This window comes from Methyloceanibacter sp. (assembly GCF_041573655.1).
Lineage (GTDB): Bacteria > Pseudomonadota > Alphaproteobacteria > Rhizobiales > Methyloligellaceae > Methyloceanibacter.
Map to the genome: position 1 here is coordinate 1 of NZ_JBFFQD010000007.1, position 56972 is coordinate 56972.

The 56972-nt window shown below is 59.8% G+C and carries 56 protein-coding genes, 1 tRNA gene and 1 pseudogene (1 of these 58 running past the window's edge); 32 read left to right on the plus strand and 26 right to left on the minus strand.

What is annotated here, in order from left to right:
- Positions 1-23 precede the first annotated feature (23 nt).
- The 5 genes from ABY454_RS02895 (at position 24) to ABY454_RS02915 (ending at position 3578) form a co-directional block, all read left to right on the plus strand.
- Positions 24-99: transfer RNA gene (locus ABY454_RS02895), tRNA-Val, on the plus strand.
- 1694 nt (positions 100-1793) lie between these two features.
- Complete coding sequence (locus ABY454_RS02900) at positions 1794-2042, plus strand: hypothetical protein (protein WP_372928672.1); 249 nt, start codon at positions 1794-1796, stop codon at positions 2040-2042.
- A gap of 144 nt (positions 2043-2186) precedes the next feature.
- Positions 2187-2471, plus strand: coding sequence for a hypothetical protein (locus ABY454_RS02905; protein WP_372928673.1), 285 nt, complete (start codon positions 2187-2189; stop codon positions 2469-2471).
- A gap of 257 nt (positions 2472-2728) precedes the next feature.
- Positions 2729-2902, plus strand: coding sequence for a hypothetical protein (locus tag ABY454_RS02910; RefSeq protein WP_372928674.1), 174 nt, complete (start codon positions 2729-2731; stop codon positions 2900-2902).
- 70 nt (positions 2903-2972) lie between these two features.
- On the plus strand, positions 2973-3578 hold the full coding sequence (locus ABY454_RS02915; protein WP_372928675.1) for a hypothetical protein: 606 nt from the start codon (positions 2973-2975) through the stop codon (positions 3576-3578).
- Positions 3579-4303: 725 nt separating this feature from the next.
- Here ABY454_RS02915 and ABY454_RS02920 read toward each other — a convergent pair.
- Positions 4304-4471, minus strand: a complete 168-nt coding sequence (locus ABY454_RS02920) for a hypothetical protein (protein WP_372928676.1) — start codon at positions 4469-4471, stop codon at positions 4304-4306.
- Positions 4472-5944: 1473 nt separating this feature from the next.
- Between ABY454_RS02920 and ABY454_RS02925 the strand changes: the two genes are divergently transcribed.
- The 4 genes from ABY454_RS02925 (at position 5945) to ABY454_RS02940 (ending at position 7813) form a co-directional block, all read left to right on the plus strand.
- The gene (locus tag ABY454_RS02925; RefSeq protein ID WP_372928742.1) at positions 5945-6031 is read left to right on the plus strand and encodes a (4Fe-4S)-binding protein; all 87 of its coding nucleotides are present in this window, start codon (positions 5945-5947) and stop codon (positions 6029-6031) included.
- A gap of 79 nt (positions 6032-6110) precedes the next feature.
- The gene (locus ABY454_RS02930; protein WP_372928677.1) at positions 6111-6623 is read left to right on the plus strand and encodes a cytochrome P460 family protein; all 513 of its coding nucleotides are present in this window, start codon (positions 6111-6113) and stop codon (positions 6621-6623) included.
- 278 nt (positions 6624-6901) lie between these two features.
- Positions 6902-7312 carry a hypothetical protein gene (locus ABY454_RS02935; protein WP_372928678.1) on the plus strand — a complete coding sequence of 137 codons (411 nt, stop codon included), beginning with the start codon at positions 6902-6904 and terminating at the stop codon, positions 7310-7312.
- A gap of 72 nt (positions 7313-7384) precedes the next feature.
- The gene (locus ABY454_RS02940) at positions 7385-7813 is read left to right on the plus strand and encodes an EamA family transporter (RefSeq protein WP_372928679.1); all 429 of its coding nucleotides are present in this window, start codon (positions 7385-7387) and stop codon (positions 7811-7813) included.
- A gap of 849 nt (positions 7814-8662) precedes the next feature.
- On the opposite strand, the gene ABY454_RS02945 is transcribed toward ABY454_RS02940, so the two are convergent.
- The 9 genes from ABY454_RS02945 to ABY454_RS02985 all read right to left on the minus strand — a co-directional run bounded on the left by ABY454_RS02945 (position 8663) and on the right by ABY454_RS02985 (position 16807).
- Positions 8663-10090: an aldehyde dehydrogenase family protein gene (locus tag ABY454_RS02945; protein ID WP_372928680.1), complete on the minus strand. Its 1428-nt coding sequence runs from the start codon at positions 10088-10090 to the stop codon at positions 8663-8665.
- A complete protein-coding gene (locus ABY454_RS02950; RefSeq protein WP_372928681.1) occupies positions 10078-11730 on the minus strand; it encodes an acetolactate synthase large subunit in 1653 nt (550 codons plus the stop codon). The genes ABY454_RS02945 and ABY454_RS02950 overlap by 13 nt, the downstream gene beginning before the upstream one ends.
- Before the next feature lie 1006 nt (positions 11731-12736).
- Positions 12737-13207, minus strand: coding sequence for a Dps family protein (locus tag ABY454_RS02955; protein WP_372928682.1), 471 nt, complete (start codon positions 13205-13207; stop codon positions 12737-12739).
- 189 nt (positions 13208-13396) lie between these two features.
- Entirely contained in the window at positions 13397-13909 is a 513-nt protein-coding gene (locus ABY454_RS02960) for a DUF3429 domain-containing protein (RefSeq protein ID WP_372928683.1), read from the minus strand.
- The gene (locus tag ABY454_RS02965) at positions 13884-14357 is read right to left on the minus strand and encodes a DUF427 domain-containing protein (protein ID WP_372928684.1); all 474 of its coding nucleotides are present in this window, start codon (positions 14355-14357) and stop codon (positions 13884-13886) included. The genes ABY454_RS02960 and ABY454_RS02965 overlap by 26 nt, the downstream gene beginning before the upstream one ends.
- A gap of 231 nt (positions 14358-14588) precedes the next feature.
- Positions 14589-14855, minus strand: a complete 267-nt coding sequence (locus ABY454_RS02970) for a hypothetical protein (protein WP_372928685.1) — start codon at positions 14853-14855, stop codon at positions 14589-14591.
- A 230-nt stretch (positions 14856-15085) separates the two neighbouring features.
- The gene (locus tag ABY454_RS02975; RefSeq protein ID WP_372928686.1) at positions 15086-15607 is read right to left on the minus strand and encodes a GNAT family N-acetyltransferase; all 522 of its coding nucleotides are present in this window, start codon (positions 15605-15607) and stop codon (positions 15086-15088) included.
- Positions 15608-15614: 7 nt separating this feature from the next.
- A complete protein-coding gene (locus ABY454_RS02980; protein ID WP_372928687.1) occupies positions 15615-16193 on the minus strand; it encodes a glutathione peroxidase in 579 nt (192 codons plus the stop codon).
- Positions 16194-16228: 35 nt separating this feature from the next.
- A complete protein-coding gene (locus tag ABY454_RS02985) occupies positions 16229-16807 on the minus strand; it encodes a tetratricopeptide repeat protein (protein WP_372928688.1) in 579 nt (192 codons plus the stop codon).
- Positions 16808-16930: 123 nt separating this feature from the next.
- Between ABY454_RS02985 and ABY454_RS02990 the strand changes: the two genes are divergently transcribed.
- Together ABY454_RS02990 and ABY454_RS02995 are read left to right on the plus strand one after the other, a co-directional pair.
- Positions 16931-17236 (plus strand): cryptochrome/photolyase family protein, encoded by a 306-nt coding sequence (locus ABY454_RS02990; RefSeq protein ID WP_372928689.1) that lies wholly within the window; start codon positions 16931-16933, stop codon positions 17234-17236.
- Positions 17237-17549: 313 nt separating this feature from the next.
- The gene (locus ABY454_RS02995) at positions 17550-18851 is read left to right on the plus strand and encodes an NAD(P)/FAD-dependent oxidoreductase (protein WP_372928690.1); all 1302 of its coding nucleotides are present in this window, start codon (positions 17550-17552) and stop codon (positions 18849-18851) included.
- 426 nt (positions 18852-19277) lie between these two features.
- Here the strand turns inward: ABY454_RS02995 and ABY454_RS03000 are convergent, their stop codons facing one another.
- The gene (locus ABY454_RS03000; RefSeq protein WP_372928691.1) at positions 19278-19754 is read right to left on the minus strand and encodes an SRPBCC family protein; all 477 of its coding nucleotides are present in this window, start codon (positions 19752-19754) and stop codon (positions 19278-19280) included.
- Between the two features lie 372 nt (positions 19755-20126).
- Here ABY454_RS03000 and ABY454_RS03005 point away from each other — a divergent pair, with 372 nt between their 5' ends.
- Positions 20127-20276 (plus strand): hypothetical protein, encoded by a 150-nt coding sequence (locus tag ABY454_RS03005; protein WP_372928692.1) that lies wholly within the window; start codon positions 20127-20129, stop codon positions 20274-20276.
- Positions 20277-20399: 123 nt separating this feature from the next.
- On the opposite strand, the gene ABY454_RS03010 is transcribed toward ABY454_RS03005, so the two are convergent.
- Positions 20400-21761: a L,D-transpeptidase family protein gene (locus ABY454_RS03010; protein ID WP_372928693.1), complete on the minus strand. Its 1362-nt coding sequence runs from the start codon at positions 21759-21761 to the stop codon at positions 20400-20402.
- Between the two features lie 656 nt (positions 21762-22417).
- Here ABY454_RS03010 and ABY454_RS03015 point away from each other — a divergent pair.
- Positions 22418-22561 (plus strand): hypothetical protein, encoded by a 144-nt coding sequence (locus ABY454_RS03015; RefSeq protein ID WP_372928694.1) that lies wholly within the window; start codon positions 22418-22420, stop codon positions 22559-22561.
- 443 nt (positions 22562-23004) lie between these two features.
- Here ABY454_RS03015 and ABY454_RS03020 read toward each other — a convergent pair whose 3' ends face one another.
- Together ABY454_RS03020 and ABY454_RS03025 are read right to left on the minus strand one after the other, a co-directional pair.
- Positions 23005-23193 (minus strand): hypothetical protein, encoded by a 189-nt coding sequence (locus tag ABY454_RS03020; protein WP_372928695.1) that lies wholly within the window; start codon positions 23191-23193, stop codon positions 23005-23007.
- 113 nt (positions 23194-23306) lie between these two features.
- On the minus strand, positions 23307-23702 hold the full coding sequence (locus ABY454_RS03025) for a DoxX family protein (RefSeq protein ID WP_372928696.1): 396 nt from the start codon (positions 23700-23702) through the stop codon (positions 23307-23309).
- Between the two features lie 166 nt (positions 23703-23868).
- Here ABY454_RS03025 and ABY454_RS03030 point away from each other — a divergent pair, with 166 nt between their 5' ends.
- Entirely contained in the window at positions 23869-24066 is a 198-nt protein-coding gene (locus ABY454_RS03030) for a DUF2735 domain-containing protein (protein WP_372928697.1), read from the plus strand.
- Between the two features lie 78 nt (positions 24067-24144).
- Here ABY454_RS03030 and ABY454_RS03035 read toward each other — a convergent pair whose 3' ends face one another.
- The 5 genes from ABY454_RS03035 to ABY454_RS03055 all read right to left on the minus strand — a co-directional run bounded on the left by ABY454_RS03035 (position 24145) and on the right by ABY454_RS03055 (position 31318).
- Positions 24145-25335: a type III PLP-dependent enzyme gene (locus ABY454_RS03035; RefSeq protein WP_372928698.1), complete on the minus strand. Its 1191-nt coding sequence runs from the start codon at positions 25333-25335 to the stop codon at positions 24145-24147.
- 75 nt (positions 25336-25410) lie between these two features.
- Entirely contained in the window at positions 25411-27078 is a 1668-nt protein-coding gene (locus tag ABY454_RS03040) for a caspase family protein (RefSeq protein WP_372928699.1), read from the minus strand.
- Positions 27079-27259: 181 nt separating this feature from the next.
- Positions 27260-29446, minus strand: coding sequence for a DUF4384 domain-containing protein (locus ABY454_RS03045; protein ID WP_372928700.1), 2187 nt, complete (start codon positions 29444-29446; stop codon positions 27260-27262).
- A 172-nt stretch (positions 29447-29618) separates the two neighbouring features.
- Entirely contained in the window at positions 29619-30557 is a 939-nt protein-coding gene (locus ABY454_RS03050) for a cytochrome c (RefSeq protein ID WP_372928701.1), read from the minus strand.
- 128 nt (positions 30558-30685) lie between these two features.
- The gene (locus ABY454_RS03055; protein ID WP_372928702.1) at positions 30686-31318 is read right to left on the minus strand and encodes a glutathione S-transferase family protein; all 633 of its coding nucleotides are present in this window, start codon (positions 31316-31318) and stop codon (positions 30686-30688) included.
- Between the two features lie 203 nt (positions 31319-31521).
- Between ABY454_RS03055 and ABY454_RS03060 the strand changes: the two genes are divergently transcribed.
- From ABY454_RS03060 to ABY454_RS03075, 4 genes are all read left to right on the plus strand, one after another.
- Positions 31522-32262 (plus strand): DUF1045 domain-containing protein, encoded by a 741-nt coding sequence (locus ABY454_RS03060; RefSeq protein ID WP_372928703.1) that lies wholly within the window; start codon positions 31522-31524, stop codon positions 32260-32262.
- 107 nt (positions 32263-32369) lie between these two features.
- Positions 32370-32558 carry a hypothetical protein gene (locus tag ABY454_RS03065; RefSeq protein ID WP_372928704.1) on the plus strand — a complete coding sequence of 63 codons (189 nt, stop codon included), beginning with the start codon at positions 32370-32372 and terminating at the stop codon, positions 32556-32558.
- A gap of 205 nt (positions 32559-32763) precedes the next feature.
- The gene (locus ABY454_RS03070; RefSeq protein WP_372928705.1) at positions 32764-33462 is read left to right on the plus strand and encodes a 2OG-Fe(II) oxygenase; all 699 of its coding nucleotides are present in this window, start codon (positions 32764-32766) and stop codon (positions 33460-33462) included.
- Positions 33463-33567: 105 nt separating this feature from the next.
- Positions 33568-34440, plus strand: a complete 873-nt coding sequence (locus ABY454_RS03075) for an NAD(P)-dependent oxidoreductase (protein ID WP_372928706.1) — start codon at positions 33568-33570, stop codon at positions 34438-34440.
- Here ABY454_RS03075 and ABY454_RS03080 read toward each other — a convergent pair.
- The 3 genes from ABY454_RS03080 to ABY454_RS03090 form a co-directional block, all read right to left on the minus strand.
- On the minus strand, positions 34437-34916 hold the full coding sequence (locus tag ABY454_RS03080) for an Lrp/AsnC family transcriptional regulator (RefSeq protein WP_372928707.1): 480 nt from the start codon (positions 34914-34916) through the stop codon (positions 34437-34439). The two genes, ABY454_RS03075 and ABY454_RS03080, sit on opposite strands and share 4 nt — an antisense overlap.
- 115 nt (positions 34917-35031) lie before the next feature.
- Complete coding sequence (locus ABY454_RS03085; RefSeq protein WP_372928708.1) at positions 35032-35655, minus strand: uracil-DNA glycosylase family protein; 624 nt, start codon at positions 35653-35655, stop codon at positions 35032-35034.
- Positions 35652-36395, minus strand: a complete 744-nt coding sequence (locus ABY454_RS03090; protein ID WP_372928709.1) for an MBL fold metallo-hydrolase — start codon at positions 36393-36395, stop codon at positions 35652-35654. Before ABY454_RS03090 ends, ABY454_RS03085 begins: the two co-directional genes overlap by 4 nt.
- A gap of 399 nt (positions 36396-36794) precedes the next feature.
- On the opposite strand from ABY454_RS03090, the gene ABY454_RS03095 reads away from it, so the two are divergent.
- The 8 genes from ABY454_RS03095 (at position 36795) to ABY454_RS03130 (ending at position 44213) form a co-directional block, all read left to right on the plus strand.
- On the plus strand, positions 36795-38198 hold the full coding sequence (locus ABY454_RS03095) for a sensor histidine kinase (RefSeq protein WP_372928710.1): 1404 nt from the start codon (positions 36795-36797) through the stop codon (positions 38196-38198).
- A 72-nt stretch (positions 38199-38270) separates the two neighbouring features.
- A complete protein-coding gene (locus tag ABY454_RS03100; RefSeq protein ID WP_372928711.1) occupies positions 38271-38477 on the plus strand; it encodes a DUF1289 domain-containing protein in 207 nt (68 codons plus the stop codon).
- On the plus strand, positions 38474-39175 hold the full coding sequence (locus ABY454_RS03105; RefSeq protein ID WP_372928712.1) for a TIGR02281 family clan AA aspartic protease: 702 nt from the start codon (positions 38474-38476) through the stop codon (positions 39173-39175). The genes ABY454_RS03100 and ABY454_RS03105 overlap by 4 nt, the downstream gene beginning before the upstream one ends.
- A gap of 40 nt (positions 39176-39215) precedes the next feature.
- Positions 39216-39767 carry a TIGR02281 family clan AA aspartic protease gene (locus tag ABY454_RS03110; protein ID WP_372928713.1) on the plus strand — a complete coding sequence of 184 codons (552 nt, stop codon included), beginning with the start codon at positions 39216-39218 and terminating at the stop codon, positions 39765-39767.
- Between the two features lie 73 nt (positions 39768-39840).
- On the plus strand, positions 39841-41343 hold the full coding sequence (locus ABY454_RS03115; RefSeq protein WP_372928714.1) for a phosphomannomutase/phosphoglucomutase: 1503 nt from the start codon (positions 39841-39843) through the stop codon (positions 41341-41343).
- Positions 41344-41427: 84 nt separating this feature from the next.
- Positions 41428-42051, plus strand: coding sequence for an isoprenylcysteine carboxylmethyltransferase family protein (locus tag ABY454_RS03120; protein WP_372928715.1), 624 nt, complete (start codon positions 41428-41430; stop codon positions 42049-42051).
- Between the two features lie 231 nt (positions 42052-42282).
- Complete coding sequence (locus tag ABY454_RS03125) at positions 42283-43203, plus strand: LysR substrate-binding domain-containing protein (RefSeq protein WP_372928716.1); 921 nt, start codon at positions 42283-42285, stop codon at positions 43201-43203.
- A 29-nt stretch (positions 43204-43232) separates the two neighbouring features.
- Positions 43233-44213 (plus strand): TerC family protein, encoded by a 981-nt coding sequence (locus ABY454_RS03130; RefSeq protein WP_372928717.1) that lies wholly within the window; start codon positions 43233-43235, stop codon positions 44211-44213.
- Here the strand turns inward: ABY454_RS03130 and dusA are convergent.
- Positions 44210-45208, minus strand: coding sequence for a tRNA dihydrouridine(20/20a) synthase DusA (dusA, locus tag ABY454_RS03135; protein WP_372928718.1), 999 nt, complete (start codon positions 45206-45208; stop codon positions 44210-44212). The two genes, ABY454_RS03130 and dusA, sit on opposite strands and share 4 nt — an antisense overlap.
- Before the next feature lie 77 nt (positions 45209-45285).
- Complete coding sequence (locus tag ABY454_RS03140) at positions 45286-45570, minus strand: winged helix-turn-helix transcriptional regulator (protein WP_372928719.1); 285 nt, start codon at positions 45568-45570, stop codon at positions 45286-45288.
- A gap of 136 nt (positions 45571-45706) precedes the next feature.
- Here ABY454_RS03140 and ABY454_RS03145 point away from each other — a divergent pair, with 136 nt between their 5' ends.
- The 3 genes from ABY454_RS03145 to ABY454_RS03155 are packed head-to-tail and all read left to right on the plus strand — an operon-like array spanning position 45707 to position 47564.
- Positions 45707-46612 carry an alpha/beta fold hydrolase gene (locus tag ABY454_RS03145; RefSeq protein WP_372928720.1) on the plus strand — a complete coding sequence of 302 codons (906 nt, stop codon included), beginning with the start codon at positions 45707-45709 and terminating at the stop codon, positions 46610-46612.
- Positions 46613-46632: 20 nt separating this feature from the next.
- The gene (locus ABY454_RS03150) at positions 46633-47151 is read left to right on the plus strand and encodes a hypothetical protein (RefSeq protein ID WP_372928721.1); all 519 of its coding nucleotides are present in this window, start codon (positions 46633-46635) and stop codon (positions 47149-47151) included.
- Between the two features lie 44 nt (positions 47152-47195).
- Positions 47196-47564 (plus strand): hypothetical protein, encoded by a 369-nt coding sequence (locus ABY454_RS03155; protein ID WP_372928722.1) that lies wholly within the window; start codon positions 47196-47198, stop codon positions 47562-47564.
- A gap of 3 nt (positions 47565-47567) precedes the next feature.
- Here the strand turns inward: ABY454_RS03155 and ABY454_RS03160 are convergent, their stop codons facing one another.
- Positions 47568-48464 (minus strand): c-type cytochrome, encoded by an 897-nt coding sequence (locus ABY454_RS03160; RefSeq protein WP_372928723.1) that lies wholly within the window; start codon positions 48462-48464, stop codon positions 47568-47570.
- A 140-nt stretch (positions 48465-48604) separates the two neighbouring features.
- Between ABY454_RS03160 and ABY454_RS03165 the strand changes: the two are divergent.
- From ABY454_RS03165 to ABY454_RS03175, 3 genes and pseudogenes are all read left to right on the plus strand, one after another.
- Positions 48605-50893 (plus strand): annotated as a pseudogene (locus ABY454_RS03165) (heavy metal translocating P-type ATPase); the annotation flags it as partial.
- Between the two features lie 74 nt (positions 50894-50967).
- On the plus strand, positions 50968-53619 hold the full coding sequence (pepN, locus tag ABY454_RS03170; RefSeq protein WP_372928724.1) for an aminopeptidase N: 2652 nt from the start codon (positions 50968-50970) through the stop codon (positions 53617-53619).
- Between the two features lie 271 nt (positions 53620-53890).
- Complete coding sequence (locus ABY454_RS03175; protein WP_372928725.1) at positions 53891-56059, plus strand: PAS domain-containing sensor histidine kinase; 2169 nt, start codon at positions 53891-53893, stop codon at positions 56057-56059.
- A 17-nt stretch (positions 56060-56076) separates the two neighbouring features.
- On the opposite strand, the gene ABY454_RS03180 is transcribed toward ABY454_RS03175, so the two are convergent.
- On the minus strand, positions 56077-56972 hold the final stretch of the coding sequence (locus tag ABY454_RS03180; protein WP_372928726.1) for a bifunctional [glutamine synthetase] adenylyltransferase/[glutamine synthetase]-adenylyl-L-tyrosine phosphorylase. 2011 nt of this gene lie beyond the right edge of the window; 896 of the gene's 2907 nt are visible here — the last part of the coding sequence; its start codon lies off the right edge, out of view; it ends in the stop codon at positions 56077-56079.

Genomic DNA, 56972 nt, shown 5'->3' on the forward strand with positions numbered 1-56972 from the left:
GCGCGAGGAATTCACGCGACAACGGGCGGTTAGCTCAGCTGGTAGAGCACTGTGTTCACATCGCAGGGGTCACTGGTTCAAGTCCAGTACCGCCCACCATTCAAGCTCTTAAAATAGAACAAAAAAATAGCTCAGCAAGCGGACAGTGTGTCCGACCTGCTCAATCCGTGTTGCCCCTGTGTGACCAAGATTGAGCCAAAAAAAACAGAGCCACCCTCGAAAGGACGGCACACACAGCCGAACCCGCTCCAGCCACCCTGAAAGGCTGCTCTCGCCCCTCCTGGGCGCTCCCTGACGAGCCGCTCTGAGCCGGGTGCCAATCTTGATCCGCGTCAAAGCCGCAAAGCAGCTCCCAGCAGTCTAATAACGACGCCACGCTAGGCGTCGCCGAAATCCCTGCGGCGCTGATGACGTGGGCAGACAAGGAGTAAGCGATGTTGAAGAAACTTCTTCTCACGGCGTTGGCCATTGGCCTCGCCTCAACTTTTTCGCTTCAGACAACTCCAGCCGAAGCGGTTGGTATGCGCGGCATGACTTGCAAGGACGCCGCTAAGGCTAAGTACCCAGGCGACCGAGCGAGCCGCCGCGCCTGGATGAAGCTGTGTGTGGCGAACTGGCAGCTACATCAGCGCGGATAAACGTCCGCTCCAAGCAACATTTACACCGCGCCGGGCGTAAATAATCACCCCTTACTTCGGCAACGTCTGATGCGGTTAGAAGGCCCGGTCTGAATGGCGAACGCAGGCCGGGCCTCTTATATTTTTGATTTGCGTCAACTTGGAACTGGTGGCGAGGCGATATGTGAAAGCATTGGCGGCGGGCCCCTATCTGCCGCCATGTTTCCCTGTACCCTCACAGGAACTAGCCCCGGAGTAATTCCGGGGCTTTTTTTTGATCAGCATCAAAGCCACAACGCAGTTCCCGGCAGTCCAATAACAATACCGCACAAGGCGTAATCACCCTTCACTCGGCAACGTCTGATGCGGTTAGAAGGCCCGGCCTGAATGCGTACGCAGGCCGGGCCTCATTCCTGGAGCTACAATGAGAACGCCTAGCCACATGCGGAGGAGCAACCCAATGCGCTATCTCGCACCTTTAGTTCTTGCGGCAGTCATGTCGGTAACAAGCCTACCGAGTGAGGCGGCCCCACAGTGGATAGAGAAAGCCTGTTTCTATGAGGCGTCGAATAGGTCATTTAACGATCGAGGCGAACGGGAACAGTTCATGACGAACTGCATCGACAACCTCATCGTAATGCCTCTCCGGGAGCGTCTCCGGGAGCGTCGCAAGTACAGGCTCCGTTACGGGTATTAGGGCCACGCCGGTACGATGGATGCTGATAGGCTGAGGCAGAGAGCTGAAGACGGTGTCCACCGCCTACCGCCGAGGCGGAGGCCAGTGGCAATAGCGTTCGCCTTTGCGCTTCTTATCCTGGGTGTGGCGTTCTTGCTATTCCACTTTGTACTCTAGTGCGCCTAACCGCATGCGTGAGTGTTAGCCTCCAAGGAACTGCGTGATGAAACTTTCCCCGCGTTCAATACGACTAACTCCCCCAACAAAGTACGTTTTCTACTCGTCAATCGTATTCGCGGCACTCGCCTTCATCTTTTACCTGAGCGGAGTGCTCGGCCTTCTAGCGGACGGCCTCCACTTTGCGCTTTGGATTGCAATCGTAGCATGGGTATTGCTTGCGGCTGGTTGTGCGCTCAGGGGTGTTTAGGAAACTGAGGCCCGGTCTGAATGTGAACGCAGGCCGGGCCTTGTCCCCTGCTTTGCAAAAGGAGCATGGCGTCATGGGACGCAAGACCGGCATCGCTTACCGCTTGGGCTGGGCTTTGTATTGGTTCTGCCTAGTGCTTGCCGTGGTTTGGGTTCTTGGCGTTCTTTTTCTCAACACTGAAGGCGCAGTGACGGAGCCTTTCTCTGTCTTTGTGCAAAGGCTGGAGGAAGACCCGCTGCTAGTAGTGCTGGGTCTCGTTGGTCCAGTGGCCGCGCTATATGCTGTTGGCCGAGCGGTTCGCTACGTTCTGTCTGGAGAGTAAACGCAGGCCCAGTCTGAATGCGAATGCAGGTTGGGCCTTATTCTTTCAGCCGAAGCAAACCCAGGCCCGACATTGATGTAAGCTCAGTGCCTCAGCTTGCCACTGAGCGTTATCGTCAGCTTTAGCCTGGAAAGGAGCTATATGATGAACACGTCGCTGCGTTTCATTGCAGGAGCCGCAACTCTTGTTCTGTTTGTGGCACTCGCGCCCTCGACAGCGTCAGCGGGTGGGGACACCTACGTGGAGCCTGGATACGACTACGACAACGACTATTACGGCGATGATTATGGCTACGACTACGGCGACTACTATCCCCAGTACGGCTACCGCTACTACTATCCACCTAGCTATTACGTCTACCGCGTGCCGCGACCGTACGCACGGCGGCGTGCACGGCGTGCTGCACGCCGTTACTGGCGCGGGTACTGAGACGCCGCCTTGGCGTAGGGGCTCCGGCTGCTACACTCAGCCTGCGGGGGAAGCCATTTGAGGGAGGCTTCCTATGACATCACGCCGGTTCCCGGCACCCTGGCAAGTCGAGCAGACGCCGGGCGGATACAAGGTTCTCGACGCTAACGGACAGGCGCTGGCCTATGTCTATGCAAGAGAGACACAGCAACAGGCAGAGATAGCCAAGGCGCTGACCTTCGACGAAGCGCGACGCATCGCTAAGGAAAGGAAAAGCCATGAGCGAGATAAGCAGCGCACAACGTATCGAGAAAGCCCTACTGGACGGGGATAGCGACGCCTATGACAGCGAGGCTTCGCACCGCTTCTGGACCGGCATGTACTTGTTTATTGGCTGGATCGCGGCCTGGTGGATCGGCCTGGGGGTCACTGTCTGGGCCTTGTCCGTCTGACGGAGGCGCGGCGGATTGCCGTGAATGTTGCTAAGCTGCCGGGGTTGTTGGGTCGAAATGATGCAAAGCTATGACGTGGGCCATCTTCGAGGAGGAACCAAACACAGTGGCTATTGGCGAGTTGCTCTCGTCAAAGTCTGACAGAGTTGTGGCCGTAGTAGGCGGCGCGCTGCTTGACGAACACCTCCAGCGAACGCTGATACGACGGCTCCGCAAAAGCGGCGTGATTGATGGATTGATCAAACAAGATGCCCCACTGGGGAACGTCGGCCCGAAAATCGACCTGCTCTATCTTCTCCAAGCTTTCGAGAAGCCTATGTATCAAGCCCTTAAAGCCATTGCCGGTGTGCGTAACTTTTTTGCACATGAACTGGATGCTTCCTTTCAGTCCCAAGACTCAAAGTTCCTGGATCACATGAAGTACCTCAACCTTCACAAGTCGAGGTCACACTACCCGCACCACTGGCTTCCGTGGGAAGATACCAAGGTGCCACTTGAGCCGATCAACAACAATCGCGACCAGTTCATCGTCAATCTCAAGCTTGGTCTACTCGCGTTGATGCAGGACCGGGTAAGCCACCACAGGCACTCAAATGACCAGCTCACACGGAAAGAGGTCGAAGAAAAGTTTCGCGCTCGTGCTGCTCGCAAAGGCCAAGAACCAGCGGATGAATAGGCAATCATCTCTGCCGTTGGCGCATGACCCCAGGCTGACCCTCGATGAGGCGCGGCGGATAGCTGTGAATGTTGCTAAGCTACCGGGGTTGCTGAGAAGTTGACTAGCGACTATCCAGTCACCGGTCTTCGGACGGTCGATTGGCAAGAAACAGCCATAGGAGTAATACGGTCCATGCAATAGCTACCAGCATGGTGACGTACCAGGGCTGTGATGTGCTGTGTGCGACGTAGAAGATGCCAAAACCTCCAATAAGGTACACGGTTACCAGGCTGAAAAGTGTCATTTACCGCTCCTCTGCGTGCACTACGCAGAACGTTAGCGGAGACACCATCGAAACTGAGAGGAGAAAACGCTCTTATTGTTAATCAGCGCGGCGGATTGCTGTAAATGTTGCTAAGCTGCCGGGGCCGCTGGGGGCCGGAGCGCCATGAGCAAATGGTACGAATACGTATCGGTGCTTGCGATTATCGTCTGCATGGTCGCACTCACGTATTTTGTGGCGACGGCGTATCCAGATTTTGCTCAGTCACTTGCTTACAATGCCAACATCTCCGATACGCGGTCTCCACCGTTGAAGCTTATGGCTAACCCGCCGAAGCGATGTCAAAACCACTTAACGCCAACGCGGAAGTCGTGTTGACGTTCGATGAGACGCGGCGCATTGCTGTGAACGTTGCAAAGCTTAGGCGCTCTTGCCCCAACGTTGGAGCCAGTGAGGCAGACTAATCTTTCGACCTCTTTTCGAGATAGATTTCGAGGTTGTAGTGCCCAAAGACGTAGCTTGCTTCACGCGCTAATTCGTCAGCGACTTCCTGCGGATCGCAGCCTCCGTTGATGTATCGCTTGATTAGCGCGGCTAGTTCTCTTGCAAACTCTTTTGGATCCGTCATCGAAATATCCTTCTAGCCAGTTCTTGTCTGTCTGAGAGGATGTGGGCTTATGCCGGTCAGAGCAAGGCTCACCTTTGACGGGGCGCAGCGGATCGCTGTGAATGTTGCTAAGCTGCCGGGGCTGTTGGGGTAAGATCATAACAAGGCAAGTCGCTGAGAGGTGCCTTGGGGGAACGAAGATGTACGCGCGTATTGCAATCACTTGTCTCGCAATAACCTTTGCGGGGCCCGCATCAGCCGATGCACTTTTTGATGCCTACGAAACCTGCAAGAAGAAAGCATTTCGTCAAGCTTCCATAGGGAAACAATCGGGTTGGAACAGGGAGAGAGTGAATAAAGTTTTCTTCGAGGAGACGCGGGAGTGCATGGAAAGCACGGGGTATCGGTTCATCTGCCTTCGCGCCAATGGCCCGATCCCAAACTCCGAGCTTATGGCTAGCTGCTACAGCGTAGACGGAGACAAACAACAATGACTATCGTTTCCTCCCTAACTAGCCGTTGGCTCGGTCGTACCGCATCTTAGCAACCGGACCATCCTGCACGGCATCGAAAGGCAGGCCAGTCTCTCTGGCTGCATCATTTGGTTTGCAGCGCCGAGCCGGTTTTGGATTTCATACAGATCGACAGGGCCCGCTAGCTGCTCCAGCGTCTTACGCTGCGCCTGGACGACTTCCGCACAGCATTCAGAACAACCAGGTAAAGCGGTTTTTGACGCCGTGTCTAGCCCCCTTGAGCTGTACCAACTTTCGGCGATTTCTCTAATAACGTCTCGGGTACGGGAGGGCGCATGCCGAGGGAATGGTGCGCCAATTTTCTGAACGGCACCTGAACGCCCAGTTCAAGATGAGTTCAGCCGACCGCACGCAGACTATGCGCGTTGTCAGGCCCTGAACTGAATTTGCGAACCTTCCTCGGCAAACGGACGCGGAGTTTCAGGGAACTCCGCGTTCACCCTTGAGGTGACGCCGGAACACCGGGTGCTGCCATGAAAGCGTTTGCGACGATTGCTGCCAGTCTCGTCTTGGTTACCGCTTGGGTCGGCACGGTGGCTCTGGTCACGATGGTGCTGCTGACCATCTGATTGCGCCCACTCCGCGCATCTGGTGTAAGAGAACCAAGCACCCCCATCTCAAAACTGTGATTAAGAGTGTTCGCCGTTTGTCCTGCATTCTAGGCTTCGGAGGTGGTATAATATTGTTAAAAGTGATGGTTTCCCTCCCATCACTAAGGTTCCCCCCCCCAATAAGGAACCCGAAGCCCCGGCTCTCCCCCCGTGCCCGGGGCTTCTTTTTGTCCAGCCAAAGAAAAAGCCCGGCCCCCCCGGACCAGGCTTCTCCCCTAGCTGACGCTAGTTTCCCTCGTAAGCTTTGCGCGCTTCGGGCCCACTTTACATTCATGAGCATGGCAATTGTCGGGCACTCACGTCCCAAACAGAAATAGGCTGTATAGTGTTGCAGAAGAAACACTGTCAGCTTGCGGGCGCCTACGGGGGAGATTGTTGAGCAGATTAAGCAGTGCCCCTCTGGCGCGCTTAGCTATAAACTTCCAAAAGACACTTAGGATCAGTGCGGACATGAGTGGGGGAGCCAATTAGCGAGGCTTCCACGACATTACGCCAGTCTTCTAGGCGAGGTGAAAGATGAGATTGTTGCTTCTGGGCATATCAGTGCTTTTTGCAATTCCGATTGTTGCCTCGGCACAAGACCCCAAAATCACACTGCCTGCCGACTACAAGTCCACATTCACCAACTACCTCAATCTCGACCGAGTTCAGAACCATGATCAGATTATCCGTCTCTTCGCGAATGATATTGCGATGAAGGGAATGAAGGACGACGGCAGGTTCCCCTATGGCTCAATTCTTATTGGGGAGGTCTATAAGGCCAAAAAAGACGCGAACGGTGAGGTCGTCAAAAGCGAACTTGGCCGCCGCGTCCGCGGAAAATTTGCACTCATTGCAGTTATGGAAAAGCAGCCGGGATGGGGAGACGCTTTCGAGCCGCAATATAGGAATGCGGATTGGGACTTCGCCGCATTTAAGCCCGACGGCTCGGTTGCTGCTTCCAAAGATCTAAACGCATGCAGGTCATGTCATGCACCACTAACCAAGTCCGACCACGTCTTCTCATTCGAGCACATTGGTGAACAGTAGGCCGCGTAGGCCACTGTCCTCAGCCTGCGGGGGGAAGCCATTTGAGGGAGGCATCCTATGACGTCACACCGGTTTCCGGCCCCCGGCAAGTAGAACAGACGCCAGGCCGATACAAGGTTCTCGATGCTAACGGATAGGCGCTGGTCTATGTCTATGCGCGGGAGACAAAGCAGCAGGCCGAAATCGCAAGGTGCTGACGTTCGATGAAGCGCGGCGGATAGCGGTGAATGTTGCTACGCTGTCTGAGTTGCTGCGCTTTTGAAACGGAAGGTGAGGCCGTGAATGCAAACGAAGAACAAACTATCGACGGTGAACGGGTAACTGGTGCGGCGTGGAGTCTTGCAAAACGCATCGTTCTTCTGACTGTTCTGGCCGTCGTTGCAGTTGGGCTACAAAGCTTGCTGGGATACTTGGGAACGGTATTAGTCGTATTCTTTCTCGCTTTGGCCGGTGTCTTCCTGGTGAGAAGTGGATATGCGCTGCTATTGGGTTTGATTGCCTTTGTATCGAGCCTTTTTTCTAGGCCGGAGCGCCCATTGAAGGCCATTTGGCTTTTTGCCTGGAACATACTGAACGCTTTGGAGGGAGCCGTGTGTCTGGGCTTGGCTGTGTATGTCCTGCGGGCTGTCGGGTGGTGGACGGAGATACAGCTCCCAGTGGCCGATGGCTATCAGCTACCTCAGTTCTAAGCACAGCGAATTGCGCTGAATGTTGCTAAGTTGCCGAGGCTGTTGCGCTCTTAGATGCCAGGGGGAAGTTGAATGGGATACGTAGGCTGGGCCTTGCTCGGAATGGTGGGCTACTCGCTGGTGACTCTGCTAGTCAAGCTCGCAACACGAAGTGGGGAAGCTTCCAGTTTTTTTGTCCTGGCTGTTGCAGTTCTAATTGTGGGTTCTGTGGCCTGGGCCATCGCTATTCTAAGAGGGGACTTCACCGGCTTCACAGTGAGCGACCTTGCAAAGCCCAGCGCGTTGTGGAGTTACGCGACTGGCGTAGCCCTTATTGTTGCAGTCGCCTCTTTGTTTAAAGCCCTGTCTCTTGGACCTGCAACCGAAGTTGTTCCAATCTACGGGATGTTTGTCGTCGGGGGAGCACTACTTGGGATCATTTTTCTCAATGAGCCAGTCACAAACCGCAAGCTTCTCGGCATCGTGTTTGCGGCGCTAAGCATCTATCTCATCGCCAAGTAGGAATGCCCCGCGCTTGCTGTGAATGTTGCTAAGCTGCGGGGGCTGTTGACTTCGACGGAGTGTACTTAAATGCGCCGCGCCGTACTGATTGCTGTGACATTGGCCTTGTCCGGCTGCGACGACGCTCCCCAAGCCCCCGATGAACAAGCTTGGAAGCAGTCGATGACCGAGTGCAGGGCCAAGACGGAGAAGAGCCAAGACGCCGACTACATACTCGCGTGTATGGAGGCCGCTGATTTCGAGCCAATGGATGGGGACAACGCACCAGATATTTGCTTCAGCCAGCACATATACAATACGCCGGGTTGCTGGGTAGAGCGGTGACAGACCTCAAATAAGCAAAACCCCCAGCCAGGGAGAAGGACCGGGGGCTTTATAGAAACGACTAGGATCACTTAGCGCGGCAAATTGGTCTGGTAGGGGTTCGGGAAACCTTCGGCCAGCGCAGGTGCGGCAGTGGCGGCGAGCAGGCTAACAGCAAGAATAATCTCTTTCATAACGTATCTCCTTCTAGGTGCCCCCTTGCGGAATTGCTTTCGGGCTTTCGATGATCAGAAGGTAGATACAGGGGCGGCGCATTACCAATAACGTCGTTTCAGAACGACGTGCACTGAACCTCGCGCTCGTTCACGCTGGCGTGTGAAGTAATTGAGCACTCCTAGCCGCTCAGGTGCTCGACGTTGACGGACAAGCGATGGCCTAGGTCTATGTTTGAGAGACAAAGTCGCAGGCAGAGATTGCGAAGGTGCTAACCTTCGACGAGGCGCGGACATTGCCGTGAATGCTGCTAGATGCCAAGGCTATTGGGTTCGACGGAGTGAACTTAAATGCACCGGACTGTCGAACCGTTCAGCGTGCGGACTTCACGACCATCATCTTCTCGATCTGCATGTCTTCCATTGTGTATGGAATGCCGCCCACGCCGAGACCAGACTCGCGCAGACCAGCGAAGGGCATCACGTCATCGCGGAAGGCAGAGTGGTCGTTGATCATCAAGGCGGATCCATCGAGGCTTGAGAAGAGCTGCATCGCCATATCGATGTCGCTTGTGAAAACCGCAGATTGAAACGCAACCGGAAGCGCATTGGCCTGTGCGACAGCGGCATCAAGGTCATCGTATCCGTAGACGCAAACAATGGGGCCGAAGATTTCGAGAGTGCTGACTTTCACATCCGCTGGCGGATCGAGCAGAACCGTCGGTGAATAGCAATTGTTGGCAAGCGTCTTGCCGCCACACAGGCAAACAGCCCCCGCTGCGATGGCTTCATCGACCCAATCGCTTACACGCAACACCTCGGATGGACGGATCAACGGCCCGACATCGGTGTTTTCGTCCTCTGGTGAGCCAAGAACCAGTTTCTTGGCCTCGGCGGCCAGATCTTCAGCGAACGCGGCGGCCTCCGCGCGCGGAACGAAAACACGCTGCACGGAGACGCACACTTGGCCAGCGTGATAGAAGCCCCCTTTCAGAACCGCAGCGAGCGCCGCATCACGATCGTATGGTGGGGCAATGATAACCGGAGCAGCACCACCGTGTTCCAGCGCGCAGCGCGCACCTGGCGCCAATTTGGTCCGTAGCATCCACCCAACCCTGGCGCTACCGATGAAGCTGAAAAATCCAACTCGTCTGTCGGTGACCAGAGCTTCGACGGCGTTGAGGTCTTCGGTGATCAGAACCTGACACCAAGCATTAGGCAGTCCGGCCTCGCGTAGGATCTCGACGAAACGTACGCATGATAGCGGCGTATCCGCCGCAGGCTTGACCACGACGGGACACCCAGACGCGACTGCGGGTCCCACTTGGTGCACAATCAAATTCAGTGGGTGATTGAAGGCACTGACGACGGCGACCACACCAATCGGCTCTTTGCGCGTAAAGGCGGTGCGACCCGCTGAGGCCGGCGTCGTGCCGATGGGAATGACGTGGCCGGGATGACCGCGCAAAGCTTCGGCACAGAGGTGCACGCCGTCAATGGCGCGGATAACTTCGACCCTGGAGTCGCGATAGGGCTTGCCGCCTTCGCTGGCAGCGAGCAACGTCAGTTCCTCTACCTGCGACCGCATAATCTCCGCAGCTTTGTTGAGGATGCTCAGCCGTTGCGGGACGGACAACCATGCACTTTTATCGCGAAACAGCATATGGGCGACTGCAAGGGCATCCTTGACGTGCTCCGGCCCGCCCGCCGCAAGCTGCGCCAATCCACGCCCGTCAAAAGGTGAAGTGACCGCTAGCGAACCGGTGGGGTCCCGCGATGTCTCGAGCATTAGATCGGACATTGAATCTCACCTAGCTTCTTGGTCAGGAGGGCATTCTCGCGGTAGTCGATCGGTATGATAACGAGGCTGGGGCCATCCTCAGCAAGCGCGGTCTCCAGGGCGCCTGCTAGATCCGCGGCGTTGGCCACTGCATGGCCGTTCCAGCCGAACGACTTTGAGAGCAAATTCCAATCGGGGTTGCCGAAGGCCAAGTCGGTGTGGCGGCCGAAATGGGTCTCCTGTTTCCAGGCAATTAGCCCGTAGGCATGGTCTTCCCAAACCATCACGGCAATGTTGCTGCCGAAGCGCTTCGCTGTCTCCATCTCCTGGACGTTCATGAGGAAACCAGCATCGCCCGCAATTGCGAGAACGCGGCGGTCCGGGTGCACGAGGCTGGCAGCAATGGCACCTGGCAGAGCAAATCCCATGGAGCAGAAACCATTGGGTATCAGGCAGGTGTTCGGCTCGTGGCATTGGTAGTGGCGGGCGATCCACATCTTGTGTGCACCGACGTCCGATAGAAGGATGTCTTCCGGCCCCATGACCTGTCGCGCATCCCAGATAGCCTTTTGCGGTCTAATGGAGCCTTCGGTCTTGTCGTCCTTGTACTCGGCAAAGTCTGCGGCCATTTCGGCGCGCATGCGATGTTGCAAATCGAGATCGTAAGACGGAAGACCCTTCGCATCGACGCGTTCGTTGAGCATCCAGAGCGTATGGGCCAGGTCACCGACCAGCTCCGTTTCGGGGTGGTAATACTCGTCGACCTCCGCCGGAAGAAAATCGGCGTGCAAAATGCGTTTGTCCCGCCGGGCGTTCCACAGTCGCGGGTGGTATTCGACCATGTCGAAGCCCAGCGTGACGACCAAGTCGGCATCGTCGATGGCCGCCGAGATGCGGTCTTTGGAGCCAAGACCAACCGTGTACAGGCAGTACTCCGCATCCATGTCGACACAGCCCTTCGCCATGAAGGTGCTGATCACGCCGATACCCGCTGTTTCGCAGAGCTGGCGCAGCTGAGTGCTGGCGCGGCGGCGAATGCAGCCATTGCCCGCGACAATCACCGGACGCCTGGCCTCTTTGAGCATCGCAAAGGCCTGATCGACGATCTTGTCGTCAGGCACGGAGCGCCGGAAGCGGTGAGGAATCAGCGGCTTGGCATCGGATTTTGCACTTGCGATGTCCTCGGGGAGTTCGATATGCACCGCGCCGGGCTTTTCGGTGCGCGCAACCCGCACAGCCTTGCGTACGATTTCCGGGATCGTGTCGGGATTGAGGATCGTGGTCCCCCATTTCGTGACAGGCTTGAACATGCCCACCACGTCCATGATCTGATGGGACTCTTTGTGCAGCCGGTCGGTCCCGCCCTGCCCCGTCAAGACCAACATCGGCGCGCGATCCATGTTAGAATCAGCCACACCGGTGATGAGGTTGGTCGCACCGGGCCCAAGCGTGCCGAGCGCGCCCGCCGGATTGCCCGTGAGCCGTCCATAGACCTCCGCCATGAACGCCGCCCCTTGTTCGTGGCGTGTCAGGACAAACCTGATTTTGCCGGATTTCTCCAACGACATCATGAAGTCGGCGTTCTCCTCGCCGGGCACGCCGAAAATGTACTCAATACCTTCCACTTCAAGGCATTTCACGAGCAGATCGGATGCTTTCACGTCTATCATCCCGCCTGAGCTTGCTTCTATCCCGATTGTCGCTGGCGTTCCGGGCACTGTCTAAACACGATTGCTTCAGGTATTTGTGTTTAGAGAAGTTGTGACGCGGCTAGGCCATGGCGCTCATTCCCAAACAGTCCGAGGGCTGCTCTCGGCTCGTCAACTATTGAACCTTTTCGAGCTTATGCCCCCAGCGCTGGGTCGCGCGCTGGTCGCTCACCTCACCTGAGTTAACTGGAAGAGGCCCTTTCCCCCTCCTCACCCCCTTGTCACAGCTGTGTCACAGCTGAAGGTTCAAAGCGGGCGGTTTGCGTAGCTCAACGAAAGATCGTAAGCTGCGTAAGCAGCTGATTTGACGATCTTTTAGTGAGGAGCCGTTAGGCGACGGGCTGGTAGAGCACTGTGTTCACATCGCAAGGGTCACTGGTTCGAGTCCAGTACCGCCCACCATTCAAGCCGCTAATCTCATTGAGAAAATCGACGGATATGCCTTGGACAGCTTATCCTGGCCGAAGACTTATTGAAGGCTGCCGCGACAGCCCCGGACCAGGAACCGCCCGAATGAGAATCAAGGACATTCGGCTGAGCTGGTTTAGAGGAGCAGCGGATACGGTGCGCCTCAAGCTTGATCGATGAAAGAGGATTTGCCAGCTCCATTCTGGCCGTAAACGACTATCGACTTCCCATCTATGGCCATGGCCGCTCGGTTCAGGTTAGCCCCTCTATCCATGGGTTCGGCGCGAGACCTGGCTCTGCCTAAGCCGCCCAAGCCGATTCCATTCGCGGCGTTGGTCTGTTGTATCGCTGGGTCCGGCGCCTATCATGGCCCGCGAATGTCAGCAAAAAAGCATCGGCCAAATCAGGAGACCTCAGACCTCGCTTCTTCATGTCGGACTTGCCCTCGACGAGCGCGCGCTTGTGCCAATCCACTTCCGCTTTGTGCCTGCAAGCAGACGTGAGAACCGCGGCGATCAACGTCCGCTAAATGCCCTCAAGGATGCTGGGTTTAGTGACCCATCCCGATATGTGAGCGCAATATCCAGCCAAACTTGTCATGAGTGCCTGCGCGCATTACCGCGAGGTCATTTGTGACCAGATCTCCCTTTTCGTCTGCAACGCGCGCCAGATTTTGCAGTGAGGCTGACAGGCTTTCTTGGTCACTCGCTAAGTTTCTTATCATACGCTCATACGTCACTCGCCCGTCGCACTCCATGAGCGTCGAGCTGTTCAGGAATGTTGAGCATCGGCCATCAACATGTCCGCCCAGAGATTTAATGCGTTCTGCCAAGGCGTCCTGCGCTCTGAAGTGATCTTCATAAATCTGCTGAAAAAGATCGTGCAGAGCGCTGAACTGCGGTCCGGAAACGTTCCAATGATAGCTTTGAGCCTTCACGGTTTCCACGGACGTATCTGCAAGCGCAAGAAATATCTCGCGAACCAAAGAGTTAGAGTCAACGGTGTTTTCGACTATCGCCATGATGTTTGATCTCCGGTTACTGAATCAAAGTACGAAGAACCGACCCAGATGGATCACACGTGGAAACGGCTTAGGTCGAGGTCGTCGGGCTTCGTAACCGAGCCCTATATCGCGATGATCGTATGAATGAATGCCTGGAAGCGTCGCCTACCCTACAGCCAACGTCCCAGCCATTTAGGGTAAACGGCTCTATGTCGCATGCAGCACAGCCGCGACCAGGCAAGCGCAAACGACCAGCGTGAGCGGCCAACGAAGCCGCGGATACCAACGCGGTGCCTCACCCTGCCTCACAGCATAGAGATCGTAAATCAAGAGACCGCAGAAGCAGACCACAAGCCATATAAATTGTAGACCGCCTTCGATGAATGCTGTGGCTGTCGCGGCCAGTGCCGGGATGATGCTCGCGAAGTATCTTCGCCAGAGTTGATCGCCAGGCGCAGAATTCATTGCAAGGCCCCAGTGCACAGCCCCCATGAATGACAGGATCGCAATGCTGTATGCGACAAGCGCGTTACGGGCGGCCGCGGATTGCACGTCGCTACCGATCAGCCACATCCCCGTGAGCAATAGGAATGGAATCAGACCGGCCGCGCCAAGAATAACAGCCGGCGCAGGAATCTGTGGGTTCATTTCTTCAGGTCGCAACGTGCCCATGTTTGCAAACAGCGTTTTGGGGCTACCAATGCTCGGTGCCGCGCTCACCTTTAGGTATTCCTTCAAGGTTGGGCGTCACCCAGCCACCATAGAAACCGCCGGGCTGAGGAAGTGCGCGGTAGTCGCCAACGCGGCACTCCTCCATCAGATCTGGGTAAAAGGCCAGATATCCGGCAATCGGCGCAAACTGGTCTACTGGTTTGTCATAACTCCATGCGGCCAGTTTCACGGTCGTGGAGCCAGCACTTACGTCGAAGTACCGTGCAACCCCCTTCCACTCACAAAGGCTCCTTCCCGACGCCGGGATCAAGGTGGCGGAGACATCTTCGGGTGGGAAGTAGTAGGTCGGTGCGTGGTGAGTTTCGAGGATACGCATTGCTCTGGTGGAGTCGGCGATGACTTTGCCTCCGAGACGCACGCTAACGCGCTGTTCCACGCGCTCCAGCGCGGGCGGGCGAGGGTATGACTGAACGTTCTCTCTTGGCAGTTCTGTCATCTAGACGCCCTATTAGCCTTGGTTATGGGTTCGTGATGCTAAAGCATGGGAACGCAGCCCGAGCATTAGAAGCCTCACTCATGAATGGCGAGTGGCCGCACGGCAAGCCCCTGCTGAATCGTGGCTCAAGCCTGACAGTGTTCTGCTCTCACATTCGAAGGGGCAAGGCACATTTCCATTAATGCTGCTAAGCTCTCCGTCTCTGTGCGCGACGTCAGGCGAACGCCGCGCTCAACGCACATCTGTCGTCTGCGCGACCTGCTTCGACTCCTGTCTCGCAAGCGAAAAGATGCCGCTCGTGAAGAAGACACCGACGAGAAGGAAGGTGTGCGCAATGACGCTGGGTCCCATCAACCACATATGGCCGATCCAAAGGGCAAAGATCGCGGACCACATGTAGGACAGTATCGCCATGAATTGGAACCTGACCATTGGCGGTAGAGCGCGAAGCGGGTTCACGGACGGGTCCATCACCAGACGATAAAGCTGCGTCAACATAGGAATGGTCCTCTCAATTTGTTTGTTCACTAGTTACGCGTGACGACTCCGGATGGATCATGCCGTCCAGGATCTTCAGGACACGACTGCGTGATGAGATGCAAGAGGCAGTGAACGGCTCCGGCTGACATAAAGGCGTGACCTCGCGACGTCCGGTTTGGGCTCCTGAGCTGACATCTTTAGCATCGAGCTCAGCGTCCGCTGAATGCCCAGAGCGGGCATCTCCGGTCTCACGGTTTAGGTCTGCTAGGGGATTTGACGAGATCGAAAGCTCGCGCGTAGGTCAGTTCTCCGACTGGCGCTTCGTCAGCGAAGACGAGGTGTTGGACCAAGCGCGTCGGAAGGCCGTCAAAGGCGATCGTACCATTGCTCTGAAATCCGAACCGCTTATAGAACGCGGGCTTTCCGAGAAGGACGCAGCCTCTTGCGCTTTGAGCCTTGAGAAGCGCCAGACCGCGCCCCACTAGTTCACTCCCTATGCCGCACCCCTGCAAATTTGGACGGACGGCAACAGGGCCTAGACCGAACCAGTCATGATGCCTTCCGCCAATCTTCACAGGCGAGAAGGCTATATGTCCGGCAATCTCTTTGTCGACTTGCGCGACGAGGGAAATGGTCAGGTCGCCATGCTTCCGGAGCTCGCGGATGATTTGAGCTTCGCTGCCCGCTGCATAGGAAGCCGGGGCGAAGGCCGCCAAGATGATGCTGTGGATCGCGTCTTCGTCGTCAGGCGTCTCGCTGCGAATGATCATGCGGGGGTTAGGGTTCCTCACCGTCGCCATCCACGGGCACCGTACGCGTGGGCCGTTTTAGGGCTGAGGTGATGGCGAGAGCCATTTGCGCCGACCGCGGGTCGACGGTGCTTGGAAAGGAAGCGACGATTGTCCCGTCTCGCCCCAGAATATATTTGTGGAAGTTCCACTTAGGACGGGAGCCGGATTGGGCCGCGGCCCATTGGTAGAACGGGTGTGCATTAGGCCCCACGACGGCGGTGCGCTCGGTCAGGGGGAAGCTGACGCCGTATTGGCGCTTGCAGTGATTGAGAAGCGCCTTGCCTTTGCGCGGTTCCTGGCTGCCGAAATCGTTGGACGAGACGCCCACGATGACAAGCCCTTCGTCTTTGCGGTCTCGCCAGACCTTTTCGAGGTGCTCGAACTGGTAGCTGAAGCCACACGCAGTGGCCGTGTTGACTACGACTACGGCCTTGCCACGAAACTGCTCGAGCGACATCAGTTTTCTGTCAACGCTTATGAAGTTGAAGTCGAAGCCACTCGCCGCCTGAGCAACGCCCGTCATGCCGACATATGCAATAAGAATAAGTGCGAGTCTTTTTGCCATCGTTTTTTGTCCTCAGCCTGTACGACGACACCCCCTCAGCGCGCCATCAACTTGATGGAAGCTCCTTGGGCGGAGGCTTTGGGAATCCAGTCTCTCGCCAGTTTCTGGGCGGCGGCGATCTCTGCGGGGGTGATCTTGGCGGCGACCGCCTGCCGGTTCTGCCGCGCACGTTCCAGATTCATCTCTTCGAAGTCGAAATAATAGGACGCGGCAAGGCTGAACCAGAAATAGGCCTGTACGTAATCCTGCGTCACACCCCAACCATTCTTGTACATGACGCCGAGATTGTTCTGGGCGAAGGGCTGGCCCGCCTCGGCGGAGAGCCGGTACCATTTCACTGCCTCGGCCTGATCTTTGGAGACGCCTTGCCCCTCTTGGTACATGCGACCGAGCTTGAACTGCGCTTCGGGATCGCCCTGTTCGGCGTAGGGCCTGATCAGTTCGGCGGCCAATGCATAGTCGCCTTTCTCATAAGCGGCCCAGCCTCGTTCCTGATCATGGGCATTGGCTATCGGGGCGCTGCCGAAGAGCGCTATGGCGGCGCATAACGCCAACGGTTTTGCGATTTCAATTCTCACCGATGATTTCCCCAGATTGAAGCGCTGACCCGGCACACACGCATCGACAGATAACCAACTCCAGTGTTACGCAGCACCCCGACTAATGGATCACCTGTGCGTTTGGCATTAGGCTCGAACGCGTGTTGCGGGAGCGATAGTCAGGTTCGAGGTTCGGCAATGAGCAGCAGAAACCCAAAACAGCTTATCTTAATTCTTGGCGACCAACTGACAGCGACGATCGCCGCCCTGCGCGCGGCCGACGCCGAACGCGACGTGGTCCTGCTGGCGGAAGTGCAGCAGGAGGCCACCTATGTCCGTCATCACAAAAAGAAGATTGCCTTCCTGTTCTCGGCCATGCGCCACTTTGCAGAGGAGCTCTCAGGCGCCGGATGGGGTCACACGATAGGGGCCCATTGCCGTCCTGGATCAACACGTCAGGACTGGCCCTCGGTTTTCATTCGGAATGGGCGAAATGTCTGCTAATGACCCAAAGCGGGCATTGCACGAATATTAGAACAACCGTGGTAGACGGTTCTCAACAGCGTTGTCGGACAATTGATCGGCAAATCGTCTTGATGGTCCGTCCTCGATGCCAACCCCTTCCGGTTGGATATGCGAACTGAGTGAAGAGCTGGATGGCACCAGGACGTGTTAAGCCACTTGGACGCTTGTAGAAATCAGCGAAGATGAGTTCGTCGCTTCACATCGCTGACAGACAACAAAGTACTTTAAAGCAGCAGCTTTCTATGACGTGCAGGGCATATGCTAGATTAATCCGAGACAATCCAATGAGGTGGTGAAAGTGCGCACTGACTATCACACGATCGTCATTGGCGGGGGGTGCCTCGGCTGCGCCTCAGCTATCTCCGTCCAGCGCCGACTGCTCCGGGACGGCGACGACGAGAGCTCGGTCTGCATCCTTGAGAAAAACCTTGTCGGTTCAGGACTGACCGCGCGGCACTCCGGAATCGTGCGCTCGGCTAACGCTGTTCCTGTAGCGGCCCGGCTTGCGAAGATCGCCGCCGATCAATGGCATAGCCTCGAGAACTTGTGGGGCGTTGCTGCATCCTTCGACGCCTGCGGGGCCATTTGGATCGCCCGGGACAACGGCCAAGGCGGAAACGCAAAATGGGATTCGCTTGAACAGCGGATGCGAGAAATGAGCATCGACTTTCACAAGGTCGACGCGAGCGACGCCCGCGCCGTTCTGCCTCACTTTGTGAAACTTTATGACGATGAGCTCTACTATCTAGAACCCGGAGCATTACAGTTCGACCCCACGACATTCCGTAATGTTCTTTACAAGGCGCTCGAGCAAAATTCAGTTCAAATGCGCGAGAAAACGGAAGTCGTAGCGTTCGAGCGAAACGAAGACGGATCGATTGCTGCAGTTCTGACAAAGGACGGGGACCGGCTGGCGTGTTCACATGTTGTAAACGCTGCCGGCCCTTGGAGTCCCGCGATCTTTGCACCAATAGGCCTTTCGGTTCCTGTAAGTGCAGAGCCGGTTTGCGTCGTCAACTGGCTTACCAGTTATAGCGACATCGAGTCCGTCTTTCCGATCATCGCTGACTATATCAACTTGGCTTACTTCCGGCTGTGGCGCGACAACGAGATTCATATGCATCAGCCCCGCAAACGTGTCTTGCGCGAAACTGCCCGAGCATTCGCGGAGAGCCCGCTGAGTGTTGTCGGTGCAGACTTCGTCAATGATCCGACAAACCAGGGGCTCGGCTACTCGCAGATACGAGTTTACGAAGAGATTTCACGACACCGGTTCGACAATATCGGACAGTCAGTCTACGGTTCTGGCTATAAGTCATATTTCGATATCACGCCTGACCTCAAATTCATTCTTGGGCCGGATCATCGCGTGTCGAATCTTGTGCACTGCTTGGGTGCAGGGCAGGCTTTCAAATATACGCCGGTGTTTGGGGAAATCGTCGCCGACTTTGTGTGCGGAGGAGAGAATTACGCGCCGCTGGCTGCCGAATTTTCGATCGCTCGCTTTGATCAGGCTTATATGAATGATTTCTGGGAACGCGTTTCAGGGATCGATAACTCACTCGAAGCCGAAGCCGAAGCGAGTGCGCTGTGAGCCCTTACTTGAGTTCGCGAGGCCGCCGAGCACCCTTACCGTCTTTAACCCGATGGGTCGGTAGCGCAAATAATGATAATGGTCGTTGGCATTGCGTATACATCTCGTCGATCTTCGATACCTCGGCCATTCAACTGTCGTAGGCCTTGAAGCGGCTTCACCAGCATGTTCTAGCTGCTAGGCGCAATCGCTAATCAATACAGCTCTTCCATCGATTGGGATGCTCCTCAAATCCTAAAGTGAATAGGGTCCCCCCGCTGCGACATCACCCTTGCAGCCGTGCACGGCTGGCCGCGTCCGATTTGGGCGCGACCGCGGCGGGTTCGACATGGAGGCGCTAACCGTGTTCGGAGTCACGGTGATAGACCGCCAGCCCATCTGCCCGCGGTCAACCTGTCACGAAGTCACTGAGCGACTTGGCACGACCTAGTTCTTGGTCGCCGCCGCGATGCCGTCGACGCCAGCCTGATAGATACCGGAGATGGTCTTGACCGCGTCCTCATCCGAGGCGCCCTTCGCATCGAAGGTTCCTGCCCAGACGATGCTCGTGCCGTCACGTTCCGGGACCACACTGATTGTCGACTCATAACTGGCGACCGGCAGTGGGCTCGTGAGGATCTTGTAGCTGTAGGACATATCGTCGTCGCTGCGTGAGATAAGCTCTTCTTCGATCGTGCCGCCGCCCTTGAGAGAAAGTGTCCGAACTTCAACGCCGTCGGCGGTTGAGGCTACGCATTTCTCCACCGCGGGATGCCAATCGGCAATGCCGCAAAAATCGCCAACTGACGCCCAAACCTTCTCCGGCGCAGACGTCGTGTCCTTTGTAACTTTGGCTTCCAGAGCAAAGGCCGCCGACGTCGAACAAACGAGCACCGCGGCTGCAGGCAACATATACTTGATCATGAATGTCTACTCCTTAGGTCGTTGCTAGAACCGGAACATTCCGGCATTCTTAAGCCCGCCACTCTATAGCCCGCCACTCTATCCTGCTTTGCCAAGCATCTATTGGCGGTGCCGACGGTACAATTCGAGCCCGGACCGGGCAGCCTCGTGAGTACACATGGTTGCTATCAGAGCATCCAAGTTCTGTGACCATCTCGCATTGGTTTCTCGGCCGTCTTACGTCTTCAGCGCAATGATTGCTTAGGTCTCGATATTCGTACGCGATTTGCTGAGAATCAGATCATGACCTTTCGAAATTGTAATCTCATCGAATGACATGAAGGGATTCCTCCCCGCCTCAGTGCTTAGTGACAGATCCGCTCACGCTACAAGGTGCTGGATGCATCCGGCCAAGCCCTTGTCTACGTCTACGCAAGAGAGACACAGCAGCAGGCTGAGATCGCCAAGGTGCTGACGTTCTATGATGCGCGGCGCATTGCGGTAAATGTTGCTAAGCTGCCGGGGCTTCTACAGAGCAGCTAGAACAACCAGGTGACGCAAGCGCGCATGTCTGCTTACAGCTGCAAAAGTGGACATCCCTAATCCGGCTTCCAATGTCTGCTAATGACCCAAAGCGGGCGTATGCTGGTCGCTGGCAGTAACTAGTTACCTGCCGGGGAAACCCTGCAGAGAGCGCGTGACGTCGCTGCCTTGCGGTTTCCATCGTACGGACTTAGACACCGCCCGTCGCCGTTTACCCTTCCGGGTCGGCATGGGGAAGCCTTCTGCATCGCCGAACAGGGCGCGTGCGAGTTTGTGGTCGAGCCCGTAAAGGTCCGGAAAAGTCGTGACCTTACCCTGCTCGTCGGCTACCGCGGTGAAATACGTCGAGTAGACCGGAATCTCGGAGTCAAGCGTCACTCGGTTGTTGATGCTGTTATCCCAGAGATCAGTGACTTTGCTCTCCGGCCATCCATTGCTCTCAGCAAGGAGTACCTTCGCGAAGCGATCAGGCTTTTCCATACGAACGCAGTCATGACCGATCGCACGTACAGCCTGTTGATAATATTTACGCCGAGCGGGCCAAGTGTCGTGCAGGACGAAGGCATGTCTGTTGGGCAGCAGGAACTTTACCTTGCCGATATTGCTGTGTGGGCCCGGCCTCTGGGTGAAGGTGTAGTTGAGAATGTTCACGCGGCGCCAGTCGATCTTCGTCGGGTCTACGCGCTTGCCTTGGTAGCTTACCGAGAACCCCTTCTTCTTTAGTATCGAGTAGTTTTTCTTGCGCAATGCGGGCGCTAGGTTCTCCCGCAGCACCGTCGGCGGCGCGATCCATTCGGGATTGAACACGACCGTCGTCATGTTGGCTGATAGAACGGGCGTCGCATAGTCAATCGTGCCGACCTGTGTCTTGTCCGCATAAATGGTCTGGCCGTCTTTCACGACGTAGAGCATGAATGCGGGCGTATTGCTCCATACGTAGACGCGGCCTAGATCTTCCGGCATCCAGCGCCAGCGCTCCATATTCATGATGATGCGCTTGACGTCGGTTCTGGAATCGCCGGCGGCGTCGCCGTCCCGTGCCACGAGCAAAGTTTGGCGCAGGCGCGCGAACTGGGTGTGTTGGGGATGAAGCGACCGGAGGTAGGCGTCTGGCGTCTCGCTCCCCGCGATGTCGGCGAGCACGGTCTTCGGATCGAGCATCGACGGCGATTGGAACACCTTGCCACCGAGGGCAGTGGGGTCGGACCGTGCACCGCGGGCAAAGCGGGCATATCGCAGAATTGCGAGATTGAGCTTGATCTCGGCAATGGCCTGTTCTTCTGGCCCCGTCGGCAAAGCGCTGGCCGGCGGCAGATCGAAGGCGTGCTTGTCGAGACCCCAATCGTCGGCCTTCTCGATCTCGAACAGAGCCTGTTGTGCCCTTGCCGATAAGCCCATGTCCGTTGTCCACAAGGGCACGCTAGACCGATCATCGTAGAAGGCTTCGAGCGCGGCGAGATCGTCCGCAGCTACCCCCTTGCGCAAGTCAGAATCAGCAAGCTTCGCGCCAATGGCCGCCACAACGGCCTGGGGCGCGGGTGTCGAAGGAGTTGGTGCCTTCGACGTCGAAGGCGTGGAACGGACGGCCGGCGGCGCGACTGGGTCCTCAGCGCACGCCGAGCGCATGACGGCAAAGGTCAGGACCTGGGCCGCGCACAAGAAAACTGGCACAAGACAAGAACCACGCATCCCCTTGGTTCCTTAAGGCTGCTGCGAGATTACCGCGCTGCAGCACCCGCGGCCATAACTTTGCTCCATCCCGGATTGAGAAGTAGCGGCTCAATGTCGGCTTATTGAGAAGAGGCACCCCCCTCCCCCACCTACCCCCTTCGTGATTGTCGACTTGTCACAGCTGTGTCACAGCACGGAGTTCAAGACGGGCGGTTCGATGAGCTCAGAGAAAGATCGTAAGCTGCGTAAGCGGCTGATTTATCGATCTTTCGGGAGGAGCCGTTAGGCGACGGGCTGGTAGAGCACTGTGTTCACATCGCAGGGGTCACTGGTTCGAGTCCAGTACCGCCCACCATTCACATAATCGCCAACGCACCTTCGATATCCGCTCACAGGACCTCGGGCCGATCGCCGAGACGTGGCCCCACAGCTAGCTCGGGAATGCTAAACTTGGCGCCACATGACCCTAGGTGCCAGCGATGAAGATGCTTGCCGTGGTCCTGACGGCTCTGATTGCCTTCGTCCTATTTCAATCGTACCGGCGCGACTGCCATTGGCGCGGGCAGAACCACTGGGCCCAGTGGAGCGCTTGCATCCTCGATGTCCCGGGTTAGCCCCAACAGGCAAATACTCAAAACGCGGATACTCAGACGAAAAAACCCGGCCAGGAGAATCTGGCCGGGTTTTTGACATTTGCCGGAGAGATAGACTAAAGGGCTATCTCGTCCCTTAGCCCAGCTTCAAAGGCTCAACCACAACGGCTTTCTCGTGATGGCCGAAGCAGCCGCCGAGACCGATCGTGGCGGAAATGATAACCGCACATGCAATGATGACACGCATTGGTAGTTCCCCCAAAAATTCCATTCAGATTCGAAACCTATGGCTAGGTTATAACCTGTTCGGGCCTGGCAGACTGTAGCATCAGGGCCACAGACGGGAATTTCTTCCACCTTAGGGGCACTTTCCAGGCATGCGCGGCAAGCCGCTCAAGCCACGGCAAAACCGGCATAATTGGGAGGAATCCAAGGAAAACCGGGCGAAGTGACGCCCCGAGGGGCTAGCGCGTCAGCGGCGTCTTGGCGATGCTCGTGATGTTGAGCCGGCTGGCGAGTAGGCCATCGGACGCATGCGGGTCCAGCCAAATGCTCGGCCGACCCCTGGCCTCCGTGAAATCCTTCGCCACCGTCGCACCGATCATCACCACCAGCGTGACGGCCATCAGACCGGCCATGAGTTGTTGGTTCATGTTCATCGCCCGCCGACTCTGCGGCGACGGCGATGAATCTTCGGTTGATAGACTTGGTTAAAGAAAGGTGTACGGCGCCGGGGCTGACCGGCGCCGCTCAAGTCCCTCCGCGCCTAGTCCTTCTTGCGGAGAAGCGCGTCCAAGCTCCAAGGCCCGCCACCGACACAGGCGATGTACAGGAAGATGAAGCAGTAGAGGATGGCCGCATCGCCACCATTGAGCAGCGGATAGACGCTCTTGGGCGCGTGCGCGATCCAATAGGCCGCGGCCATGAGGCCTGAGAGCACGAATGCGACTGGCCGTGTGAAGAGCCCCACGATCAACAGAGCGCCACCGACGACTTCCAGAACACCGGCGATCCAAGGGAGTGACATCGCCTCCGGTGTGAAGTTGGCGGCCGGGAAGTTGAACAACTTCGCGGAGCCATGGGCGAAGAAGATCAGCCCGGAAACGATCCGCAAGATACTGAGGACACGTGGACCCCACACAGTCTGAAGGCTGTTGGACATGGCAGCAATTTCCCCCTTTGTTTGGCCTCTGATGAGCGCTTGGACGGCGGAGTGTACCCGCTAGCGCCCGGCCCGTCAGCACACGCTGTTGTCAGGAAGACTTGGCCGGAGACGGCAGCGAAATGGCATGCCGCCGAACCAGGCGCCCTTTGAGATGGAGAGAACCATGACGGCAAACGCAATTGGGCGGACGGCAAAGATCTACCAATTCCCCGAGGGCGGCCGCGCCGGTTTGAGTAGCGGTCGCCATGAGGCAACTGACATTGAGGCTGTAGCGTCGAAGCGCACAGCCTTGGTCGCCTGCGACGGTGCCTCCTATCACGAAGACGCTATTCGCGAAGAGCAACACGTGCGCGAGAATTAGCGGCGCGTTTCTCAACGACAGTCTACGAAGGGCCTGTCTCGTGCGCGAGCAGGCCCTTTTTGTGTTTTGGAAAAAACGCTAGGCGCGCGCCGGCCACGCGGTATCGGACGACTCGTCGCCACCGGGCGCAAACATCGGCAGCATCGGTTCATCCGTCAGCACAACTTCATCGAAAGTACCGAAGCCGTTGAAACGATTCGCCAAGACGCGGCCATAGGCGCCTACTTGGCCGATCTCCAGATAGTCGCCTTCCCCGACGCAAGCCGGCAGGACGAACGGTCCCGGCAGGTAGTCCGAGCTGTCGCAAGTGGGCCCGTAAAGCGCGAACGCCGTGTCAGGTTCCGCACTCTCTTTACCCGGCGTGACCAGCCGCGCCGGGAACCGGAAGCCGGAATACGCAGCGTCAAACAACGAGCCGAACGCACCGTCATTTATGTAAAGCGTGTCGCCGCGGCGCGCGTCGACCCGGACGATCACCGATTCCGCCTCGGCCACAAGTGCGCGGCCCGGCTCGCACAAAAGTTCGCAACTGTGCTTCACGGCAAGTTCGTCCGCCGCACGAACGATCTCTTCCATGAAGCTTTCGAGCGCGGGAGGATCGGCGTGCGGGTAGCGTGCGGGAAAGCCGCCACCGATATCGACAGCGTCGACAAGCACGCCCGAGGACACGATCAACTGACCCACCTGCCGCAACACCTCGCCGAAGGCTGCCGGCACCACCGCCTGCGAACCGACATGGAAGGTAATGCCGAGACGCATCGCGCATTGGTGCGCCTTGAGCAGCAGCGCCGGTGCTTCCTCTTGAGAGGCACCGTACTTCCCCTCCAGCGGTATGAGGCTGTGCGTGTTGGGGCAGGCAATGCGCAAGTAGAGGGTGAGATCGTCAGCCCCGTTTGTTTCGTCCAACACCTTGTCGAGCTCCTCATCGGAGTCGAAGGCAAAGCGCCGGACGCCAAATTCGCGATAGGCGCGCGAAATGGCACCGCGCGACTTGATCGGATTCATAAAGTAGAGCTCGGCGTCCTCGACCCCTGCCACACGTTCGATCTCGACCAGGGACGCCACATCGAAGGCGCGGATGCCTGCGTCGGCCAGCGCGTCGATGATCGGCGGCGCGTCGTTGGCCTTGGCGGCGTAGAGCACGCGCCCCGGAAAGTTTGCGAGGAACCAGGCCGCCGCACGCGCAACCGTATGCGGTCGAAGCGCGAGAACGGGCCGCTCAGGGCGATGATGACTTAGAAGCTTCGCTGCGGAAGGATAAACGTCCATCCCATGCGTCTCCCACACGAGTTTCGGCCTTCTTGTAAAGGGTTTTTCCAGGACCGCCCAGGGTCGCCTGCGTTGCTAGTTCGACTTCGCGTCGGCAACGCCCGTACCCGACAGTGCCGGTGTCGCGGCGCTGGAATAGACCGGCTCCTGCAACAAGCCGAATGTCTTGCGCGCTGACAGGCGCGCCATGGCGGCCACGAACGCATAGAGTTCGGCGCTGTCCACGACACCATCGCCATTGCCGACCGGATAGAGGTCGCCCCGGCCCGCAAGGCCTTCGATGACGTAGCGGGTGAAGAGCCCCACGTCGTACCGCGGGTCGATCAGCGCGCGCTGTCCACGGTCCGTGCCGGAGAGCACCGTGACGTTGGAGAGCGGCGCGGACGGCAACGCCGAGCTTGTGGTCTCGGGCAGATTGGGCGGCAGCACATAGGCCCCGTGATCGCGTCCATAGGCGCTCTCCAGCAGGACAAGCACCTTATCCGCCTTCAACTCGGCAAGATTGTCGTAGAGCGTCGACAGCGGATAGCCGCCCCGCTCCTCGCGATAGGGCTCCGCGTCCACCGGCAGCAGATATGTCTCGCTGTGGCTCGAATTGGTCGCGCCGTGACCGGAATAGTAGACAACGACCTTCGCGTTGGGCTGCGCGCGCACCAGGCGCGCAAGCTCGCCATCCGACCCCGACACCGGTCCGAAGACGCGCTCGAAATCGGCCAGGCGCGCGTTTCGCAGATCGATGATGCGATCCTGTCGGAAACCCATGTACTCGGTCAGAAAGAAATACATGGCGCCGGCATCGTTTCGCGCGGTCTCCGCCGGCGGCAGGTTGTCGTACTTGCCGTTGCCGATGATGACCGCGATCGCGCCAGGATCGTCCGCGGCGGGGGGCAGCGCTCTATAGAGCTCGCGAATGCGGCTGAACGACTTCACCACATTGTCGTTGGCGCTTCCCGGTCGCGGCAGCTGGCGCGGCGGCACGGTACAAAGCTCGAGATTGCCCTCGTCTTCGATGCGCCGGATGTCTTCCAAGGAGAGGCGCCCTTCGATCTGGAGGCAAGACCGGCACCACCCCACCCCATAGCGCGCTTGAAGATCGTCGAGCTGCGACTGGCTCAGCCCCTTGGGCGAAGGCAAGCAACCCCGGCGGCACGCCGGCGCCCTGACACCCTCGCCATGCGCCTTGCGCAAGACGGCGATGAGGTCCTCCGGCAGACAGTCAATCTCAAGCCGGGTCGGCGGCGGGGGCAGTTCTTCGGCAACAACCGGCTCCGCATTGGGGGCAAGCGCCGCGGTCACCGTATCGGTATCCGCGTTCTCGAATTCTTCTGGTGAATTCGGTGCGGGCGGCTCCGGGGCCTTAACCTCAACCGGCTCGGGCCTCGGCTCAACGTCCTTGCAAAGTTTTTTGATCTTCTTCTGGACCGCCTCGGACAGGAAATCCCCGTGCTTCTTCAACCCATGGTCGTTCTTGAAGTACCAATGCGCGGTCCAGGTCGCCTCATTGGCCTTCCCCGTGATGGCTCCTTTGTAGTAGCCGAGCTTGGCGTAGCAGCGCTGTACACGCGCGGTCGCTTTGGCTTTGGGATCGTGGAGCTCCGCCGGGGCTGGCGTCGGCTCCGACTCCGGGGTCACCACCGCCACAACGGGCATATCCGTGGGCCGGGCCTCGGCACCCGCCACGCCCACAACCGCCAGGGCAAGCCCGATAATCAGGCCGCGCCCGCGCCCTCGTCTCCCCGCCATATGAACCTCTACGCAACACTCGGCGATCGCGAAATACCGCACGCACCAATTCAAAACACTCAACCAGGTCCGAAGCAAGAGCGGGGCCAACCCAGCCCCGCCGCAAATCTGCATCCCGGACCAAACTAGGAGGCGATGGCGGCAAGAGATTGGCGGTGCGCCCGTCCCCGTCGATGAAACGTCAGCGCACCACCAGCTTGATCGCCGTCCGCGCCAGGTCCTCGGAGGCATCATCATCCTTTGGAGTGGCCGGCGCCTCATGTTGCGTTTTGGCTGGACGGGCCGGCTGGCCTTGGGCGGCCACTTTGGGCGTGCCCTCCACCACGATCCGCCGGGTGAGGAACTCCCGATAATTGCCGACCGGCGTGAACTGCCGCGTCTTGAAGTCGTGCTCGATCCCGTCGGCTTCCACTCCTGTCGCGTTGCAGATGGCGATGAGCGTCTCGGTGCCAGGATCCTTGAGCCGGTACTGGAACGGCGCGTCGTCGCCAGGGAACTGCGCCTCCGTGTTCGCCGGCAAGAAATTGTCCTGCTGGAACTGATTGGGGAAGATCACGGTGCCGTCCCCGCCGGCCTCGACATTGATCAAGGTGAGATGACAGCCTTTGCTCGAGGTGACGCTGAACACAGCAACGTCGTTCACGCGATACGTGCTCTTGTCGGAGGTGAGCGCGAGGTCGAAGTCGTCAAAGAACACCTCGTTCTCATCCTGAATCAGCTCGACGGCGGTCGGCGTCAACGCCGCGAGCCTGATGGGCGCGTTGCCGGAAACCTTGGCGACGAGATCGGGAAACTCCGCTTCGAGAATCTGACGCGGCAGGACGCCCTGCTCCAACCGCCGCTTAATGCGTACCGCCTCACCGCCGGCATCCGCCAGCCCTTGCGCCAGCGCTTCTGCTTCGATCCCGTACTCCGCCGCGGCGATGCGAAGATCGACCGACTTCTCGTAGGCCTTCGATAAAAAGTTGATGCTCTCCACGCCTTGCGTCTGAGAGTCGAGCTCCGGGTCGAGCCCGGCTGCGAGCATCGCCTTGCGGAATTTCTCGGCGTCCTGCGTCAGCAGCGCCTTCATCTCATCTTGCGGCGCGTAGAGCGCATCGACCGTCTTGCGAACGCCCTCCGGAAAGCTCCGATCGCGAAGCACATGCGCGCGAATGTCATCCGTCGCTTGGCGAATGCCTTGGTTATGACACCCGAAGCAGGAGATCGCGTTGGTCACCGCGCGGTCGCGTTGACTGTCGTCGAGCACGATTTCGGTAGGCCCTTTGCCGAGACGCTCGCCCTCGGCCGTGTTCAGGTAATAAGCCTGAAACCCGTTCGGCAGGCTGAAGATCGTCTCACCGCCGTCGTGGCGGAAGGCACCGTCGCCGAAGGGACCGAGCGGGTGCACGAACAGGCTTTGTGCCGGCGCATCGCCCTTGAAGTCGTACGACGTCCAGAAATAGCCGGTCGGGATCGCGTGCCGCTCAATCAACCGGTTCTGTTTGGAGACACCGGACTTCTGAAACCCGGCGCGCCGGGCAAGATACGCCTCGATGTTCGCCTTCACATCGACGCCTTCTTGCCGTTCGAGTTCGGCGAAAGTCGTCGGCAGCTTCAGGAGATCGTAGTAGAGCGGCGGACGTGACGCGATGAAGGCGAGCCAATCGCCGCGCAGCCACGGAAGCTCGGCGCCGGTCGCGGCAACCACATCACGATAGGCCGGCACGCTCGGCGCCATGCCATAAGGATAGAGCCCGGCGAGACGCGCCCAGTCCTCGGTCGTCCAATTGAGGTCGGCGAGGTTGAAGGCAATGATTGTTGCGTGCGGATCGATGGTCCGCATTGTCAACGGCGTGGGATTGCGGCTGAGACTATTCAGTAATTTCACCACGCCCTGCCGGTAGCGCGTCATGTCCTCGCCGGATGCACAGGCATTATAGAAGTGCGTCAGTGTCACGTAGCGCATCCCGGGGCGTCGGCGCATCTCTTGTGCCTTGATGTCTTTGGCGATGGCACGCACGACCACCGCTTCGCCAATCGGTTTCCGGTTGCCGCAGGCCGCGCCAACCGTATCGCCAAGACTTCTGATCCAGTCGTAGATCGCCTTGACGTCAGCCTCCGTAGGATCGGCCTTACAGTCGAACTCCTGGTAGCAGTCGTAGGGCATGTCCTTTTTGGCGATCTGAATGAAAAGACTGGAGCCGTCGGGATTGCCCGGCAGTATCAAGTCCGGATCGCGGGCGATCTCGGTGAGCTTCAGCACATTGCCGAAATTCTTTGCAGGCTTCTGCCGCTTCAGGCTGGGACCGGCCTGGTGACACCGGGCACAATGTTTGTCGAGCGCATCAAAGGCGGCACGCGCCACGCCGTCCTGAGGCTTGGACATGTTTGCAGACGTTTCGGCATGCGCATGGCCGAAGCCGATCGCCATGCAGGACAGCATAGCGAGGGCTACCAATCTATGGCGCACGCACCACATCGTCAGGACCTCCCTTGACCGAGACCAGTTCCTTTTTACTGCTTTAGGCCGCGGCAACTGAACCTCGCATGAACGATCCCTAGCTTTGGTCATCCTCATCGTCGGCGTTCGTCTTGGATTTCTGCACGGCGTTGGGACGGGACGGCAACGTCTTGAGGAAAGCGGCAATGGCCTCGCGGTCCTTTGCCGAGAGCTTCTCCATATTCTCCTGCACCGGCGCCATGGTGTCGCCGATCACGTCGAAATCCGGCGTGCTCCCCGTCTCCAACAAATAGACGATGTCCTCCTCGCTCCAATCGCCGATCCCGTCTGCGCTCGGTGTGATGTTGGGAATCGTCCCCTTCCCGTCCGGATTTTTGGCGCCAGCGAACGCTTCGTCCGCGATGATGCCGCCGAACGCGTTCCGGGGCGAGTGGCATTCGCCGCAGTGGCCAGGCCCGCGCACCAGATAGGCGCCGCGATTAACCTCGTCACTGACCGCAGGATCCGGTGCGAATGTTTTGCCGTCGACATAGAGCCGTTGGAACAGGCCCAGCCCGCGGCGAATGTTGTAGGGAAAGCGCAACGTATGCGCCGGCGTCTCGTTGCGCACCGCCGGCAGCGTATCGAGATACGCTTTGAGGTCGATGAGGTCCGCATAGGTCATGCGCTGATACGAGGTATAGGGGAACGACGGATAAAGATGCACGCCGCCCGGCGCCACACCCCGCTTCATGGCAGAGACGAAATCGAGCGTCGTCCAGTTGCCGATGCCCGTTTCCGCATCCGGCGAAATGTTCGGCACGTAGAACGTGCCGACATCGGTGTTCAGACAACGACCGCCCACGAGCACCGTCTCGTCTTCGATATCGAGATCGTCGCATTTGCCGATAGGCTTGGCGTGGCACTCCGCGCAACCGCCGGCGATGAACATGACCTTACCGTTGTCGATGACGGACGTGTGATTGGGCAAGGCCGACGCCGGCACGGTCACAGGCATCGTGAGACCGTAGAACCCGATCGCACCAATCGCGATCAACCCAACCAGAAAAAGAAGCGCCCGGCGCAAAACGTTGGCCTCCGTCCGTGGAGCACGTCACCCGTGCGGGCCGTATCCTGCCATGCGCGTGCAGCCCCTGCTACACCGCGCAAGTCTCACGGAAAATCTCACGGCATGGGCATGACCCGCCCGACCTCCAAGACGTCCCAGCCGCGTTGCACCGCGGGACGGTTTGCGATCGCGACATACCAGCGCTTCACATTGGGATGCTCATCGAAGTCCACTGTCTGCCACTCAAAGCGCGAAATCCACGGCCAGATCGCTATGTCGGCAATCGAGTAGTCGCCCGCGACATACTCCACTTCGCCTAAGCGCCGTTCGAGCACAGACCATAGGCGCTTCGATTCCTTGGAGTAGCGCTCTTCGGCATAGGTGCTCTTTCCGGGGCTAACCTTCACGAAGTGTTGCACTTGACCGAGGAACGGACCGACGCCGCCCTTCTGCCACATAAGCCACTCCAGCACGCGCCACTTGGTGGGGAAGTCATGGCTCCACAGTTTGCCGGTCTTCTCCGCGAGATACATCAGGATCGCGCCCGACTCCATCAAGGTCAGCTCATTGTCGTGATCGACGATGGCCGGGATCTTGTTGTTGGGAGAGATTTTGGTGAACTCGGGCTCGAACTGCGCGCCACCATTCTCGATATCGACCGGATGGACGCGGTACGGAAGCCCAACCTCTTCCAGCATGATCGACACCTTCTGTCCGTTCGGCGTCATCCAGGTATAGAGATCGATCATTGCGTCCTCGCCCGTCTCAACATGTTGCGTCCGCTTCCGCAGTGCACGCGCACTTGTTCGCAGTCGCGAAAAGCTCGAGTCACCAAGTCTTCATGTCCCCGCCGCGCTATCGCCCGAAACCGGTCGCCTCGACGCCACAGGCCGTTGTTAGCCGTGAAGGCACAAACGCCGCGATGGGAAACGCGCACGGAGGGGAGACATAGATGTTCAATTGTGCCCACGTTGACAACCATATCCGTGAAGACGCCGCATCGGACCGCTCGGGATTTGCCCGCTACGCGATCTACTACACGCCCCAGCCTGGAACTGCACTCGCGGCATTCGGACGCTCTTGGTTCGGCCGCGCCAATGACGGCGCCACCTTGCAGGCGTTCTCCACCTCTGGATTGACCGGCATCGCCACGCCCTCTGCCACGCCGGGCCGCTACACGGGTCTGCACGCACCCTTTCGCGCACCCTTCACGCTGCGCGACGGCGTTGCGTTGGACGCACTGCGGACGCGGCTCATCACCTTCACCGCGCACCGCAAGCCGGTCGCGACGGGGCCTTTGACTCTCGCCCGCGCGGGCCGGCACCTCGTGCTGCGTCCCGTCGACGCCACGCCGGCACTGGATTGGCTCGCCACCCAATGCGTCAGCGCCTTCGAGGACTTCGCCGTCGCGCCCGAAGACGAGGACGCCACGGACTATCGCCATCTCAGCGCCTACCAGCGCCTCCTGTTGAAGAGCTTCGGCCATCCTCACGTCATGAGCGAGTACCGCTTCTCGATCGCGCTCGCCGGCCCGCTCGAAGCCGCCCATCTAGAACGCGTCTCCCAGGCATTGTGGCCGGTGCTGGAGGACATCTGTGCCGAGGGCGTCACGTTGGACGGCCTGTCGCTGTTCGGCGATGCGGGAGGCCGGGCGCCCATGCGCCAGATCGGCCGCTTCGGCCTCGGCGGATAGGGCCCGCAAGGGGCGCCGACGGAGCGCCGGCCCACCCCGAACGCGAGCCTAAGTTTTGACACACGGCTCCGCCACCCTCGTTTTGCTGGGAAAAAACGGGGGTTCCAATGCCCGACTATGGGGAAATCCTGGCGTTCCTCGCCGCCAATCCGCCACGCGATAATGTCGAGCGCGAGCTGCACGCCTCGTTGCTTGAGCTTCTCGCCAAGTGCCTGCACTCGGAGCAGGTCGCGGTCGGCGATGAGGACGAGGATACGCTGGAGCCCGACGAAATCCGTTGGATGACCATCAACTGACCCAGCGGCGCCAGAAGTTGACCAACGTCAAGGTCCGCGGCTCGGACTGATTTAGGCAAAGTCGTCGCGGAATTGACCGGACGCATCCCAGCCTTGGCATTTGCGCCCGAGGGGACCGGGGTGCTATTTGAGCGGTTTGGATGGGTCTGCCTGGGCGCTGGAAAGACCAGCAAATTTGATCCTTTCGACGGAGGCGACCTTCACCATGAGGGACAGCGTGGCAGTACAACAATCAGACGCGGCGAAAAGCACGGCGGAAGACATCATCCGCGCATTTTCGCAGAGCGTCGCGAACGGCGATCGTTCCGATCAGCCTTATGCACATTGGGTCTTGAGAGGGTGCCTACCTGAGGACACCCATCAGGACGTGCTCAATCTCCCCTTCCCAGCACCGTCTCTCGAAGGCGTGTCGGGCAAGCGAGAGCTGCACAACAAGACGCGCAAATATTTCGATGCCGAGAACAAAGAAGCCTTCCCCGTCGTCGCGGCGGTGGCCGAGGCTTTTCAAGACAAGCGCATCACCGACCTGATCGCCAAGACGTTCGAAACCAATCTCGACGGCACTTATTTGCGGATTGAATATGCGCAGGACACCGACGGTTTCTGGCTGGAGCCTCACTCCGATCTCGGCGTGAAGTCCTTCACACTGCTTCTCTACCTCTCCGACGACGAGAGCCATGAGAATCTCGGCACCGACATCTACGATGGCGACAAGAAGCATGTCGGCCGCTCGCCGTTTGCGCCCAACGCAGCAATGATCTTCGTGCCGGCGGACGATACGTTTCACGGATTCGAGAGGCGTCCGATCAAGGGCGTGCGCAAATCGCTGATCATCAACTACGTCACCGACGAATGGCGCGCGCGCGAGCAACTCGCCTTCCCGGAGGCGCCGATCAACGCCTGATCGCGCTTTTCATTTTTCCGATGCGCTTCGAAATGGCCGGGCTCGCCCCGGCCATTTCATTTATGGTGACGCCGAAACCGAAACGAGGACGGACGGAGCGGACGCATGAGCAAACTCGCATGGATCGGACTAGGGGTGATGGGTTATCCGATCGCCGGCCACATCAAGGACAGCGGACACGACGTGACCGTCTTCAATCGGACGTGCGAAAAAGCAGAACGGTGGGTCGCCGAACATGGCGGCGCGTTCGCTTCCACGCCGGCCGAAGCTGCCGACGGCGCCGATTTCGTCTTCGCTTGCGTCGGCAACGACAACGATCTCCGCGACGTCACCCTGGGTCCTGACGGTGTGTTCCAAAAGCTCAAACCAGGCGCCGTCTTTGCCGACCACACCACGGCCTCCGCGGAAATCGCAAGGGAACTGTATGCGGCCGCAAAAGACCGGAACGCCGGAGCGATCGATGCGCCGGTCTCAGGCGGTCAGGGCGGCGCGGAGAACGGCACCTTGACTGTAATGGTCGGCGGCGACGACGCCGACTTTGCCAAAGCGAAGCCCGTGATCGATACTTATGCGCGCGCGGTCAATCTCATCGGCCCATCGGGTGCGGGCCAACTCACCAAAATGGTCAACCAGATCTGCATCGCCGGACTGATCCAAGGTCTCGCCGAGGCGCTGCATTTCGGTAGGCGCGCCGGCCTCGACATGGAAAAGGTGATCGCCACCATCTCCAAGGGCGCGGCTCAATCGTGGCAGATGGACAATCGCTGGCAGACCATGCTCGAAGGCAAGTTCGACCACGGGTTCGCCGTAGATTGGGTGCGCAAGGATTTCGGCATGTGCTTCGACGAGGCCCGCCGCAACGGCGTCACCCTTCCCGTTACGGCGCTCGTCGATCAGTTCTATGCGGACGTGCAGGAGATGGGCGGTGGACGCTGGGACACGTCGAGCTTGATCGCGCGCCTGGAACGCGACGCTTAAGCGCGACGCTCTTCGGCGGCGTACTCGAGCGGCAGCGCCGTGGTGAACTTGATCTGCTCCATCGCGAACGCCGAGCTCACGTCGGAGAGATCGATCTTCGCTATGAGGCGCTTGTAGAACGCATCGTAGCGTTCGATGTCGGGCACCACGACGCGCAACAGATAATCGATCTGGCCGCTCATGCGGTAAAACTCGACCACCTCCGGGAAGTCCTCCAGCGCCGCGTGAAACCGCTGAAGCCATTCCTTGGTGTGGTTGCTCGTGGTGATGGACACGAACACCGTCACGCCGACATTGACCTTCTTTGGATCGAGCAGCGCCACGCGGCGTTCGATCACGCCTTGCTCCTCTAGCTTCTGGATGCGCCGCCAGCAGGGCGTGGTGGATAGCCCGATCTGCTTGCCTATCTCCGCGACGGGGAGCGTGCAATCCTTCTGCAAGATGTCGAGGATCTTGCGGTCCATGCGGTCGAGCATTGCCTGGGCCTGATAAAATTATCGATAGAAACAGCGAGGCCTGAGAACGAAATTCCATCACGCGCGGCCTGAAGGGCGTATCAATAGATTATTTTTCCCCTTCCCGCAAGGACACTCAGAGAAGCCGGCGGACCTCGCGCCTTAGGACCGGCAGCAGCTCCGCTTCGAACCAGGGGTTCTTCTTGAGCCAAGCGTTATTGCGCCAGGAGGGGTGCGGCAGGGGCAAGACCTTGGGGTCGCGCGTGGTGGCGAGAAGTTCGCGCCAGCGCTCCATGGTCTGTTGCAGTGTCTTTCCCTTCGCCGCCCCGAGATGAAAGGCTTGTGCGTAAGCGCCCACCGCCAGCACGAGTTCGATCTGCGGCAGAGCGGCGAAGATCTTCTCGTGCCATAGCGCGGCACACTCACGTCTCGGGGGCAGATCCCCACCCTTCGCGTCTTGCCCGGGAAAGCAGAAGCCCATGGGCACGATGGCGACACGGGCTTCGTCGTAGAACTCGTCCTCCGTCACGCCCATCCAACTCCGCAAGCGAACGCCGGACGGATCGCTGAAGGGCGTGCCGGAAGCATGCACGCGCGTTCCCGGCGCTTGCCCGCAAACGGCAAGCCGCGCCGTGGTACTCGCCCGCAAGACAGGGCGTGGTGTGTGCGGTAGAGGCTTTCCTTGCGGTGCGTCGGCGCAAACGCGGCAAGCTCGAACGGCGGACAAAAGCGTATCAAGTGCGGACACAGGCGCGGTCATAGGTCGAGGATCATGCCGTCCTCGGAGATCATGTAGCGGGACGTATCGACCTTCTCCAACTCGACGAGCATCCCCTCGCCCATGTGGGTCAGCAGGATCTGCTTAGCGCCAAGCTTGTCGTAATTGGCATCGATGGTCTTGTAGTCGAGATGTATGGGAAGCGTCTCGTCGTACTGAAAGCACTCGGTGATGAACAGATCGGCATCGCGGGCGACATCGTACAACGCCTCCACCCAGCCCGTATCGCCTGTGAACGCGACCACCCTGCCGTCGGCGTCAAATCTCAGCGCGTAGGGCGGTGCGCCCGAGGGATGATGAACTTCGAACGGAGTGACGGTGATACCGCCGATCTCGAGCGGCTGCCGCTCCTCATACTCGACGAAGACCAGATCGAAGTTGTGCTCAGCCCTTGTCGAGTTGGGATAGAGCGCCTCCGCGAGCGCGACGAAGCGCGCTTCAATTCCCGCAGGCCCGGCGACAACCAACGGCCGCGTCCGGTTGCTGATGTACTTCGCGTCGATCAGGAGCCACGGGAGACCACCGAAATGATCTCCGTGCAGATGTGTGACAAAGACGGTGTCGACGTCGTCCAGGCCGATCCCGAGCCGGCGCATGCCCACCAGAGTCGTAGCGCCGCAATCGATCAGAAACCGCGACGAGCGGGAGCGGACGTAGAACGAAGTTTGGAGGCGGCCACCAGCGCCGAATGCGTCGCCGCAGCCAATGACGGATATCTGCATGGGCTCCCCTCTCAGCCAGCTCCCCGCACTTTCGCGAGCCCTATCCGTCTAGAAAAATGGGGGTTCTTAGGAGGAAGACAAGGGCGCCGTGTCAGGCCGAAGCGAGAGTAAACGCGCTGTTAGGGATTTGAGCAGATAGTTCTCGTTAAGCCTAAAGTGGGGGTCTAGGCGTCGGCCGCGCCTGCGTGCGCTATGCCATTGATCCGCAACGGCTTTTGTTCGTGAGACAGTCGCGGGTTCAAAATAGTCATGTCAGCAGGCGCGGCAGCCGAAGCCCCGCGAGTTCAAGCGGAATCGGCCAACAATCATAAGCGGCGCGCTCATCGCAGCGTTCAGGAAGCCCGCGAAAAACTCACATACAAATCCGGACACAAGCCGGAGTTCGATTACGAGCTCCTGATGATGTTCGTGAAGAACGAGCTGTCAGCCGCCGTGACGACGCCGCTGCTGGCAATCATCGTTGCCATGGGCGCCATGTTCTGGGCGCCGGCACAAAGTCTTCTGCTTTGGCTTGCCGCCGTGTTCGTGGCCAAAGGCATTCTCATCGCCATTTGCCGGCAGTTCGTGCGGGCACCCCGCGACGACGAAGCGACGCCTGGATGGCGCGCCAAGATTGCGGCTGCGGAATTCCTCTATGGCGTAACCTGGGCATCGGTCGCCTTTATCAGCCCCGAGACCCAAGCAGAGGCGGCGCACACCTTCATCTTCGCCTCGCTCCTCGTGGTCATCTCGATGCGCATGCTGTTCGCGTCGACGGTGACGCCCGTCGTCTACGCCGGCACCTTGCCCATGACGATCGCCATCGTCATTCGCTTCGCGCTGCTGGACAATCCGTTCTATTGGGCGATGGCCGCCATGGCGATCGGCGTGCACATCTACTTCGTCTGGCTCATGAACGGGTTCAGCAGAACCGTCATGGCCATGCTCGAATACCGCGCAGAGAAGGACGCCCTGATCGCCGAGCTGGAGCAGTCCAAGTCGATTTCGGACGATGCGCGCATGCGCGCCGAAGAAGCCAATCTCGCCAAGTCGCGCTTCCTTGCCACGATGAGCCACGAATTGCGCACGCCGCTCAACGCCATTCTCGGCTTTTCAGAGATCATGCGCGGCGAGATTTTGGGCCCGCACGCCAACCCGACTTACAAAGAGTATGCCAAGGACATTCATGAGAGCGGCCAGCATCTGCTTACGCTCATCAATGAGATCCTCGATATCAGCCGCATCGAAGCGGGCCGCTACGAGTTGAACGAGACTCCTATCAAACTCATCGACATCGTTGAGGATTGTCACCGCTTGATGCGCGTTCGTGCGGAGAACAAGGGACTCAAAATCGTCGAAGCGTTCGATGACAATATGCCGAGGCTCTGGGCCGACGAACGCGCCGTCCGGCAGATCTGCCTCAATCTCTTGTCGAACGCCATCAAGTTCACGCCAACTGGCGGGACCGTCACCCTAAAGATCACGCGCACGAAGCATGGCGGCCAAATGTTGAGCGTGAAGGATACGGGTCCCGGCATCCCGGAAGACGAAATCCCCCGCGTGCTCCGGAGCTTCGGTCAAGGATCGCTGGCCCATCAGACGGCCGAAGGCGGAACCGGCCTTGGCCTTCCTATCACCAAGGGGCTGACCGACCTACATGACGGCAATTTCGAGCTCAAGAGCAAGCTCCGCTATGGCACCGAAGTGATCGTCTCCTTCCCGCGAAGCCGCGCCATGGAGGCCCTGCCCCGCCTCACCGAGCCCGGCGAGGAACCGCCCGAAGATCCACAAGTGCCCTGGCGCCCGCCATCGAGCGCTGCGTGAGCTAGGCCCTGCCGCGCGGGCAATTGCCCTGTCTCGCCTGACTGCCTACATAGATTGCATGGACATCTGGCCTTGGGGGACCCCTTGGAAACGCCGTGCGTGAATGTGTGCTTGCTGGACGAGAAGTTGGGCCTATGCGTGGGCTGCGGGCGTTCCGGCGCCGAGATTGCAGAATGGGCGACCATGGGCGCCGACCAGCGCCGGGCCGTCATGGCTATCTTGCCGGATCGGCTTAAGCTCCTGGAGCGCCTCGCCGACGCGGAAGGCTCTAGCACATGACCACTTGGCTCGCCCTGTTCATCCTTGCCCTTGGCGCCATGATGCTCGTGGGCAACGACAGCGGCATGATCGCGGGGCTCGATGCCACGACCTTCGGCTATATGGCTTTCCTCCTCGCGCTCCTGGTCTATGTGGCCGGGGGCCTCATGACACGCTACGCGGGCGGGGCGAGCGCGATGGTCCGCGATGCGGTGACCTGGCTGGCGCTCGGGCTCGGGCTGGTCACGCTCTATGCCTACAAGGATCAGTTGACACCCATTGCCGCACGCGTCGTGGGCGAGCTCCTGCCCGGAACGGCTATGACGGTCGAGACGAGCGCGGGCGGGCTGACCGAGGTCAAAATCAGGCGCCGCCTCGACGGGCACTTCACCGCCTCGGTGGACGTGAACGGCAAGACGATCTCCATGATCGTCGACACCGGCGCCACGTCCATCGTGCTCACCCCCGAGGATGCCAAGAAGGCTGGTTTCGACCCCGATAAGCTCACCTATCGCATTCCCGTTCTGACAGCCAATGGCCGCACCGTGGCCGCGCGGGTGCGCCTGAACGAGGTCGCCATCGGCCCCCTCGACCGCACCAAGGTGGAGGCGCTGATCGCCCAGCCCGGCGCTCTGACCCAAAGCCTGCTCGGTATGAGTTTCTTAAGCCGCCTCCGCTCCTATGAGTTCTCCGGCGATTTCCTGACCCTGAGAGGTTGAGCAACTCCACGAAAACCGCCGGGTTCGGGAGTGAAGCGCCGTGCGACTGGCCACGAAACATCTGCTGCAAGAAGGCGTCCTATGGACTGCCGGCCTCCTGGCCGTGGCGATTGGCGTCTACTTCTTCGACGATCTGAAATCGGCCCTCGGACCGCAGACCGAGCGCGCCCCAGCCATGGCCACACTCACCAAGGCTGAGCAGCAGCAATCAGGTGGGTTTTCTGGCGAGGTTCACCTCAAAGGCGATGGCCAGGGCCATTTCGTGTTCGAAGGCGCGGTCAACGATCGCCCGATCACCTTCATGGCCGATACCGGCGCCACCATCGTCGCGCTGACCTATGAAGACGCCAGGCATGTCGGCCTCTCGCCCCACAGCCTGAATTTCAGCGCCCGCGTCGAGACCGCCAACGGCATAGCCCGCGTCGCGCCGATCATGCTCGACCGGGTTCGCGCCGGCGACATCACAGTGCGGGACGTTCGCGCCGCGGTGGCCGATAAGGGCGCTCTTACAACCAACCTGTTGGGTATGACCTTCTTGGGCCGCCTCAACAGCTTCCAGGTTCGCGGCGACGAACTCGTCCTTAGTCAATAGGCCCGCTTACATTTCATCTCAAAGATGATAACTCGAGAGGGAATCCTCCCTCACGACGATCCATGGAGTGCCAATGTTTCCTAAGCCGCGGCAAGATCTCGTTCCGAACACGGCGGAGTTCGAACGTCTCCCTCAGGTCAAGGCGACTGGGTTCCGCGAATACGACGCGCGCTGGCTCTACCCGCAAGAAATTAATCTGCTTGGCATGGAAGCGGTCGGGCTTGGGCTGACCACACTGATGCGCGAGCGCGGTGTGCCGGTCCGCATCGTGGTCGGCCACGACTTCCGCTCCTACTCATCGGCGATCAAGGCGGCGTTAATCACCGGCTTTCTCGCCGGTGGCGCCGAGGTCCACGATATCGGCCTAGCGCTCTCACCCATGGCCTATTTCGCGCAGTTCGATCTCGACGTCGAAGGCGTCGCCATGGTGACCGCCAGCCACAACGACAATGGCTGGACCGGAATCAAGATGGGCATGGACCGCCCGCTCACGTTTTCTCCCGACGACATGACGGCGCTAAAGGAGATCGTGATGCAGGCCAAGTACGCGCCCTATCAAGACGGCGCGCGTTACATCTACCTGCCCGACATGGCCGAACGCTACATGGCGGACTTGCTCAAGCACGGCAAGATTAAGCGGCGCCTGAAGGTCGTCGTATCCTGCGGCAATGGCACGGCCGCCGCCTTTGCACCGCACGTTCTCGCCGAGCTTGGCTGCGAAGTCATTCCGCTCAATTGCAAGCTCGACTACACCTTCCCGGCGCACAATCCCAATCCGGAAGATCTCGCCATGCTCGACGCCACGCGCGACGCCGTGCGCGAGCACAAAGCAGACCTCGGGCTCGTATTCGATGGCGATGGCGACCGCTGCGGGGTCGTGGACAATAATGGTGAGGCGATCTTCGCCGACAAGGTCGGCGTCATGCTTGCCCGCGACATCGCCGCGCTCAATAAGGACGCGCATTTCGTGGTCGACGTGAAGTCCACAGGCCTCTTCGAAACCGATCCCGTGCTGAAGTCGCACGGCGCTAAGACGGCCTATTGGAAAACTGGCCACTCCTATATCAAGCGATACAGCCACGAGACCGGAGCCTTGGTTGGCTTCGAGAAATCAGGCCATTTCTTCTTCAATCCGCCCCTCGGCCGGGGTTATGATGACGGCTTGGTCGCTGCGTTCGCGGTGCTCGACATGCTCGATCGCAACCCAGACAAAACTCTCGCCGATTTGAAAGATGCGCTGCCGCGCACGTGGCAGTCGCCCACGATGTCGCCTCACTGCGCCGACGAGGAAAAGTACGGCGTCGTCGATCGCGTGGTGAAGCATTTCGAAGACGTCGCAGCGAAGGGTGGCAAGCTCGCCGGACAGAACATCCGCGAACTCATCACCGTGAACGGCGTTCGGATCGTCCTCGATGACGGCACTTGGGGTTTGGTGCGGGCCTCATCCAACAAGCCGGAACTCGTGGTCGTGGTTGAAAGCCCGACCTCGGAAGAAAACATGCGCGCCATCTTCACTGAGATCGACAAGGAGCTCGCGAAGCAGCCCGAGGTCGGGGAGTACAATCAAAAGATCTAGAAAAACGGCACGCAACAACGCAACAGAACTGTCAGAAGCCTGTCGCAAATCTGCAATCCGACTCTGCTTGTTTGCCCGCCTGATATGATCGACATCGGTTACACACACGCCGTCTTTGCAGCAGGCCTTGTTGTCGGCATCACGCTCAACTTCCTGCTGCTTCGCACCCTCTTCGCGCCACCCTTCCGCATCTGGCCGACACCCGAGCCCGGAAGCTGGCAAAGCCTGACATTTTGGGGACTGTTCCGCGCCGGCATGGTTCTGACCTTTGTCGTCGCGATATTGGATTGGAATAGCGCAGGTCTCGTCGATCTCAGTCGGCTCATCATCGGCCTGCCGCTGTTCCTTGTTGGCTTCGGTATCACTGTCCTTGGTTACTTCAACCTCGGCCTCGGCAACACCTATTGCGGTGCCGACGGCCTAGTGAGCCATGGCCTTTACCGCTTCAGCCGCAATCCGCAATCCGCATCGTCCATTCTGGGCCTTATTGGAACGGTGATCATCGCCGACTCCTGGCTGACCGTTCCCTTGGCCTTCTCGGCGAGCTGCGTATATGTGCTGATGGCGCTAACCGAGGAAGCCTGGCTCGCCGACCATTACGGCGCGTCCTACGCGGAATACCGCGAGCGCACCGCCCGCTTCTTCGACGTTCAGGGCTTTGTGCTCACCCTGATCGACAAGAGGCAACCGTCCCGCCGCACAGGCTGACGGCAACCGCCTACTCTCGTTTCCCCTATGAGATCGGGCTCGCGAAGAGCGTTTCGGCCCGCGCGCCTCTGATTATGGCGCGTTTCTGATTGATAGGACTGGTCCGCCAATCGCACCCGATCTCAAAAGGAAATTCCCTCTTTTTTTGATAAGATTTACCTATGTATATTGTGCTGCTCTATCGGCACCCTATATGATTTTGTAATAATAAGAAGATAGGGAGAAAGTGCCGTGCCGACGCTGAGACAGCTGGAGTATCTCGTCGCCGTGGCCGATATCCGCCATTTCGGCCGCGCCGCGGAGCGTGTCCATGTCACCCAGCCAACTTTGAGCGAGCAACTGAAGACCCTAGAGCAGCGTCTCGGGGTACAGCTTGTGGAGCGCTCGCGTTCGAACGTGGTGGTCACGCCGCTTGGTTTCGAAGTCGTCGAGATCGCCCGCCGCATGTTGCGGGACGCTCAGCGCATCCAAGACGTGACCGGCTATGCCGGCTCGGCCATGAGCGGCGTGGTCCGCCTTGGTCTGCCCTCGACGATTGGCCCTTATCTGCTGCCGCGCGTGGCGCCCCAACTCCACGCCGTCTATCCGCAGCTCAAGCTCTATGTTCGGGAGGAGCTGCCGCATGTGCTTCCCCGCGAACTGGCTGAAGGACGTCACGACGTCATCGTGGCTCCGCTACCGGTCACCCAGAACGGCCTGAAGGAAGCGGTTCTGTTCGAAGAACCGCTATACCTTGCCGTGCCTCTCGATCACGCGCTTGCTGGACGCGACAGCATCAGCGCGCAGGATCTGGAAGGCGTCGACCTCCTGGCTCTCGGCCCAGGACACCAACTCCGCGACCTAGTGGTGAATCTTGCCGCGGAGTCGGGCGCGAATATCCGCTTCGACTACGAGGGGACCAGCCTCGACACCTTGCGCGAGATGATGGCGACCGGTCTCGGTGTCAGTCTCATGCCGGGCCTCTATGTCCGCAGTGTCGTGAGCAAGGACCCCCGCTTCAAGACATTCGACGTCGGACGCCGCGGCCTCAAACGCTCGATTGGCATGCTTTGGAGGAAGACGAAGACCCCCCAGCCCAATTTTGAACAACTTGCTAGTCTCTTTCGCGAGACCGTCGCGAACGAGTTTGCGGAGCCGCGCGCCGGGTCCTGATCGACTAGCAGGTATTTTTGGGGGTCTTAATGGAAGTCGTCCACGAAGTGGTCATGGGAAAGCCCCTGTGGATGTGGGTGCTTTTCATGAGCATCGTCGTCGCACTTCTGGCGCTTGACCTCGGAGTATTTCACCGCAAAGCGCGAGAGATCGGCGTCAGGGAAAGCCTGATCCTAAGCGCCTTCTATATCACCATCGGTCTTGGTTTCGGCGCCTGGGTCTGGGCCAATCTCGGCGCCGTCAGCGGCAGAGAATATCTCACCGGCTTTATCGTCGAGAAGACGTTGTCCATGGACAACATCTTTGTCATCTCGCTTGTCTTCTCCTATTTCGGCATCCCCCGCCTCTATCAGCACCGGGTTCTGTTCTGGGGCATTCTTGGGGTCATTTTGCTGCGCGGCATCGTTATTGGGGTTGGCGCCGTCTTGGTCGCAAATTTCCACTGGATCCTCTACCTCTTCGCGCTGCTCTTGATCTTCACGGGAATCAAGATGCTGCTCCCGGGCGACGATATGCCGTCCATCGAGGACAATCGCGCACTCAAGCTGATGCGGCGCATCTTCCGCATCACGCCGGAGCTTCATGGGCAGCGCTTCTTCATCCGGCGCGCGCATCCCAAGACGAGCAAGGTTGTCACCTGGGTCACACCTCTGTTCATCGCCATGATCCTCATCGAGATCGTCGACCTGATCTTCGCAGTCGACAGCGTGCCGGCCATCTTCGCCATCACAACGGACCCGTTCATCGTCTACACGTCGAATATCTTCGCGATCTTGGGTCTGCGCGCGCTCTACTTCGCGCTCGCCGCGGTGATCGACAGGTTCACCTATCTCAAGCCGGCCCTCGCCATGGTACTGGTGTTCATCGGCAGCAAGATCTTCGTGGCCGATATGGCGGGGTGGGAGAAATTCCCCACCACCATTTCCCTTGGCGTGACGTTGGCGTTGATTGGCGGCGGTATCGTCTATTCACTGTGGCGCACGCAACGAGCAGCACCAATAAATTCTTAGGCGGCCGCAGACCTGCCGCCCGCGTGGCCCAGCACGACGTCTCGGGCTTGCTCGAGCACCTCAATCCCTGCGCCGTCCAGATGCGCATTCTCCGCGATGTGACGGCGGAAGGCGCGCGCGCGCGGCTGCCCGTGGAACAACCCGAGGACATGGCGGGTCATGGCATTGAGCCGCACGCCTTTGTTTAGCTCGCGCCGCACATAGACCATAAAGCGATTGAGAACCTCCGCGCGCGATAGCGGCGGCTGATCCAGACCGTAGATCGCCCGGTCCACGTCTGCCAGGAGATAAGGATCCGCATAGGCCGCGCGCCCCAGCATCACACCGTCGAGTTGTGCAAGGTGCGGTTCGGTTTCCGCAAGCGAAGCAAGGCCGCCATTGAGAACAAGCTCAAGGTCGGGCCGGCGCGCTTTCAGCCGGTGTACACGGTCGTATTCCAGCGGCGGCACGTCGCGGTTTTCCTTCGGGCTCAAACCTTGAAGCCAAGCCTTCCGCGCATGGACGACAAAGGTTGAGCATCCGGCATCCGCGACCGTGTCGATGAAGCCATCGAGGCTCTCCTCGGCATCCTGGTCGTCGATGCCGATCCGGCATTTCACGGTGACGGGTAAAGGCACTGCGTCCACCATGGCCTTGACGCAGTCCGCGACCAGCGCCGGCTCTGCCATCAGGCACGCACCGAAGCGCCCGGACTGCACCCGGTCGGACGGACAACCGATGTTCAGATTGATTTCGTCATAGCCCCAATAGGCACCGATCCGCGCCGCCTCGGCAAGCTTGGCCGGATCGCTGCCGCCAAGCTGGAGCCCGACCGGATGCTCCGCCGCATCGAAGCCCAGCACGCGCTCCCGGTCGCCATAGAGCACGGCCTCCGCCGTCATCATCTCCGTGTAGAGAAACGCACGCGCCGAAATCAGCCGCAGCAAGCTGCGGCAATGCCGGTCGGTCCACTCCATCATGGGTGCGACACAGAAACGGTGGGAGTCTGGTTTCAAGGACTTAGGCTCTCGTCGAGATTCGATATTTGAACATGGCGCCGGCCGCCAGCACGCGCAAGGTACCGCCACGCCGGTTAGCTGTGGCTCTCACCCCAAGTGTACAGCGCCTTGAGCACCGGACTTAGGGCCCGCCCTTTGTCAGTTAAAAGGTACTCGTAGCGCGGGGGATGATTTTCGTAGAGCCGCGTCTCGACGACCCCGTGAGCCTCTAGAGACTTCAGCCGCGCCGACAGCGTGTTGGGGGCGATGCCGAGCAGGCTCTGCTCGAGTGCCTGAAACCGCAAAGGCCCTTTGCGGAACAGATCGCGCAGGATCAGCAGCGACCATTTCTCGCCCACGACGTCCAACGCCCGCGCCACGGGGCATTCTTCGATTCGGTATCCACTAGCCATAACAGTCACATAGCACTCAACTTGACAATGTCAAGTGTCTACATATTGACAAGTGACTACAAAGCACATAGCTAGGAGGCGTAGTCAACGGAAGGATGGTTCGATGCCCGATCAAGACGCTAACCGCTATACGAGAACTTGGAGTTCGGACGGAGAAATCGATTTCGTTACGCTCAAAGACGGGACGCGTCTCCGCTACCTGAAGACCGGCACGGGACCAAAGCTGGTTCTGCTGCATACCCTCAGGACCCAGCTGGACTATTTCCAGCGCCTGATCCCCCTGCTCAAAAACCGCTTCACCATCTACGCGCTCGATCTTCCGGCGCTGGGCTGGTCCGACATCAAGCCCGGAGCAAGCTACGAGGAACCGGCACTCCGACGCGCCGTCGCCGAGTTCGTGACGAAGCTTAACCTCGAGGACGTGACGCTCGTCGGCGAGTCCATCGGCGCTACCCTCGCCTTGACCGCCTCCACCGAATTGCCCGACCGCATCCGCCAAGTCATCGCCCTCAATACGTACGACTACCCGGAAGGCGTTGAGCGCGCGAACTTGTTAGCCAACGTCATCGTCAAAGCTATGCGAATTCCCGTTGCGGGGCGTCTGTTCTCGATACTCGCAAATCCCCCTGTTCTCGGCGGCATCATGGGCGGCGGCTTCCACGACTCCAAAAAACTGCCGAAGGATTTTGTCCTCGAACAGCTCAGAAGCGGTAAGCGAGCGGGCTACTCCATCGCCGATACAGACTACTTCAAGGCGCTGCCGAGCTTCGTCGCAGCAAAGGAAATCTATTCGCGCATCACCGTGCCCGTCACGCTCGTCTATGGCGACGACGACTGGTCGCGCGCGGAAGACCGCGCCGAGACGGCGAAGCGCATCCCCGGCAATGGCCGGATCATGCTCAATGAAACCGGTCATTTCTCCGCGCTGGAGAGTCCCGAGGAGATCGCGCGGATTGTTTTGAAGACCGCCGGCTCGAACGACAACGCACCCGCACGGCGGAGCGCCTAAACCGACCGAAGGAGATCAGCATGGAGATCACCGCGAACCATGTTCATTTCTTCATTAGCTACGCCGTCGCATTCCTTGTCTTCACGCTCATCGGCAAGTGGTACGTCTGGCCGAGCATCAAAGACCGCAGCGCCAAGCTCGCTCTCACGCCGCTGCTCCTCTACGCCTGTTTACGCATCAACGGATTGATGTTTTTGATGCCAGGTCTGGTATCGCCGGATCTGCCGAGCGCTTTCGCCGTACCGACGGCTTATGGCGATCTTACCGCGGTCGTTCTCGCGCTTCTTGCACTGGCTTGCGTTCGCGGTGAGAGCGCTCTCGCGCTGCCGATGCTTTGGCTGTTTAACACGGTGGGGCTGCTCGATCTGATCTACGCGAACATCGCGACATTCAAGAACCATGTCGATCCGGCCCAGCTCGGAGCTTCATACTATCTCGCTGTCCTCAACGTTCCGGCCATGGTGGTCGTTCATGTGATGATTTTTGCCTACCTACTCAGGTGGAGAGGCACTGCAACGGCGCACGGCTCGGCGGCATAGAGACGACTCGTCGTGCATCATAAGAAGGCAAGGGAGACGGTCAGATGAACCGGACACACATAAGTCTCTACTACCTATGCACCTACCTTCTCCTAGGCGGTTTCGTTCTTTTATTCTTCCCGGCGGAAGGCCTGAAGCTGTTCTTCGCGACCGGAGACTACGGGACTGTATTTCCGCGAGTTGCCGGCATGCTCCTGGCGGGGCTCGGCATGGTCATCGTTGCAATCATCTATACGCGCTCTGAGGCGCTGTATCCGACTACGCTCGTCGTGCGCACGTTCTTCCTGGCCTGCCTCGCCGCGTTCTATTGGATGACGAACGACCCGCTGTTTCTCGTGCTGCTTGGTATTGTCGGGTTCGGCTTCGTGCTCACCCTGACGTCATACCTTCTGGACCGCAAACACCAAGCATGACGCTCAGGGGCTAGCCGCTTGACCAGTCGCCGCGTCCGCCTCGACCTCAAGGTCGAGTTCGGCTTCCGGGTCAGGCTCAGGCGGAGGTTCAGGCGCTGCGACGGGGTGCGGGTTTGAGATCACATAGGCCGCAACATCCCACGCCTCCTGCACCGTCAGCGCGGGCGACTGGTAGTCCGTGCCCACGGGCATGTTGGCGCGGATGAACGATGCCGCGTAGGCGATCTGCCCCATACCGGCGGCCGCGTTGAAGCTGCCCTCGCCCCACAGCGGCGGAACGTAATATCCGACCTCCGGGCTGACTTTCGGTTGCCCCTGACCGTTCTCGCCGTGACACGCCGTGCAATGCTGAGCAAAGACACCGATGCCGCGGCGCGAATCCGGCGGCTCGGTCGGCAGCTTTACCGGCATCAGCCCGCTACCCGGCAAGCGCACACCTTCGGGCGTATCCTTGCCGACGAATTCGATATAGGCGATGAGCGCCGCCATCTCGCGGCTGACGTCGGGCAATGGGCGCCCATTCAACCCAAGTTCGACGCAGGAATTGATGCGCTCCGGCAGGGTCAGCACTTTGTTGTTGACCAGCATCGGAAAGGTCGCTGCCGTGGAGACGAAGGGGGCGGCGAAGGGTTGCAGGCCCGCCTTGAGATGACAGCTCTTGCAGGCGAGATCGTTCCCCGCATAGGCCATGGCCGGACCCTGCGCACCGCTGCCGATGTAGCGGGGCGTGTCTACAACGAGAGCGTGTCCATAGCGGATGAGATCGTTCTGCGGGCCCGGACCGAGCGTGGAAACATCGACCTGGTAGTAGTTGGCGTCACTGTCCCAAAGAATGTATCCCACGCAAAATACGAGGAGCGTCGCAAGCGCGATGCAGGTATCGATGGCAAGCGTCCGCAACTGAAAGGCCTCCCAAAAACGGCATGGTCTTTAGACTATGCTACGTGGCGCTGCGCCATGCGGCATGAATCACTATATGAACCTTGAGCCCTCATGGTCTTGAAAGCATGACAGAAGCCGCATCCGGAAAAGCCCCTCTCGCCGTCGACCCCGTCTGCGGAATGACCGTCGACACGCATGTGGGGAAGCCCACACATGACTACCAGGGGCACACCTATCACTTCTGTTCATCCGGTTGTCAGGCGAAATTTTCCGCAAGTCCCGAGCGCTATCTGAACAAGCAGGACGAGCCGGAGCCCGCACCGCCTGGCACGCTCTATACCTGCCCGATGCATCCGGAGATTGTGCAGGAAGGCCCAGGCCCCTGCCCGATCTGCGGCATGGCTCTGGAGCCGATGGGAGCCCTGCCTGAGGACGTACCGAACGAGGAGCTGATCGACTTCACCCGGCGGCTCTGGGTGGCTCTCCCGCTATCGCTGATCATCTTCGCCGTCGACATGAGCGCGCATGTCTTCGGCATCCGGCTCTTGCCCTTCATATCGCCAAAGGCCGAGCAGTGGCTGATGCTGGCGCTGGCAACCCCCGCGGTCTTGTGGTGTGGCTGGCCATTCTTTGTGCGCGGCTTTGAATCGCTGCGCAGCGGCTGGCTGAACATGTTCACCCTAATCGCAATGGGTACGGGCGCCGCCTATCTCTACAGCCTCATCGCCACAATCGCCCCCGGCCTCTTCCCGGAGTCCATGAAAGACGCGCATGGCCTGGTGCCCGTCTATTTCGAGGCCGCCGCCGTCATCGTGGCGCTGGTGCTCGTGGGACAGGTGCTGGAGCTGCGCGCCCGCGAGAAGACGGGCGGCGCCATCCGGGCGTTGCTCGACCTTGCACCCAAGACAGCCTTGCGCGTGCTGAAAGGCGGCAAGACCGAGACCGTACCGCTGGCCGAGGTCAAGGTTGGCGACGTGCTGCGCGTGCGCCCCGGCGACAATATCCCCATTGACGGGACGGTGATCGAAGGCCGCAGCGCAGTCGATGAGTCCATGCTGACGGGCGAGCCCATACCGGTCGAGAAAGCCGACGGCGATGCGGTGACCGGCGGAACGCTCAACGGCTCGGGCTCTTTCGACATGCGCGTGGACCGCACGGGCGCGGAGACCACGCTGTCGCAAGTGGTCAGCATGGTCGCGGACGCGCAGCGCTCGCGCGCGCCGATTCAAGCCTTGGCCGATGTCGTCGCAGGGTACTTCGTGCCGACTGTGATCGCCATTGCCGTGATCGCCTTTATCGTCTGGGTCTTCTTTGGTCCAGCGCCGCAGCTCGCCCATGCTCTGGTCGCCGCCGTCAGCGTACTCATCATCGCCTGCCCGTGCGCCCTTGGACTTGCCACGCCGATTTCCATCATGGTGGCCACGGGCCGCGGTGCGCAAGCTGGCGTTCTCGTGCGCAATGCCGCCGCGCTCGAGCGGCTCGCCGCGGTCGACACACTCGTCACGGACAAGACGGGGACCGTGACCGAAGGAAAACCAACTTTGACCGGGGTGGATGCTGCACCGGGGTTCGATGAGAACGAAGTGCTGCGCCTCGCCGCGGCGCTCGAAGCAGGCAGCGAGCATCCGCTGGCCGAGGCAATTCTACGCGGCGCCGAAGCAAAGGGCTTGAAACTGAAGAAGACGCAAGATTTCGAATCCATCACGGGTCAAGGCGTCAAGGGCCGTGTGGACGGTCGGGAGGTCTTGCTGGGGAATGCGCGTCTGATGGAGGGCGCGGGGATCGACGTTCAAGCGCTGGCGCAAAAGGCGGACGCTCTACGACGAGGCGGCGAGACGGTGATGTTCTTGGGCGCGAGCGGCAAGTTGGCCGGCATCGTCGCCGTGGCCGATCCTATCAAGGCCACCGCCGCGGAGGCCATCGGTAAGCTGCACGAGCTCGGGCTTCGCATCGTTATGGCGACCGGCGACAATGAGACGACGGCAAAGGCCGTCGCGGCCAAGCTTGGCATCGACGAAGTGCACGCCGGTATGCGACCCGAAGAGAAGCTCTCTCTGATCGAGAACTTGCAGAAGAAGGGCGCTGTCGTCGCCATGGCCGGCGACGGCATCAACGATGCGCCAGCCTTGGCCAAGGCGGATGTCGGGATCGCCATGGGTACGGGCGCGGACGTCGCCATGGAGAGTGCGGGACTGACCTTGCTCAAAGGCGATCTGCGCGGCGTGGTCCGCGGCATCAAGCTCGCCCGCGCCACCATGCGCAACATCAAGCAGAACCTGTTCTTCGCCTTCTTCTATAACGCCATCGGCGTGCCGATCGCTGCGGGCGTGCTCTACCCCATCGCCGGGATCGTGCTCTCGCCCATCATCGCCGCCGCCGCCATGAGCCTGTCGTCGGTGTCAGTCGTCGGCAACGCCCTGCGCCTACGCCAGGTCAAACTCGACTAATCGCAAATTTGTGCTTCGGGCTTGGCATTCGGACCATCGCCCTCTAAGAGCGACGCAAAAAGGATCGCCCGCCTATGAACGATGCCAGCCGCCAAACGAAGCACCTGAAGGATTACGCGCCGCCGGACTATCTCATCGACGCCGTCACGCTCGATGTCCGCCTTGCACCAAAGGCCGCGCGCATTGTTTCCACGCTAAAAATGCGCCCCAACCCTGAGGCCGCGACGGACGGGCCGCCGCTGGTTCTCGATGGTGAGGCCCTGACCCTTGAGCGGATCGTGCTGGATGGCGAAGAGCTCGCGGCCGGCGACTACACGCTATCGGCCGGCAAGCTCACGATCCCGCACGTGCCGGCCGAACCCTTCACCCTCGAAATCACCACGCTATGCGACCCAGAGGCCAATACGGAACTCTCCGGTCTTTATCGCTCTCAAGGGACTTATTGCACTCAGTGCGAGCCCGAAGGCTTTCGCCGGATTACCTATTTCATCGACCGGCCCGACATTCTTGCCGTCTATACGGTGCGGATCGAAGCCGGCCCCGACACGCCGGTTCTCCTGTCCAATGGCAATCCCGTCAAAAAGGGGGGAGTTCCAGGGACCGATCGCCACTACGCCGTCTGGCACGACCCCTTCCCCAAGCCGTCCTATCTGTTCGCGCTGGTGGGCGGCGACCTTGCCTCGATTCACGACACGTTCAAGACCGCCTCCGGGCGTGAGGTGGCGCTCGCCATCTATGTCGAGCACGGCAAGGAAGACCGCTGCGCCTGGGCCATGGAGTCGTTGAAGCGGTCGATGCGTTGGGACGAGGAACGCTTCGGGCTCGAATACGATCTCGACGTGTTCAACATCGTCGCCGTCAGCGACTTCAACATGGGCGCGATGGAGAACAAGGGTCTCAATATCTTCAACGACAAGCTCGTGCTCGCGCGCCCCGACACCGCGAGCGACGCCGATTACGCCTCGATCGAAAGCGTCATCGCGCACGAGTATTTCCACAACTGGACGGGCGACCGCGTGACCTGCCGCGACTGGTTCCAGCTCTGCCTCAAGGAGGGCTTGACCGTATTCCGCGATCAAGAGTTCACCGAGGACGTCCGCATGGGGCCGGTGATGCGCATCATCACGGCGCGGCTCCTAAAGAGCCATCAGTTCCCGGAAGACGCCGGACCCCTGGCCCACCCTGTGCGCCCTGGCTCGTATATCGAGATCAACAACTTCTACACATCGACGGTCTACGAGAAGGGCGCCGAGGTTTGCCGCATGCTGCAAACGCTGCTTGGCCGCGACACCTTCCGCAAGGGCCTTGAGCTCTACTTCGAACGCCATGACGGCGAAGCGGCCACCGTCGAAGACTTTGTCGGCGCCATGGCCGACGCCTCCGGCCGCGACCTTAGCCAATTCATGCTGTGGTACACGCAAAGCGGCACGCCGGAGCTCGCCTGCTCGCTCGACTACGACGCACACGCCAAGACCGCACGGCTGAACGTGAGCCAAGTCGTGCCGCCGACGCCGGGTCAGACCAGCAAGGAGCCCATGCACATTCCGCTGAAGGTCGGCCTCATCGGCGCGAACGGCGATGAGCTGCCGCTGAAGCTGAATGGCGATACGCTTTCGGACGGCTTGCTCGAAGTCACCGAGCGGGAGCAGAGCTTCGAGTTCCACGATGTCCCGGCGCCGCCGACGCCTTCGCTCCTGCGCGATTTTTCCGCGCCCGTGCGCCTCACCACGAGCCTCGATGCGGACCAGATCGAGTTCCTGATGATCCATGACAGCGACCCCTTCAATCGCTGGCAGGCCGCACAGACCTACGCCATCAATCTCATGACCGCCGCGGCGCGTAACGGCCACGATACGGCACCGGTGACGGGCACGGAGGCAGGCCGCCTCGCTCAATCATTGGCAACCACGGTCCGCGACGAGACGTTGGCCCCCGCTTACCGCGCCGAAGGGCTGAAGCTTCCAGCTGAGTCCGACGTCGCCCGCGAACTTGCGCGCAATGTCGATACGGACGCCGTCCACGACGCACGTAATGCACTGCGCGCCACGATCGGCGAGACCATCGGCGACACGCTCGCCGAGATCTATGACACGACCGCACCCCGAGGATCCTTCTCGCCGGACCCGAAGAGCGCCGGCTCGCGTAGCTTGCGGAATGCCACGCTCGATTTGCTGGTGGCGACGCAACGGCCTGAAGAGATCGATCGCGCCATGCGCCACTACCGTGAGGCGTCGAACATGACGGACGCCATCATGGCGCTGTCGATCCTGTCTCACCTCGACGTTCCGGCGCGCGACGAGGCGCTCGATGATTTCTACGGCCGCTGGCAGGACGAGCCGCTCGTCCTCGACAAATGGTTCGCGGTGCAGGCGCGCGCCGCCCGGCCCGATTGCGTGGACACCGTGCGTGCACTCCTGAATCACCCGAAATTCTCGCTCAAGAACCCCAACCGCGTGCGGGCGCTGATCGGCTCCTTCGCGCAAGCCAACCCGTCCGGCTTCAACCGCGCCGATGGCGAAGGCTATCGATTGCTGGCCTCCCAGGCCCTGGAGATCGATCGCTTCAACCCCCATGTGGCGGCGCGGCTCTTAGGGGCTTTCGAGAGCTGGCGGACGCTGGAACCGGGCCGCCAGGCCCACGCCAAGGCCGCTTTGGAGAGCCTTTCCGACCAAAAACTCTCCATTGACAGCTTCGAGATCGTCTCCAAGACCCTCGAAGGCGCTTGAGAGTCGCACAGGCTGTCAACCTCTTATTAACCGGGTTTCCACAGATTTCCTCTAGACAGATGCGGTCGTTCTCGATTCCATGGACGGAAGCGATTCGGAGATGCGGCAACTTCTCCGAGACTGCGAAGGCAGGAGAAGCAAGGGGGACCGAATGGCGCGGGCGCGCTCTGCCCGAGGCGACGGAGTCTTTTCTATCGCGGGGCCACAATGGCAGGACCTGCGGGCTCTACTCGATCGCCACCTGCCCTCTGCCGAGGTCCTGCGGCAGCTCGTGCCCTTGCTCTTGGTGGGTTTCGGCCTCGTGGCCGCTTTCGGCTTCGCCTATCAGATCGGCAGCAGCAAGGACACAGCCCTCAAGTCGGCTGAGCGAGAGCTCGCCTTGACGGCCGACGTTTCGGCCCGGAACATCATGCCCGCGACATTGAGTTCGAGCGCCGATTGGCAGGGATCGCTGGCCGCGAGCCTGCCCAAAGGCGCCACGCGCAATGGGCGCACGGCGCTTCTCGCCGACGCGGAGGGCGATATCCAAGCCCGCGCCCCCATCGGCACCTCCTACCGGGGCAACCTTCTCACTGTTCTTGGACCACAGCAGCCTCTCACCATCATGGGCGCCAACGCGGGCGTTCTACGCCTCACTCTGCTGGACGGGACCGACGCGATTGTCACCGTCCGCAACGTGCCGCAGACCGACGCGCAGCTGGCGTTCATCCAGCCGGTGAGCGGCGCGCTCGCCGATTGGCGGGGCGACGCCGTTATCGAAATCAGTCTGCTTGTCTGCGCCGGCCTCGTCTTGCTCCTGATTGCCGGCGGGTTCCTCTATCTGGTGCCGTCGTCCGCGGCCGCCGAGGAGGATGACCAGCTCGCCGAAGAACTGACAGAAGCCCTGCCCGGTTGCGGTGTCTGGCGCTGGAACCTCGCCCGTGGACACGTGCACTGGTCCGCGCCCATGTATCGCTTGCTCGGAGTCGAACCGCTTCGCGATGCCATGCCGTTCGGCGAACTGTCCAAGGCCCTGCATCCGGACGATGATCTGCGCCGCGAGCTCGACCGGCACCTACGCGAGGGTATCGATCTTTTCGACCAATGCTTCCGCCTACGCCACGCTGACGGCCATTGGGTCGCGGTCCGCCTACGTGGTCACATCACGCGTCAGACTAATGCAGAGCCTTATCTCACGGGCATGGCCGTGCTCGCCGATCAAGATGCACTTCCCGGCGCCGCGGATTCCAATGCCCGGCTACGCGACGCAGTCGAGACCATCTCGGAAGCCTTTGTCCTGTGGGACAATCAGAACCAGCTGGTCATGTGCAACAGCAAGTACCAGCAGTTTCACGGCCTTGCCGACGACATGGTGCAGCCTGGCAGTCCCTATGACGACGTCATCGCTGCCGCGTCCGAACCTATCGTCTCCAAACGTATCGCCGTCGCCGGCAAGGACGCCGACGAGTCCCGGACCTATGAAGCACAACTCGAAGACGGCCGTTGGCTACATATCAATGAGCGGCGCACGCGGGATGGCGGCTATGTGAGCGTCGGCACCGACATCACCGTCTTGAAGGAAAGCCAGACGCGCCTTGCCGAGAGCGAGCAGCAGCTTCGCGCCAGCGTCGCCGAGCTCAGGCTGTCCCGCCGCGAGCTGGAGCATCAGAAGCAGCAACTCGTCGACTTGGCCGAGAAATATGCACTCGAAAAGAACCGGGCCGAGGCCGCGAACCGCGCCAAGTCCGAATTCCTGGCAAATATCAGCCACGAGTTACGCACGCCGCTTAACGCCGTCATCGGCTTCTCGGAGGTCATGCAGCAGGCGCTGTTCGGCCCGCTCGGTCATGCGAAATATCAGGAATACGCCCGCGACATTTACGAAAGCGGCAGCTACCTGCTTGAGGTCATCAACGACATTCTCGACATGTCAAAGATCGAGGCCGGGCGCATGACACTCGACGCCGGCGATGTGGACGTCGCCGACATCGTCGAGGATAGCATGAAGGTCGTGAGCCAGGCCGCCGCCGAACGCGAGATCGTGGTCGAGCGTCATGGCCCTGCCCATCTCAACATTCAGGCCGACCGCAGGGTGCTCAAGCAGGTGTTCCTCAATCTCCTGTCGAACGCGGTCAAATTCACCCGCGACAGTGGGCGCATCGACGTCAATCTTTCACGCGGCCGCGGTCAAGTGAAGATCGTCATAAAGGATACGGGCATCGGTATCGCCGAAGCCGACCTTGCCAAGCTCGGCAAACCGTTCGCACAGGTTGCGAACCAGTTCTCCAAGAGCCATCAGGGCAGCGGCCTCGGGCTGGCCATCTCCCGCGCGCTGGTCGAGCTGCATGGCGGCACACTCAAGATCAAGAGCCGCGAAGGCGAAGGCACGACAGTCACCTGCTGCCTGCCCTCGCGAGCCGCGAAGCCAGCGCCCGAAGAGCCGCTCGCCGCGAGCGCTTAAAGCCCACCACGCCGTCCTTACGCGATAATGCGATCGAACGCCGCGTGCACGGCCGCGAGCGTGTCCTTCAGCCTGACCTCCAGCGCATCGAAATCCGGCGTCTCGGTCGCGCGCGCCAGAAGCTCGCGCAGAGCGAGCGGTGCGTCGGCTGCCACGAAGGGCTTGTCCAGGCAAAGCCGCAAGACCTGTGTCAGCGTGAAATACAGACGCGCCGCCGGGATCAGGATCTCGGCGTCGTCCGGCGACAGGACGCCTGCGTCCGAAAGCTTGGTCAGGGCCGTCTCCGTGTTCTGATCGAGAACGTCTGGACGCTCCGCAGCGTTAATGAGCTGCAGGAACTGAGCGATGAACTCCAGATCGATCAGCCCGCCGCGCACCTGTTTGAGGCTCCAGATGTCGGCCGTTCCCTTTTCCTGCGCGATCTTGCCCCGCATGGTCTGGACCTCGGCGGCCACCGCGACACGGTCCCGCGGCCGGGTCAGGACTTGTCCGATGGTGTCGTCGATCGCCTTGCGTAAGGCGGCAGGGCCCGTGACCACGCGCGCGCGCGTCAACGCCAGGTGCTCCCAGGTCCACGCGGACTTCTCCTGATAGTCGATGAAGCCTGACAGCTTTGTGGCGACGGGCCCCTGACTTCCCGAAGGACGCAGCCGCATGTCAACTTCGTAGAGCGATCCCTCCGCTGTCGGGGCCGAAAGTGCTGCAATCAGACGCTGCGTATAGCGCGTGTAGTACTGCGTCCCCGGCAGACTTCTCGCGCCGTCAGACTGCTTGTCGCCATCGTCAAAGTCGTAAACGGTAATGAGATCGAGGTCGGATGCGGCCGACATCTCGTTCCCTCCAAGCTTGCCCATGGCAATAACCGCCGTCTCGCCGCCCGGCATGTGCCCGTGTTGGAGCACAAGCTCGTCTG

What these genes read in the sequence shown, in the direction of transcription:
- ABY454_RS03090 (WP_372928709.1), bottom strand. Translation starts at nt 36,395, where the DNA reads ATGCAGATATCCGTCATTGGCTGCGGCGACGCATTCGGCGCTGGTGGC.
- ABY454_RS03115 (WP_372928714.1), top strand. Translation starts at nt 39,841, where the DNA reads ATGTTTCCTAAGCCGCGGCAAGATCTCGTTCCGAACACGGCGGAGTTC.
- ABY454_RS03060 (WP_372928703.1), top strand. Translation starts at nt 31,522, where the DNA reads ATGTTCAATTGTGCCCACGTTGACAACCATATCCGTGAAGACGCCGCA.
- ABY454_RS03155 (WP_372928722.1), top strand. Translation starts at nt 47,196, where the DNA reads ATGAACCGGACACACATAAGTCTCTACTACCTATGCACCTACCTTCTC.
- ABY454_RS03085 (WP_372928708.1), bottom strand. Translation starts at nt 35,655, where the DNA reads ATGACCGCGCCTGTGTCCGCACTTGATACGCTTTTGTCCGCCGTTCGA.
- ABY454_RS03025 (WP_372928696.1), bottom strand. Translation starts at nt 23,702, where the DNA reads ATGTCCAACAGCCTTCAGACTGTGTGGGGTCCACGTGTCCTCAGTATC.
- ABY454_RS02980 (WP_372928687.1), bottom strand. Translation starts at nt 16,193, where the DNA reads ATGGCAAAAAGACTCGCACTTATTCTTATTGCATATGTCGGCATGACG.
- ABY454_RS03055 (WP_372928702.1), bottom strand. Translation starts at nt 31,318, where the DNA reads ATGATCGATCTCTATACCTGGATGACGCCGAACGGACAGAAGGTGTCG.
- ABY454_RS03065 (WP_372928704.1), top strand. Translation starts at nt 32,370, where the DNA reads ATGCCCGACTATGGGGAAATCCTGGCGTTCCTCGCCGCCAATCCGCCA.
- pepN (WP_372928724.1), top strand. Translation starts at nt 50,968, where the DNA reads ATGAACGATGCCAGCCGCCAAACGAAGCACCTGAAGGATTACGCGCCG.
- ABY454_RS03120 (WP_372928715.1), top strand. Translation starts at nt 41,428, where the DNA reads ATGATCGACATCGGTTACACACACGCCGTCTTTGCAGCAGGCCTTGTT.
- ABY454_RS02945 (WP_372928680.1), bottom strand. Translation starts at nt 10,090, where the DNA reads ATGTCCGATCTAATGCTCGAGACATCGCGGGACCCCACCGGTTCGCTA.
- ABY454_RS03095 (WP_372928710.1), top strand. Translation starts at nt 36,795, where the DNA reads ATGATGTTCGTGAAGAACGAGCTGTCAGCCGCCGTGACGACGCCGCTG.
- ABY454_RS03145 (WP_372928720.1), top strand. Translation starts at nt 45,707, where the DNA reads ATGCCCGATCAAGACGCTAACCGCTATACGAGAACTTGGAGTTCGGAC.
- ABY454_RS02910 (WP_372928674.1), top strand. Translation starts at nt 2,729, where the DNA reads ATGAGCGAGATAAGCAGCGCACAACGTATCGAGAAAGCCCTACTGGAC.
- ABY454_RS03080 (WP_372928707.1), bottom strand. Translation starts at nt 34,916, where the DNA reads ATGCTCGACCGCATGGACCGCAAGATCCTCGACATCTTGCAGAAGGAT.
- ABY454_RS02905 (WP_372928673.1), top strand. Translation starts at nt 2,187, where the DNA reads ATGAACACGTCGCTGCGTTTCATTGCAGGAGCCGCAACTCTTGTTCTG.
- ABY454_RS02990 (WP_372928689.1), top strand. Translation starts at nt 16,931, where the DNA reads ATGAGCAGCAGAAACCCAAAACAGCTTATCTTAATTCTTGGCGACCAA.
- ABY454_RS02970 (WP_372928685.1), bottom strand. Translation starts at nt 14,855, where the DNA reads ATGTTGACGCAGCTTTATCGTCTGGTGATGGACCCGTCCGTGAACCCG.
- ABY454_RS02955 (WP_372928682.1), bottom strand. Translation starts at nt 13,207, where the DNA reads ATGGCGATAGTCGAAAACACCGTTGACTCTAACTCTTTGGTTCGCGAG.
- ABY454_RS02940 (WP_372928679.1), top strand. Translation starts at nt 7,385, where the DNA reads ATGGGATACGTAGGCTGGGCCTTGCTCGGAATGGTGGGCTACTCGCTG.
- ABY454_RS02975 (WP_372928686.1), bottom strand. Translation starts at nt 15,607, where the DNA reads ATGATCATTCGCAGCGAGACGCCTGACGACGAAGACGCGATCCACAGC.
- ABY454_RS03070 (WP_372928705.1), top strand. Translation starts at nt 32,764, where the DNA reads ATGAGGGACAGCGTGGCAGTACAACAATCAGACGCGGCGAAAAGCACG.
- ABY454_RS03045 (WP_372928700.1), bottom strand. Translation starts at nt 29,446, where the DNA reads ATGTCCAAGCCTCAGGACGGCGTGGCGCGTGCCGCCTTTGATGCGCTC.
- ABY454_RS03020 (WP_372928695.1), bottom strand. Translation starts at nt 23,193, where the DNA reads ATGAACCAACAACTCATGGCCGGTCTGATGGCCGTCACGCTGGTGGTG.
- ABY454_RS02965 (WP_372928684.1), bottom strand. Translation starts at nt 14,357, where the DNA reads ATGACAGAACTGCCAAGAGAGAACGTTCAGTCATACCCTCGCCCGCCC.
- ABY454_RS03150 (WP_372928721.1), top strand. Translation starts at nt 46,633, where the DNA reads ATGGAGATCACCGCGAACCATGTTCATTTCTTCATTAGCTACGCCGTC.
- ABY454_RS03000 (WP_372928691.1), bottom strand. Translation starts at nt 19,754, where the DNA reads ATGATCAAGTATATGTTGCCTGCAGCCGCGGTGCTCGTTTGTTCGACG.
- ABY454_RS03035 (WP_372928698.1), bottom strand. Translation starts at nt 25,335, where the DNA reads ATGGACGTTTATCCTTCCGCAGCGAAGCTTCTAAGTCATCATCGCCCT.
- ABY454_RS02930 (WP_372928677.1), top strand. Translation starts at nt 6,111, where the DNA reads ATGAGATTGTTGCTTCTGGGCATATCAGTGCTTTTTGCAATTCCGATT.
- ABY454_RS02900 (WP_372928672.1), top strand. Translation starts at nt 1,794, where the DNA reads ATGGGACGCAAGACCGGCATCGCTTACCGCTTGGGCTGGGCTTTGTAT.
- ABY454_RS02920 (WP_372928676.1), bottom strand. Translation starts at nt 4,471, where the DNA reads ATGACGGATCCAAAAGAGTTTGCAAGAGAACTAGCCGCGCTAATCAAG.
- ABY454_RS03130 (WP_372928717.1), top strand. Translation starts at nt 43,233, where the DNA reads ATGGAAGTCGTCCACGAAGTGGTCATGGGAAAGCCCCTGTGGATGTGG.
- ABY454_RS02915 (WP_372928675.1), top strand. Translation starts at nt 2,973, where the DNA reads ATGACGTGGGCCATCTTCGAGGAGGAACCAAACACAGTGGCTATTGGC.
- ABY454_RS03075 (WP_372928706.1), top strand. Translation starts at nt 33,568, where the DNA reads ATGAGCAAACTCGCATGGATCGGACTAGGGGTGATGGGTTATCCGATC.
- ABY454_RS03105 (WP_372928712.1), top strand. Translation starts at nt 38,474, where the DNA reads ATGACCACTTGGCTCGCCCTGTTCATCCTTGCCCTTGGCGCCATGATG.
- ABY454_RS03040 (WP_372928699.1), bottom strand. Translation starts at nt 27,078, where the DNA reads ATGGCGGGGAGACGAGGGCGCGGGCGCGGCCTGATTATCGGGCTTGCC.
- ABY454_RS03030 (WP_372928697.1), top strand. Translation starts at nt 23,869, where the DNA reads ATGACGGCAAACGCAATTGGGCGGACGGCAAAGATCTACCAATTCCCC.